Origin of the sequence: Cupriavidus sp. BIS7 (assembly GCF_000292345.1) — a bacterium.
Taxonomy (GTDB): Bacteria; Pseudomonadota; Gammaproteobacteria; order Burkholderiales; family Burkholderiaceae; genus Cupriavidus.
The window spans coordinates 1-57,671 of sequence record NZ_ALOU01000013.1; the positions used below are offsets into that span (position 1 = coordinate 1).

A 57,671-nucleotide genomic window follows, 5' to 3' on the forward strand; every position below is an offset into this window, starting at 1 on the left:
GGGCAGACGCCAACGGCGTTCCGCGACTCGGGCCGCGCCCGCCTGCCGGCGTTTGCCATGAAGGACGTCTGAGGGGCAAGCGGGGCGAGGGTGAGAAACGATAGGCCGAGGCTCAGCCGCGTGCGCGGTCAACGTCCGCGAACACTTCCTCGGCCATATGGAATGCCGAGTTGGCGGCCGGCACGCCGCAGTAGATCGCGGTCTGCAGCAGCACCTCCTTGATCTCGTCGCGCGTGACGCCGTTGTTCGCCGCCGCACGCAGATGCAGCTTCAGCTCTTCCGATCGGTTCAGCGCCACCATCATGGCGATGGTAATCAGGCTGCGCGTGTGGCGCGGCAGGCCCTCGCGCGTCCAGATCTCACCCCATGCATAGCGCGTGATCAGGTTCTGGAACTCCTCGTTCAACGGCGTCAGCCGTTGCAGCGAGCGATCTACGTGCGCGCTGCCGAGCACTTCCCGGCGCACGGAGAGCCCAGCGTCGTAGCGCGCCTGGTCGTCGGTCACCGGCCGGCGGCCATTGATGAAGTCAAGCAGCGCAGCCGTGAAGCGGCCCGGCTGTTCGCGGTTCGAAAGGTGGGCGGCGTGCAGCTCCATATAGATAGCGCCGGGAATGGCGGCGGCCAGCGCCCTGCCCTCATCCGCCGTGGTGGACGGATCGTCGCTGCCTGCGATCACCAGCACCGGAACGGGGATGGTCTTGACCGCGTCGCGCAGGTCCGCATCACGCACGGCTGCGCAACTGGCCGCATATCCGCGCGGATCCAGGCTTGCCATCACATCGCGCAGGTCATCGAGCGCGCGTCCCGCCGTGGCGACGAAGCCCGGCGTGAACCAGCGGCCCAACGATGCTTCGACAAGGTCGCCCATGCCGTCGCGCATCACGGCATCGATGCGGGTGTTCCAGCCATCGGCCGTGCCGATCTTCGGCGCGGTGTTGGACAGTACGATTTTTGAAAAACGTTCCGGCGCATGAATGCCGAGCCACATGCCGGTCAGGCCGCCCATCGAAAGCCCGCAGAACACAGCCTTATCGATCGGCAGCGCATCGAGGATGGCGAGCACGTCGCGGCCCAGCGTTTCCACGGTGAGCGCGGTTTCGGCGGTGGTCGAGCGGCCATGTCCGCGCACGTCGTAGCGCACCACGCGGAAGCGGCCCGCCAATGCGTCGGCCTGCGGCTTCCACATCGTATGGTCCGTGCCGAGCGAGTTGGAGAAAACGATGGCGGGTGCGTCGTCGGGTCCGTCGACGGTGTAGAACAGTCGGGCGCCGGCTTGATCGAGGTAAGGCAAGGTAGTCTCCAGTCAGGCCTTTTTGTGATTCGCGTGATTTGCATGATTCGCGCGTGCAGCGTGCCATGCTGCTGCTGCTGCATCGGCAAAGCGTTCGGATTGTCCTGCGTACTGGGCCGGATCGCTCAGGCGATCAAGCGTCTCGTCGTCGAGCAATCCAGCATGTTTGGGATCTTCGGCAAGCGTGCGCGCCAGCGCAGTGCGCAGCGTGCAGCCATCGGCCACGGCACGGCGCGATGCCTGCTCGACAAGATGATGGGCGGGCAGCCGGCCAATGCGCCGGCCAAGTTCGAGCATGGCGGCCTCGCCCAGGATCAGGCCGTGCGTGATATCGAGGTTCGCGCGCATTCGGGCCGCATCGACCTGAAGGCCGCCAGCAACATCGCTCATCTGGCGCAGCGCGCCCGCGGCCAACGCAGCGATCTGCGGCAGCGTATCCCACTCCGCCTGCCAGCCACCGAGCGCGCGCTCATGCTCCTGCGTCATGCCGGCCAGCATCGTCGCCACCAGCGGCGGCACACGTATGGCAGCGGTCAGCACTGCCGCGCAGCCCACTGGGTTGCGCTTGTGCGGCATCGTGCTGGAGCCGCCGCGCCCCGGGCCCGACGGCTCGGCCACCTCGGCAATCTCGGTCTGCATCATCAGAGAGATATCGCGCGCCATCTTGCCCAGCGTGCCGGTCAGCATGCCAAGCGCGGTGGCCACTTCCACCAGGCGGTCGCGGTGCGCATGCCATGGCAGGTCAGGCAGATCGAGTCCAAGTTCGGCGGCGAAGCGGGCGGCAACGGCGGGGGCTGCATCGCCCAGGCTGGCCAGCGTGCCGGCGGCACCGCCGAACTGTAGCGCACGAGCCTGCTTGCGTACGCGATCGAGCCGTTCCAGGTCGCGACGCAGCGCATCGAGCCATCCGCCGGCCTTGCAGCCGAATGTCGTCGGCAAGGCGTGCTGCAACCACGTGCGCGCGACCATCGGCGTGGCGCGATGCGTGGCAGCCAACACTGCGCAGGCATCGCCGAGGCGCAGCAGGTCGGATTCGATGGCGCCGAGCGCATCGCCCAGTTGCAGCACCAGAGCGGTATCGATGATGTCCTGGCTCGTGGCGCCCCAGTGGACGTAGCGTCCGGCGTCGGCATCGCGCTGCGTCACGGCGGCGGTCAACTGCTTCACAAACGGGATGGCGAGATTGCCGCCGGAAACGGCAGCCTGCGCCAGCGCGTCGAAGTCGATCACATCGGGGCTGGCGCAAGTCTCGGTAATGAAGGCGGCAGCCTCGGTCGGAATCACGCCGCACTGCGCTTCGGCCCACGCAAGGGCGGCTTCGGCAGCAAGCATGCGGCGCACTGTGCCGGCATCGGAAAAGATGTCGAGCACGGCGGGACTACCGAACATCGGATCAGTCAGGCGGGAGAACGTGGGCATCGTCGGTGGGGGCGTACCGGTGGTAATGCGCCGATTGTCATGCAAAGCGCGGCGCGGGTGGAACCCCGCGCCGCGCTTTACGGACATCAGATATCGAAAAAGACGGTCTCGTCCGCCCCCTGCAGCACAACGTCCCAGCGATAGCTGCTCTGGCCGTTCGGTTGGGCGATCAGCGTGGCGCGGCGATCGGCCGGCACCAGCGACAGCACACCATCGGCGGCGTTGGTGGCGGTCTCTTCGGGGAAATACATGCGCGTGGCAACGTGCTTGACCAGGCCGCGCATGAACACCGACACCATGATGTGCGGCGCCTGCGGGCGTCCTTCGCCGTCGGGCACGGCGCCGGGCTTGACGGTGACGAAGCGGAACGAGCCGTCTGCTTCGGTCGGCACGCGGCCGAACCCGGTAAAGCCGGGGACCAGAGCGAGATCGCGCGTGTCTTCCGGGTGGCGATAGCGGCCGGCGGGATTCGCCTGCCAGATCTCGACCATGCCGTCTGGCACAGGCTCGCCTTTGCCATCGAAGACGCGGCCTTCGATCACGATGCGCTGTGGGGCCAGGTCAGGGGCGTCGGCGGTCAGGTCGGCGCAGTTCAGGCCGGTCAGGCCGATATGCAGGTAGGGACCAACGGTCTGGGATGCGGTGGCGTACAGCATGGCCTTTACTCCATCGGCGTGGCGTCGCGGCCGCGCAGCACGATATCGAAACGGTATCCGAGCGCGTACTCGGGGGCGGTGGTTTCCCAGTCCAGGGCGGCGATCAGTCGGTCGCGCGCCTTTTCGTCGGGCACACAGTTGAAGATCGGGTCGAACGGCAGCAGCGGGTCGCCGGGGAAGTACATCTGCGTGACCAACCGCGTGGCATATGCATTGCCGAACAGCGAGAAGTGGATGTGTTGCGGCCGCCAGGCGTTGTGGTGGTTACGCCAGGGATAGGCGCCCGGCTTGATCGTCTTGAACTGGTAGTGGCCATTGGCGTCGGTGATCATGCGGCCTTCGCCCGAGAAATGCGGGTCCAGCGGCGCGTCGTGCTGGTCGCGCTTGTGCACATAGCGGCCGGCGGCATTCGCTTGCCAGACTTCGATCAGCGCATTTGGCACCGGGCGGCCGTTCTCGTCGAGCACGCGGCCGGTGACCAGGATGCGCTCGCCGATCGGTTCTCCGCCATTGCCAACGGTCAGGTCGTTATCGCCCTGCCGGACAAATTCGGGGCCGAACGTCGGGCCCGTCACCTCGGAAAGCGACTGCGGCAGCGCAATCAGCGGCTGGCCCGGCGAGCGAAGCTGCGTCGAGGCATACGGATCGAAGCGGTATTCGGGCTGGGTGTTCCAGTACGGGCGACGGTACTGGTCGGGGCGGGCGGAGCGTGGGGGCATCGCGCTGTCTCCGTGGTTGTAGGAATCGATGGGCTCGACTTTATGCAACGCTGTAAGTCATGTAAATTGAGTTTTTCCGCAATTTGAATGACTTTTTGTTATGGATGCCAATCAGCCGTCACGGGGAGGCCGCACCGACGCATTCCGAAGCCGAATCCGGCTGCGGCACCTGCATTGCTTTGTCGCCGTGGCGCAGACCCAGCATCTGGGCCGGGCCGGCGAGCGGCTTGGCCTGACGCAGCCCGCGGTGTCCAAGACGCTGACCGAGCTCGAGGAACTGGTGGGCACGCGGCTGCTCGTGCGCCAGCGCGCCGGTACGGACCTGACGGCCGCCGGGATGCGCTTCCTGCGCCATGCACTACGCGTGCTCGAGGACGTCGACGCTGCAGCGGACAGCCTGGGCGGCGCGGACGCCCCCCGGCAGGAGCGCATTCGCGTGGGCGCGTTGCCGAGCATCGTCCCGGCGCTGCTGCTTGAGGCGGTGACGCAGTTTCGCGCGAGCCATGCGGAAGTCGGGCTTGCCGTGCAGAGCGGGATGAACCGGACGCTGATCGACCTGCTCAAGGCCGATGTGCTCGACGTGGTGATCGGCCGCATGGACGACCCGGCGGCGATGGAAGGCCTCTGGTTCGAATCGCTGGCGGCCGAGCCGCTGGTGCTGGCGGTGCGCACCGGCCATCCGCTCGCGGACAACGCGCGGCCAACGATGCGCGATGTGGTGGCGTGGCCGATGGTGGTGCCGGCGCTTGGCTCGATTCCGCGCCACAGCACCGAAAGCCTGCTGGCACGGCATGGCTTCGCCTTGCCCGACGGCTGCCTTGAGACGGCGGACGCGTACCTGGGCCGGCTCGTGGCGCAGCAAAGCGACAGCGTCTGGGCCGCACCGCTATCGGCAACGCAACGCGCGGTCGCGGGCGGCGAACTGGTGCTGCTGCCGTTCGACACGCAGGGCACCGAGGAACCGATCGGCCTGCTGCGCAGAAGCGATCGCACGCTGGAGCCAGTGGCCGAGGCGTTCGCCGAAGCGATCCGCCGTATTGCGGCAAGCCGCTAGCGTTTCCGGGGCCACTCGGCGCCTGCCCTCGCAAAATTCTTTGCGCTATCCGCGAACACGCCGCCAGCCCTTTGCCGCCGCGCCTTCGTGACGGAATCGCGGGTCATGATCTGACCTGCCTTGCGGGTTTACGCCGATACTTCGCACGCAAAAACGCTGCGTATGATCCGTTCCTATCGAGAACAGTAGTTCGCCCTTAGAACAATATCGATGCACGGTTGCTCCAATCGCCCACTAAAGAGGTGCAGGATCAGCCACCGACAGATCCGAGAACGGAGACAATCATGTCCCAGACCTTGCGCCCCGCAACTGGCACGCTCGACGTCCAGTCGCTTATCGACAGCCAACGCTTCTCCGCGTATCAGTGGCTTATCTTGATCCTATGTTTCATGATCGTCGCCGTGGATGGCTTTGACACGGCGGCAATGGGATATGTTGCCCCGGCCCTGGTGCAGGACTGGGGGATCGAGAAATCGTCACTTGGTCCGGTGATGAGTGCGGCGCTCTTCGGGCTTGCGTTTGGCGCGATCTTCGCGGGCCCGATGGCCGACCGCGTCGGCCGCAAGAAGGTGCTGGTGCTTTCGGTGTTTTTCTTTGGCGCCTGCAGCCTGGCCACGGCCTTCGCCCCGACCGTCTGGTGGCTGACGGTCATGCGCTTCCTGACCGGCCTGGGACTTGGCGCAGCGATGCCCAACGCGGTCACGCTGATGTCCGAGTACGCGCCGGCTCGCCGTCGCGCTGTGCTCGTCAACACCATGTTCTGCGGCTTCCCGCTCGGATCGGCTGCGGGCGGCTTCTTTGCCGCAGCGATCATTCCTCATTACGGCTGGCATAGCGTGCTGGTCGCCGGAGGCATCGTGCCGCTGGTCCTGGCGGTACTGCTGGTAGCCACGCTGCCCGAATCGATCCGCTACATGGTCGTGCGCCAGTACCCCGCCGACCAGATTCGCAAAGTGCTGGCCCGCGTCACCGGCGCCAACGTGAATGACGCCCGCGCATTCACGATCAGCGAGACCGCGCCGGCAGCGGCATCGGCCATCGGCACGGTGCTGGCACCGCGTTACCGCCTGGGCTCGGCCATGCTGTGGCTCACCTACTTCATGGGCCTGGTGATTTTCTACCTGCTGACGAGCTGGATGCCGACGCTGATGAAGGACGCTGGCTTCACGCTGCAACGCGCTTCGTTCCTGACTGCCCTGTTCCCGCTCGGCGGCGGCATCGGCACCATCGCGGCCGGCTGGTTCATGGACCGATTCAACCCGAACAAGGTCATCGCCATTACCTACGCGCTAACCGGCGTGCTGATCTATGCCGTGGGCCAGGGCGCTGGCGGCGAGCAGTTCGTACTCGGCGCGCTGATTTTCCTGGCAGGCACCGCAATGAACGGCGCCCAATCGTCGATGCCCTCGCTGGCTGCCGGGTTCTACCCGACGCAAGGCCGTGCCACCGGCGTGGCATGGATGCTTGGCATCGGTCGTTTCGGGGGCATCACCGGCGCGCTCCTCGGCGCAGAACTGCTGCGCATGCATCTGGGCTTCGACAGGATCTTCACGCTGCTGGCGGTACCGGCGTTCATCGCCGCCGCCGCACTGATCGTCAAGCAGGTGGGCGCCCGCAATGCGGCGCCGCACGACCCAAAACAGGCAATGGTTTCGGGTCATTGAACCGGCCGCCGGCACCCCGGGGAGATGGATGAAGACGCGCCGCATACGTGCTACCGTTCGGTAGTACCAGCGGGCTGCGGCGCACGAACTTGGACCAGCACACCTCCGGGGACAACATCTTCTTCATCGGTTTCATGGGCGCCGGCAAGACGACTGTCGGGCGCGCCGTCGCGCAGTCGCTCGGCCGCCCGTTCTTCGATACCGACCAGGAAATCGAAGCGCGCTGCGGCGTACGGGTGGCCACGATCTTCGAACTCGAAGGCGAGGAAGGCTTCCGTCAGCGCGAGGCACGCGTACTCGATGAATTGACGCAGCGCAGCGGCATTGTGCTGGCCACCGGCGGAGGTGCCGTGCTGCGGCAGGAAAACCGCGAGATGCTGCGCACGCGCGGCCGCGTGATCTACCTCGACGCAACGTTGCCAGAACTCTGGAAACGCACCCGGCGCAACCGCGCGCGCCCCCTGTTGCAGGCCGAAAACCCGCGCGCCCGGCTCGAGGCGCTCTTTTGCGAGCGCGACCCGATCTATCGGGAAGTCGCCCATATCATCATGCCCGCCCATGGGGGCAGCGTCGCCCAGGCAGCCGCAGGCGTACTGGCGCAACTGGGCTTCATCCTTCCTGATGCGCAATAACTCATGTGAGTTATTGGAGCAAAGGGGCCTCAAACGGCACACTGGCTGCGGGGTCACTCGACACGACCCTGAAACGACTTGGCAACTCTTACTGCCCCGGCGATCCCGCGCGCCGGGGCATTTCTTTTTGGGCCCCGCTTCCGGCCAAACGGGCAAAGTCCATTTCTTTTGCCTTGCATCAACCCACCCGGCACAGACCGACACAACTTTTCGCGTTGCCATGGTGCACGATGACGCCCTGTTCATTCACTCGACAAGGAGCCACATCATGCAGAACACTCCCTCTCGCAAGGCGCGCCACGCCAGTACGAAACCCGAGGCCGACAACGCCGCCAACGCACGGTCCAAGCCAACGGCTTCGGCATCCAGCGCACGTCAGACACGTCGCAAGTCGCTTGCGGCATTCATCATGGCCATACCTCCCGGCGATCCCTGCGATGAGCGGGACTTCGCACGAATCCAATAGCCGGGGCGACCGAACATGTATCTGGTCGATACCAACATCATCAGTGAGCAGCGCAAGCGCTCCCGGGCAGACCCGGGCGTGCTTGCCTTCTTCGAAGACGCCGATACGGAAGAGCATGAGTTGTTCATCTCTGTCGTCACGCTTGGGGAACTGCGTCGCGGCGTGGAACTGAAGCGATATCGCGGAGACCGGCAACAATGCAAGGTGCTCGACGAATGGCTGCTGGGTGTCCAGAGGCGCTATGCACACAGCATCCTTGCCGTCGATGCACGCATCATTGAACTCTGGGGACACTTGCGTGTGCCGTACGCCGAAAACGCGCTCGACAAATTGATAGCCGCCACCGCGCTTGTGCACGGACTGACCGTGGTGACGCGGAACGTTCGCGACTACGCAAACACCGGCGTCCGGATACTCAACCCGTTCAGCGACGACCCGCCCGTTCGCCGGATTCTAGTCTTATGCACATCACGTCATGCACATCAGGTTCACGCAGGGGCGCCCGTAACGCAGCCGCACATGCATGCAAGCAGATGTCGCGGATTCAGGCGGCCATGAGACTACACTTACGATTTCAACGTCCTTGCGCCCTCCCGCTGTGAATACCGCCACAAAGCCCTTACAGGTCACCCTGACAGATTTCCGTACCGAGCCAGCGCCGAGCCACGACAACCCCCGGCCTGACCGGCTCGTCAAGGGCAACCCGGACCGCACCACCTGGACGCACTACAGCGCGAACCAAGGCGATTTCGACTGCGGCATCTGGGCCTGTGAACCCGGTGCGTGGCGCATCGCGTTCCCCGCAGGCAAGGAAGAATTTTTTCACGTCGTCAGCGGGCGTCTGCGCATCACCAGCCACACCGGTGACGCGCGCGAGTTCGGTCCCGGCGATGCTTGCGTGATCCCCGCAGGATTTGAGGGCGTGTTCGAGGTCATCGAACCGGTGCGCAAGTATTTCGTCGTTATCGATCGCGGCCCGAACTGACGTTCCTCACTGGAGCCCCTGCGATGCTCGTCCGCCTTGCCCTGCTGACAGCGTCGCCGGTCATGCTGTGCGTGAGCGGCATCGCCTCTGCCGCCAGCCCGAGCTTCGATTGCAAGGCGGCAGAAGGGCAAACCGAACAACTGATCTGCAAGGACGACACGCTCGCACGGCTAGACCGCGAAACCACCCGGCTCTATGGGCTGGCGCTTGACGCGCACTCATTGCCGACAGCGCAGAAAAAGCGGCTGCTGGCAGAGCAGCGCGGCTGGGTCAAGGGTCGAAACGACTGCTGGAAATCGGATGACGCAAGGGCGTGTGCGACAACCAGCTACCTGCAGCGCATTTACGAACTGCGACACAGCTACGCTGGCGCACGCACGCAGGACGACAAGGGCATCAGCCGCGGGCCGTTCGGAATTCGCTGCCCAGGCATCGAGGCTGTCATCGCCGGGACGTTCGTGCAGACAGCCCCCGGATACGCGTACCTGCGCTGGCTGGACCAGCAACTGGTGCTGAAGCAGACACCGGCCGCCTCGGGCGCACGCTACGCGGCGACCATCGCCGATGGCGAAGCGCTGTTCTGGGACAAGGGGCCCGATGCCCAACTGGTCCTGCCCGGCAAGCCGGGAATGAATTGCCACGTGGAAACCTTCGACTGATTTCGGCGGACTGCCGTGGCGGCGACGCCACGACATCGATTGCACGCCACATGGGCACTCCATATAATAACGATTCTCATTTACAAGTCGTTACTCACCTTCAGCAGGCCCGTCGGGCAACAAGGAATGGACGATGGCAGCCGACGCTGGTCCGCACCACGATATCCACACACTCTACAGCGGCCACCACCGATGGCTGCTTGGCTGGCTGCATCGCAAGGTCGGCTGTTGGCATCGTTCCGCCGACCTTGCGCATGACACGTTCATGCGGCTCCTGGCACGCGAAGAAGCGTTGGCAATTGTCGAACCGCGCGCGTTCCTGACTACCGTCGCGCAGCGTGTGCTGGCCAACCAATGGCGGCGCGAGAAGCTGGAACAGGCCTATATGGAAGCGCTCGCCAGTCAGCCGGCGGCACTGGTACCTTCCGTAGAAGAGCGGGCGATCCTGCTGGAAACCCTTCATGAGATCGCAGAACTACTCGAAGGATTGCCCGTGGCCGTCAAGCGCGCATTCCTGATGGCACAACTCGAAGGACTGAGCCAGGCCGAGATCGCCGCGGCCTTGCGGATCTCGGTGACCACAGTCAAACGGTATCTGGTGCGCGCCTGCACACAGTGCTACTTCGCATTGCCTGCCTCATGAGCGCACCGGGCCATGCCATTCCGCCTCACGTGGCACGTGCCGCCGTGGAATGGCTGCTTGCACTGCAAGGACATGGCGCCGACGATGCCACGCGCGCCGCGTGGCGCAACTGGCTGACCCAACATCCCGATCATGCTCGCGCGTGGTCACACATTGAGGCAGTCAATGCTCGACTACGCAGTGTTGCATCGCCATTGGCCGCCACCGTCGCACGCGCGGCACTGACCCCGCCACGCTCGGCCAGCAGGCGCCAGGCCGTCACGGCGCTGGCAACCGTATTCGCGGGCGGGGCAGCGGTGTGGGCTGCGAAGGGTCACGCTCCGTTGCAGGACTGGCTGGCCGACGCGCACACCGCTGTGGGAGAGCAGCGTCAGCTCACACTCGACGACGGCACACAGGTCAGGCTGAACACGGACACTGCGATCGACGTGGCCTTCACGGCCGACGAAAGGCGCATCAACCTGCTGCGCGGCGAAATCTTCATCGAGACCGGTCAAGATCCCCGGGCTGCACGCAGGCCCTTCGTGGTCGCCACGCGCGATGCCACGCTGCAACCGCTCGGAACACGATTCGCGGTGCGCCAACTGGCCGATGCGGGCTGGATCGGCGTCACCGAGGGTGCCGTCGCGATCCGGCCGCAGGCCAATACCAGCGCCAGTCGCGTGATAGTCGCTGGCTGGCAGGCGCGCTATACGTCGGGCGCCGTCGATGCACACCGGACACTGCCAAATAGCGATATCGCCTGGAAAGACGGCATGCTCGTGGCCACGGACATGCCCTTGGCCGAGTTCCTGAGTGAGATCGACCGTTACCGGCCAGGCCGGCTACGTTGCGACCCCGCCGTCGCCAATCTGCGCGTATCGGGCACGTTCCCGCTGGCGAACACCAATCGCATTCTCGATGCACTTCGAACCGCTCTGCCGATCCGCATCCATTATCTGACGCGTTACTGGACCACCGTACTTCCGGCGTAATTTTCGCGCGGCTCTCAGCTTTTTTGCCGACTGGTGGTCTGTTCCGGATTCTCGCGTGACATAGGAGATGAAACCCTTTACGCATCTTCGTCCGCAGAATCCATGTCGCACCAGATCCTGGCGCTGCCGCGCCGCCGCTCCGCCTATGTCCTGCAATATTCGATCGTGCTCGCCGCCTTGTGCGGCGCCACCTTGCCGTGGTCCAGCTACGCGCTGGCGCAGGGCGCGCCCGCGCAGGCCACATCGTCGCAGCACTCCTACGACATTCCCGCTGGCCCGCTGCAGGCCACGCTGAATCGCTTCGGCCGCGAGGCCGGCATCCTGCTGGCGTTCACGCCCGAGCAAGCTGCCAATCGGCAAAGCCACGGCCTGCGCGGTCAATATGGTGTGCGCGAAGGGCTCGACGCAATCCTGCAAGGCACCGGCTTGGCCGCGTCGGCCAATGCCGACGGCAGCTACGTCCTGGTGCGCAACGTCACGCAGGACGAACCGGCCCGCGACGACCACATTGCCGCGCTCCCCCCGGTCACGGTCAGCGCGGACGCCGAAAGCTATCGCGCGCCACAAACCACCTCGGTACTGCGCTCGGATGCACCGCTGATGGATACCCCGCAGGCCGTGAATATCGTGCCCGCGCAGGTCATGATCGACCAGCGGCCGCGCAACCTTGACGATGCCGTCAACAACATCAGCGGGATCACCCAGGGCAACACGCTGGCCGGAACGATGGATGCCATCATGAAGCGCGGCTTCGGCAACAACCGGGACGGCTCAGTCATGCGCAACGGCATGCCGCTGGTACAGGGCCGCAGTCTGAACGCCAACGCGGACAGCGTCGAAGTACTGAAGGGTCCGGCATCACTGCTCTACGGGATCATGGACCCCGGCGGTGTCATCAACATCGTGAGCAAGCGCCCATCGCTGCAACGGTCCACCTCGCTGTCGCTTCTTGGCACGACATACGGCCATGGCAAGAACGGCGCGGGCGGAACGATCGACACCACCGGCGCGATCGGCACATCGGGCCTGGCCTACCGTCTTGTGGCCGACTACATCGACGAGTCCTACTGGCGCAATTTCGGCGAGAACCGCGAAACGCTGGTCGCGCCGTCGCTGGCCTGGTATGGCCAGGACACCCAGGTGAACCTTTCCTACGAGTACCGCAAGTTCCTCTATCCGTTCGATCGTGGCACGGCGCTCGATCCACGCACGATGGAGCCCCTGCCGATCCCAAGCCGGCGCCGCATCGACGACCCGCTCAACGAGATGCGCGGTGAATCGCACCTCGCACAACTGACCGTCGATCATCATTTCAATGCCGATTGGCGCGCGCACTTCGGCTATAGCTACAACCGTGAAGCCTATGATGCAGGGCAGCTGCGCAACATAGGACTGAATCCCGTTACCGGCGCCATCACCCGCCGCAATGATGCGACCGATGGCGCGTTGAGCACCGACAGCTACGGGGTGGCGTATGTCAGCGGCAACTTCCGCATCGCCGGTATGCGTAACGAACTGCAGGTGGGCGCGGACAGCGAGTACCGCCGCATCTATCGCCAGAACATGCTGCGCCAGCGGGCGACCGCGCCGTTCAACTATCTGGACCCGGTCTATGGCCTGGAGCCTCCGGCGACCAGAATCTCGGCCACCGAAAGCGACCAGACCGATACGCTGCACGCCACGTCACTGTTCTTCCAGGACAGCCTGTACCTGACGGACAAGTGGATTCTGGTAGGCGGCGCGCGATACCTGAGCTACAGCCAGTTGGCCGGACGCGGGCGTCCGTTTTTGGCCAATACCGATATCACGGACCAGAAGTGGCTGCCGCGCGCCGGCATCGTCTACAAATGGACGCCCGCGTTCTCGCTATACGGCAGCTACACGCAATCGCTGAAACCGAACTCGACGATCGCTCCGCTTGGCGGCGGCGCGGTCATCGATGCGTCGATCGCCCCGGAACAGGCCGCGTCGTGGGAACTGGGCGGCAAGGTCGAACTGGCCAGCGGCATCAGCGGCACGCTGGCGCTGTTCAACATCGACAAGCGCAACGTGCTGGTATCGCAGTTCAATCCGGCCACCGGGTTGATCGAATGGCGCACGTCCGGACGCGCGCGGTCAAGCGGCGTGGAACTGGACGTGACCGGCCAGATCGGCCGGCACTGGAACGTCATCGCCAGCTACGCGTACCTTGACGCCAGGATCACCGAAGACCCCAAGTACGACGGCAATCGGCTCTGGAACGTCGCGCAACATACGGCCGCATTGTCCGCCGTCTATGACTTCGGCCAGATCCTCGGCGCCGACCGCTTCCGGCTTGGCGGCGGCATTCACTACGTAGGCAACCGCCCGGGAGATTCGGCCAACAGCTTCTGGCTGCCAGCCTACACGCTGTTCGATGCCTTTGCCACCTACGAGACCCGTGTCGGCGGTCAGAAGGTGCGCTTCCAGCTCAACGTCAAGAACCTGTTCAACCGCGTGTATTACCCATCGGCAGTCCAACCGCTTGCGGTCGCCGTGGGTAATCCCCGGCAGGTCACGCTCCTGACCACCTTCGATTTCTGAGGATTTACGATGCCTGTCTCCCCGCTCCGCCGCACCCTGACTATCGGCGCCTTGCTTGCCACCTGTGGCGTAACTTCTGCCGCGGCGGATACGCCGTCCCGTGGCACGGTCGCGCTCGTCATGCAAGCCGATGGGCCCAACGCGGCCATCGATCAAAAGATCCGCACCCACCTCGAGTCACGCGGGTTCGCGGTCAACCTGCTAAATCAGGATGCCCCGGCATCACGCGCGGCACATGCGCGTCTTGTGATCATGTCGTCGACAATCTCCGCGAAGCTGGTTGGTCCCGGCTGGCGCCAGTTGCCCGTGCCGCTACTGACGTGGGAGGACGACATGCTCGACGATCTGGCCATGACAGGCAAGCTCGATGGCACGGACTACGGTACGGCAAAGCACGAACGCTTTCTGTGGCTCGTCAACGCTCCGCATCCGGTTGCAGCAGGACTCCCCGCGGGTACCACGACCGTCTATCAGAAGGCGGGATACATGAACTGGGGCAAACCGGGGCTCGGCGCAAGCATTATCGCCACGTTGTATGGCCAGCCCGAAAAGGCCGCGATCTTCGTCTATGAAAAAGGAGCGACGATGGACTACGAGTCCCAAGCCCCCGCGCGCCGCGTGATGTTCTTTATCGGCAACGATACGTTCACTAACCTGTCCGGGGCGGGTGTCCAGCTGTTCGACGCCGCGGTGGACTGGGCGGCGGGAGACCTGTAACGCCACCGTGCGCGGCCGGGGCGCCCGTCGACGCCGATGGGCCCTGATGGGGCGCTGATGGGGCGCTGATGGGGCGCTGATGGACCGCTACGGACCGTTATGGACACTGACGCACGCTACAATTCGCGCTTCTCATCGTCCACGGACCCGCCCATCATGCTGCCGGACAGCGATTCCCTGACGTTACTCGTCACACGCGAAATGCCCTTCGGCAAGCACAAGGGCACGCTGATCGCCGACCTGCCGGGCAACTACCTGAACTGGTTCGCGCGGGAGGGCTTTCCTCCCGGCGAAATCGGCCGCCTGCTGGCGCTGATGCACGAACTCGACCACAACGGGCTGTCGCACCTGCTGAAGCCGCTACGCAAACCGCTGCGCTAGGCACCGGCGCCTAGCGCACCGTCTGGCCCGACACGACCTGGTTCACGGTATCGGGCGGAATCTGGTAGCTCCAGGTTTCGCTGAGCAGCTTGCCGTTGGACACCAATGCCTCGCGCATCTCCACCACTTTCTTCGGGTCCTTGACCTTGATGCGCAGCGTCACGCGATACCCCCTGGTCACGGGATTCGGCTGGATCACGTTTTCGATCACCTCGGCGTTGTCGCTGACGCTGAACGTCGGCTGCACCGGCGTATTTGGCGGAAGGTTGGCCAGCACCGGGCCCTCGAAGTCGATCACGAAGCCGAGGCTGCCGTCGAGATGGCGGATCAGGTTGGCCTGCGTAATCTCGCCCGCCGTCCGCATCGTCTGCTTGACCCATGCCAGGTCCTTCGCAAAGATCGCGCGTTCGTCCGTGGTCCAGTGCATTGTGTAGTCGGCACGGATCGGCTGGCCCTTCGGCGGCAACTGCTCAGGCGTCCAGAACGCCACGATGTTGTCGTTGGTCTCGTCGGGCGTCGGGATCTCCACGAGTTCGACCTTGCCACGGCCCCAGTCGCCCTGCGGCTCGATCCATGCGCTCGGGCGCAGGTCATAGCGATCCTTCAGATCCTCGTAGGCCGAGAAATCCCGCCCGCGCTGCAGCAGGCCGAAGCCGCGCGGATTGTTGACGGTGAACGCGCTCAGCGCCACGTGCTTCGGGTTGTTCAGCGGGCGCCACAGCCATTCGCCGTCGCCAGTGTGGATGGCCAGGCCATTCGAGTCGTGCAGGGCCGGCCGGAAGTTGTTGGCGTCGCGCTGCTGGTTCGGCCCGTACAGGAACATGCTGGTCAGCGGTGCGATGCCCAGCCTGGTCACCGGCCCGCGCATGAAGACGCGCGCCTGCACCTTGAGCACCGAGTCCTCGCCCGGGTAGAGATCGAAGCGATAGGCGCCCGTCGCATTCTTCGAATCCAGCAGCGCGTAGAACACCACGTGCTTGTCCTGCGGGTTCGGGCGCTCGATCCAGAATTCGCGGAAGGCCGGGAATTCCTCGGGCTCGGACAGGCCGGTATTGATGGCCAGCCCGCGGCTGGACAGGCCATAGACCTGCCCCTTGCCGATAACGCGGAAGTAGCTCGCACCAAGCACGCTCATCACTTCGTCCAGCTTGTCGGCCCGGTTGATCGGGTACAGCAGCCGGAAGCCAGCGTATCCGAGCTTGTTCGTGGCCGCACGGTCGAGCTTCAGTTCGCCGAAATCGAAGCGGCCGGGATCGTAGCGAATTTCGTCGACCTTGCCGCCAACGATCTCGTGGATGCGAACCGGGGAACTGAACTGCATGCCCTGGTGATAGAAGCCCAGGCGAAACGGCGTGCCCTGGTCGTTCCAGGCAAGATGGTCAAGCTTCGGCTGGATCTTGATGTAGTCCGCAAACTGCATCTGCGCAAACACCGGTGGCAGGTTGCTGACCGGCGCCGTATAGGGCCGCTCCGCGAGCGACTTGGCGCGCGCGGTCACGTCGTCGAGCGAGAAGGCATGACTGGCCGGCGCAACGCCGATCAGGCAGCCGGCAAGCGCGAGCCCCGGCAAGACAAGTTTCATCCTGTTACGCAATGACGCGGCAAAGACGGCAAGAACCACGAATCCCTCCAGGTACAGACATCGACAAAAGGCCACAAACAAGCCATTAGGGCCAGTGTATGGCGTATAAGGCTGTAGACTTGCGGCGCAGTTCAGAAAAATAACCGATTTCGCCGGACGTGCCTGTCAGACATACGGTGACAGCCGCGCAAACCCCGGTGCCGCACCATTGCGGGGCGAGGGTCCGGCAGTCCGTTCATCACCGACAAACCAGAACATGCGAATGCTTTCCATGCTGGCCGTTGCGGCCAGCCTTGCCTGCGCGCCGCTTCTCGCACCGTCGTATGCCGCCGCGGCAGACAATCCCGCCGCCGACAAGCAGGCGTTCATCGCCGACCTGATCGGGAAGATGACGCTCGACGAGAAGATCGGCCAGCTCCGGCTCATCAGTATCGGGCCGGAGATGCCCCAGCCCCAGCTCATCAAGGAAATTGCCGCAGGGCGTGTGGGCGGCACGTTCAACTCCGTCACCCGCGCGGACAACCGGCCGCTGCAGGAAGCCGCGGCGAATCAGAGCCGGCTGAAGATCCCGATCTTCTTCGCCTATGACGTGGTACACGGCCACCGCACGGTGTTCCCGATCAGCCTGGCCCTGGCATCGAGCTGGGACATGGGCGTGGTGGAGAAAGCCGCGAGGATCTCAGCGGTCGAGGCGGCCGCCGACGGGCTGGACGCCACGTTCGCGCCGATGGTCGATATCTCGCGCGATCCGCGCTGGGGCCGTACATCGGAAGGCTTCGGCGAAGACCCGTACCTGGTCTCGCAGTGCGCGCGCGCCAGCGTGAAGGGCTTCCAGGGATCGTCCCCGGCGAATGCAGACAGCGTGATGGCCTTCGTCAAGCATTTCGCACTGTACGGCGCGGTGGAAGGCGGCCGGGACTACAACACCGTGGACATGAGCATGCAGCGCATGTACCAGGACTACCTGCCGCCCTATCGCGCCGCGCTGGACGCAGGTGCCGGCGGCGTGATGATCGCGCTGAACTCGATCAACGGCCAGCCTGCCACGTCGAACAAGTGGCTGCTGCGCGACCTGCTGCGCAAGGAATGGGGCTTCAGGGGCGTCACCGTGAGCGACCACGGCGCGATCGACGAGCTGCTGCGCCACGGCGTGGCCGGCAACGGCCGCGAAGCGGCAAAGCTGGCGATCGAGGCCGGCGTGGACATGAGCATGGCCGATTCGCGCTATCTGGAGCAACTGCCGACGCTGGTCAAGTCGGGCACCGTGCCCGTAAAGCTGATTGATGACGCCGTGCGCGAGGTGCTCGGCGCGAAGTACGACATGGGGCTGTTTGCCGACCCGTTCCGCCGCATCGGCACCAAGGCGGACGATCCGCTTGACGTCGACGCCGAAAGCCGCCTGCACCGTGCCGACGCGCGCGAGGCCGCACGCAAGTCCATGGTGCTGCTGGAGAACCGCAACCAGACGCTGCCATTGGAAAAATCCGGGACGGTTGCCGTGATCGGGCCGCTGGCCGACGCCAAAATTGACATCATGGGAAGCTGGTCCGCCGCCGGCAAGGCGCGCCAGTCTGTCACGCTGCTGCAGGGCATGCGCGACGCGGTGGCCGGCAAGGGCGAGGTGGTCTACGCACGCGGCGCCAACGTGACCGACGATGAGCGCGTGGTTGGCTATCTGAACTTCCTGAACTGGGATAACCCGGAAGTTGTGCAGGACAAGCGATCGCCCGGCGAGATGATCGACGAAGCGGTACGCGTGGCGCGCAAGGCCGACGCGATCGTCGTGGCCGTCGGTGAAACGCGCGGGATGTCGCACGAGGCATCGAGCCGCACGAGCCTGTCGCTGCCGGGCAGCCAGCTGGCGCTGTTGAAAGCGCTGAAGACCACCGGCAAGCCGCTGGTGGTGGTGCTGATGAACGGGCGCCCGCTCACGGTCAACTGGGAGAAGGACAACGCCGACGCGATGCTCGAGACCTGGTACACCGGCACCGAAGGCGGCCATGCCATCGCCGACGTGCTGTTCGGTGACGAAAACCCGTCAGGCAAGCTGCCGCTCTCGTTCCCGCGCTCGATCGGCCAGATTCCCACGTACTACAACCAGCTCCGTATCGGCCGGCCGTTCACGCCGGGCAAGGCGCCGAACTATACCTCGCAGTACTTCGAGGAGGATTCCGGGCCGCTCTACCCGTTCGGCTACGGACTGAGCTACACCACGTTCAGCGTTTCCGACATCCGGCTGTCGGCGCCGAAGCTGGCGCGCAACGGCAAGATCATGGCCAGCGTGACCGTAAAGAACACGGGCGAGCGCAGCGGAGAGACCGTGGTGCAGCTTTATGTGCAGGACGTGACGGCGTCGGTCGTGCGGCCAGTCAAGGAACTCAAGGACTTCCGCAAGGTGATGCTCGCGCCGGGCGAGTCGCGCGTGATCGACTTCCCGGTCAGCGAGGACACGCTCAAGTTCTATAACGCGCGCCTCGAATACGTGGCGGAGCCTGGCGATTTCAATGTGCAGATCGGCCTGGACTCGGCATCCGTGCGCGAGGCGCGCTTTACGCTGGAATAGCGCGTATCAGCGGTTACCGTCGAGCAACTCGTTGAGGATCTCGTCGAAGGCCGCCTGCGCGTCTTCCAGCGACTGCAAAGCGGCGTCGAAGGTCTGCAGCGCGATCTTCGACGGTTTGCCGCTGCCCTGCGGCGGATACTGTGTCAGCAGCGCGGAAAAGGCCACCTGCACCTGGCGTGTGGCATTGACCACCCGCTCCATCGCCTGCGCCTCTTCCGCGCGATTCTGTTCGTCGCTCATGTAACAGCCCCCCGGTGGCCGTGATTCGATATGCGGCATATCGTACAAGAACTCGCGGGTACCCTGCCCGGTCCAATGCCGCGACGCCAAAATTTCGGTTAGGCTGGGCTAGGCTTGCTCATCCGTGACCAATCCTTCGCCCCATGCCTTCGCTTGTGCGCAAGACGCTGACCGCCACCCTGCTGACCGCGGGAGGCTTTGTCTGCTACTGGTCCTACCTGACCCTCAACCAGGAACGGCTGCTGTTCGACGCACGCCGGCGCCCGCCCGCTGATCTGCCGGATGGCATCGTCGGCTACTCGCATGAGGTGCCCGGCGGCCAGTTCCGCGGCTACTGCTACCACGCAGACCATGCGGACGTGAGCGACCTGCTGTTCTATCTGCCGGGAAGGGGCGAGGACGTGCTGGAAACGCTCCGGTACGTGAAATGGCTGCCGCCCGGCATGGGCTTTGCAACGTTCGACTACCGTGGCATCGGCCACTCGGACGGCATGCCATCCGAGGCAGCCGCCGTGGCTGACGCAAGCCAGTTTCTGCTCCATATCCGGCGCGCCTTTCCCGGCGTGCGCGTGCACGTGGTGGGACGCTCTCTGGGCACGGGCGTGGCGATCCAGCTTGCGGACCTGCAGGACTTCGAAAGCCTGCAACTGATCACGCCGTACGACTCGCTTCTGGAGATCGTGCGCAAGCGCTTCCCGCTGGTGCCGCTGCGTCAGTTGATGCGCCATCACTTCGATTCGATCTCGCACTGCAAGAAGGTGGTGCAAAGCACCAAGGTGCTGCTGGCCGAAACTGACGCCGTGGTTCCCCACGAATGTTCGGAGCGGCTGATGGCCGCGTGGCCCGGCCCCGTTGCGCTGCAGACGATTGCCGGTACCGATCACTTTACGATCATCGAACAGCCTGAAACGTGGCTCGCGCTGTGCGAATTCGCGCGACAAGTGCCGCATCAGGCATCCGACCGCGCCAGACAGCCCTCTGACCAACCCGCTCCTGCCGACCATACCGAGTCCGGTGTGCCTTTGCCGCTTTCCGCGGCACGGTAGAATGCGCGCCATGAAAAAGATTGCAGTCAAGGCTGCCGGCGTCTTCACGGCGCTGGCAGCGGCCGGCGTTTTGCTCGCCGGCTTCGCCGCGGTGGTCAGCCTGCGGCAACTCCCTTCCGTCGACGCATTGCGCGACTATCGCCCCCAGGTACCGCTGCGTGTCTACACCAGCGACCACGTGCTCATTGGCGAGTTCGGCGCCGAGCATCGCGAGTTCGTCCCGATCGAGAAGATGCCGAAGCTGATGACCGAGGCGCTGCTCGCGGCCGAGGACGACCAGTTCTACAACCACGCGGGCGTGGACATTCCCGGACTGGTTCGCGCGGCACTGGCCGATATCGGCGAAGGCTACGCACAAGGGGCGTCGACCATCACCATGCAGGTGGCGCGCAACTTCTACCTGTCGCGGGAAAAGACGCTGTCGCGCAAGTGGTACGAAATCCTGCTGGCGTGGCAGATCGACCGCACGCTGCCCAAGGAGCGCGTGCTCGAGCTCTACATGAACCAGGTTTATCTGGGCGAGCACGCCTATGGCTTTGGCAGTGCGGCGCAGACATACTTCGGCAAGCCGCTGGCGTCGCTTTCGCTGGCGGAAACGGCGATGCTCGCGGGCCTGCCCAAGGCGCCTTCGACGATGAACCCGATGGTCAATTTCCCGCGGGCCAAGAAGCGCCAGGAATATGTGCTGGGCCGCATGCTGGCGCTGGGGATGATCACGCAGGATCAGTATCGCGAGGCACGCGGCGTTCAGCTTGTGGTGAGCCATGACGCCAATGGCAGCTTCAATGGCCATGCCGAGTATGTGGCCGAGCTGGCGCGGCAGCTTGCCTTCGACCGTTTTGGCGACGAGGCTTATACGCGTGGCATCAACGTCTACACCACCGTGTCCTCGGTGCGCCAGACGATGGCGTACGACGCGGTACAGGCCGGACTGGCCGGCTACGGCAAACGGCACGGATTGACGGGCGCGCAGGCGAAACTGCCGCAGGCCGCGCTTGTCTCGCTCGATACGAACACCGGCGCAATCGAGGCAATGGTCGGCGGCGCCGATTTCAGCGAGAACCGCTTCAATCACGCCACGCAGGCCCAGCGTCAGCCGGGCTCCACGTTCAAGCCGTTTATCTACTCGGCGGCACTGGAGCGCGGCATCTCGCCCGGTACGCTGATCAACGATGCGCCGCTTGACGACCCGCGCTGGCAGCCATCGAATGACGATGACCGCTTTGTTGGTCCGATCACCGTGCGCCAGGCGCTGGCCGAGTCGCGCAACCTGCCCGCCATCCGTACGCTGCGCGCAATCGGCATTCCGTATGCCATCGACTTCGCCGGCAAGTTCGGCTTCGCCACCAAGCGGCTGCCGCCGTACCTGCCGCTGGCGCTTGGAACCGGCTCCACGTCGCCGCTGCGACTGGCCGCAGCGTACGGCGTGTTTGCCAACCAGGGCCACCGCATCGAGCCTTACGTGATCGACAAAATCACCGACGGTGACGGCAACGTGCTTTTTGCCGCCGAGACACCAGCGGAACTGCCGCGCGTGATTTCCGAGCGCAATGCCTTCGTGATGAACAGCCTGCTGCAGAGCGTGGTGGACGAAGGCACCGGCACCGGCGTGAAACGCTACCTGCGCCGCGACGACGTGGCGGGCAAGACCGGCACGACCAACGACGCGGTCGATGGCTGGTTCGCCGGCTATGCGGGCGACGTGGTAACGGTGACATGGATGGGCTTTGACGACAATCGCAGCCTGGGCCGACACGAGTTCGGCGCCACGACCGCATTGCCGATCTGGGCCGCCTATATGGAAGGCCGGCTTTCCGGCGTGCCGGTGGCCAGTTTCCCGACGCCGCCGCAACTTGCGCGTCTCAACGACGACTGGGCTTACGCCGAGAATGCCGACGGCACGCATGGCATTGCATCGCTCGGCTTCCCGCCGCCGGCTGCCACGCCAGACGCGCCGGCCGACGGCGGCGCACCCGGCACCCCGGTGCCCACGCCGGCCGCCCTCGACGTCCCTGCAACCGCAACACCGCAGCGCCCTGCCAACGGCGCGCTGTAACCGCTACCGACATGCCGGGACATGCCACGCCCCTGATCTGGGCCATCGCTGCACTGGCCACGGCCGGCGTGCTGTTCCGGCCGTTCCGCCTGCCTGAACCGTTCTGGGCCATCACCGGCGCGCTGGCGCTATGCGTGGCGGGCCTGCTGCCGTGGCGCGAAGCGCTCGAAGCGGTGGCGCGTGGCAACGACGTCTATCTGTTCCTGGCCGGGATGATGCTGATCTCGGAACTGGCCCGCAAGACCGGGCTGTTCGATCACGTGGCGGCGCTGGCCGTGCGCGCCGCACGTGGCTCCGGCCGCCGGCTGTTCGTCCTGGTATATGGTTTCGGCATCGCAGTGACCGCGTTCATGTCGAACGATGCCACTGCGGTCGTTCTGACGCCGGCCGTGATCGCAGCGACGCGGGCCGCGCGTGTCAGGCATCCGTTGCCGTACCTTTACGCGTGCGCATTCATCGCCAACGCGGCGAGTTTCGTCCTGCCGATCTCGAATCCGGCCAACCTCGTGCTGTTCGGCGACCGCATGCCGCCGCTGGCGGGCTGGCTGGCGCGCTTCACCGTGCCGTCGCTGGTAGCTATTGTCATGACGTTCATCGTCCTGTACTGGACGCAGCGCCACGCCCTTTCCGAGCGCATCGAAGATGACGTGCCCACGCCACCGTTGACGCTGCAGGCCTGGCTGACCACGGCAGGCATCGTGCTCACCGGCGCGACACTGCTGACGGCATCGTTGCGCGGACAGGATCTGGGCTGGCCAACCTTGATCGGCGGCCTCGCGACACTGGTAGCGGTCTGCGCCACGCAGCCGCGCCTGCTGGCACCGGCGCTGCGGGAGGTCTCCTGGGGCGTTCTGCCGCTGGTGGCCGGCCTGTTCGTGCTCGTCGCCGGCCTGGCGCAGACGGGGTTGGTAGGCCATCTGGCCGAATGGGTACGCATGCTGTCCGCGCAGCAGGGTGCCAATGCGGTTCTTGGTGCTGGCGCGGCGGGCGTGCTGGTGGGCATGACCAGCAACATCGTCAACAATCTGCCCGCCGGACTGTTCGCGGCGTCGGCGCTGGCCGCAGGGCACGCTACCGAAACTGTCACCGCGGCCGTGGTGATCGGCGTGGACCTGGGACCGAATCTGTCGGTTACCGGCTCGCTGGCCACGCTGCTTTGGCTTACCGCCCTGCGTCGTGAAGGCCATATGATCGGCGCGGGGACATTCCTGAAGACAGGTGCGCTGGTAATGCCGCTGGCGCTGCTGCCCGCGCTGGCGGTATTGCGCTAGGGGCCTGCCGCGTTTGTCTGGTTGTGGTGCAATGCCAACTGCCATATAGTGAAGCACCGCGCACCGCGTGCTCCAACGCCCAATCTCCTGCGGCCACTCATGTCACACAAGGATCATTCCGATCACATCCCCGCCACCACGCCCGTTTCAGATCGGATTCGCGCGCGCATCGAGGCGTCCGGCGAACGCTTTCACGCAAACGACAACATCTCGCGCCACATCGAACACGGCGAACTTGAAGCGCTGCAGGCCGAGGTCGAAGCCCGCATGGAGGAGGTGTTGCGCACGCTGGTGATCGACGTCGACCAGGACCACAACACGCGCGAGACCGCGCGCCGCGTGGCCAAGATGTATCTGAAGGAGATCTTCGCGGGCAGGTACGCGAAGGTGCCGGCCGTGACCGAATTCCCGAACGTGGAGCAGCTCAACGAACTGATGATCGTTGGCCCGATTCGCGTGCGCAGCGCCTGCTCGCACCACCTGTGCCCAATCATCGGCAGCCTTTGGGTGGGCGTGATGCCGAATCGCCATTCCAACCTGATTGGCCTTTCCAAGTATGCGCGGCTGGCCGAATGGATCATGTGCCGGCCGCAGATCCAGGAAGAAGCCGTTGCGCAGGTTGCCGACCTGCTGCAGGAAAGGATGAACCCGGACGGTCTGGCGATCGTCATGGAAGCCGAGCACTTCTGCATGCACTGGCGCGGCGTGCGCGATACCGACGCCAAGATGACCAACAGCGTCATGCGCGGCTCGTTCCTCAAGGACGACAAGCTGCGCCGCGAATTCCTCACGCTTTTGAACCTCAACCGTCGATAACCGTCGATCGTCGCCAGGAGGGGGACACTGATGCTAGTTCGCCTGCTCTATGCCAGCCGCGCCAGGCAGCCGCTTGGCGCCGAAGCGCTGGATGCCATCTTCGACACCAGCCTGGAACAGAACCCGCGCCACGGCATCACCGGCGTGCTCTGCCACAGCGACACGACCTTCCTCCAGGCTCTCGAAGGCGATCGGGACGCCGTCTCGCGCCTCTTTCTCAACATTGGCCGCGACCCGCGACATCATGACGTCGTGCTTCTGAACTACGAAGAGATCGCGGAGCGCGCGTTCTCCGACTGGTCGATGGGCCGCGTCAACACGTGCAAGATCAACGCCGCAACCCTGCTCAGATTCTCGGCACAAGGCGAACTCGACCCCTACCGCATGCCAGGTGCGGCATCGTTGGCGCTGCTCAGGGAGTTGATCGCCGGAGCCTCGATCGTCGGCCGCAGTGCCGAACGTGGAAGGCACTGACAGCCCGGTCAGCAGGCCCCGCGCGACGAAGTATGCCGTGGCGCTACCGGGCACTACGCGAGCACTACGCGGGCACTACGCGGACACCTGGCCAAACAGGCCGCATTCGAGATCGCTCTCGAACTCCTCGATCCACGCTGCCCCGGGGCCCGCGTCATAGACGCTTTCCGCCCCGGTACGCTGCCTGCGAACGGTTACCTGGCGGGCAGATGTTCCGTTTACATCGGAAATCTCGAAATCCTGGGCCGCAAAGCCTACCTGCCTGAGCAGGACTTCGATGTCTTGACGTTCGTTGGCGGGAAACTCGGCGAGTTGACGCATTGTCATGGCACACCTCCGTACGGGGGTTGTACAGCGCGACGCAACAGTTCCACGCGTACGCGCTGCTACAGCATGCCATCAAAATCACCGATGCGTGATGCACTGCGAAAGACCACGACATTGGCGAATATATTGTGACGTAGCCGGTGCACACCAGGCCGGTGCACGTACCGAACCGGAACCGGGTCGCCTATCGCCAGATCACCTCGAAAGTGCCATGCGTCTCCAGTGAGGTGCGCGACCGGACGCGCGCGGCGTCCTTGGGCACGGACGGGTCGATTTCCACTGCCGCGGAAAACTGCTTCCCGGAAACCGGCTGCCCGCCCTCGACAGGCACAAGCACCTGCCCCGGCATAAAGCGGGCGCTGCCGGCTGGGGCCGCCGGCACCATGCCGGCCGCGTCAGCCGCGCCAACAAGCACGCGACGGCCATCGAGTTGCGGATCGACGAGTGTCAGCGTCACCTTGCCCTGCTTTCCCCCGGCGGTGCCGAACACGTAATCCGCACCAACCGACGAGCCTCGGAAGCGCACGCCAATCTTCGCCTCCACCTGACATGACACATTGATCGTCATGCGGCGTTTTCCCAATGACAAGTCCTGCGCATTGCCGCCTTCCTCCAGGCGGTAGCGTGTCATGGAACCGTAGTCGAGATCCGGCTCACTGACGGAAATCTGGCAGTTCTCGGCAGGGATCGCCGTCGCGACCGGTGCCCCACCCGAGCGAGGTGCGGGCGTGGGGACCTGCGCCTTGGCGACGCAGAGCCCGCTGCCCAGAACCGCTGCACAAACGACTCGTATCAACGCATTCACTTCTGCCCCCCTTCGGCCGCCCCGGCCGGCTTGCATTCCGCATTCGCCTCATCGAAGTAGGCATTCAGATCCTGCGTGAGCGGCAATGTGAAATCGAGCAGACAGACCTTGCCGTCCCGATCAACGACCTGCATTCCTTTCACCGCATCCGTGTTCGGCAGGAAGATCGTGCCGTCGTTAAGCACCGTCGTCAGGAAGCCACCTTCCGCGTCCATCACGGTCGAGTTCCGTGCGAGCGGCTTGCCATCCGGCCCCACCGCGTGCAACAGCAGACGACGCACCTTGACCACGTCGAAGTTCACGTAGCTAACGGAGCCGCGGCCCGGGCTGATCTGCTGGAAGGCGTTAGAAACGTCGATATTGCGCGGCAATGATCGTGTGGAGATCTCGAGCCGGCTCGACGTGTAGGCAGGAGCGCTGGAGATCACGGCCTGCCCCCAATGGTCTGTCCAGACCGATCCCTGCGGCGTGGAGATCTTGATGCCGGCCACTTCGCCCAGCGACGCGATGCCGAATGTGTCGCCGATGGCGTACGGCGAGAATGTCACGCCATTTCGGTGCGCTACCACGCCGCCGCTGAGCGTGCCGTTATAGGACGTGCTGCTCGTACCGTACTGCGATGCCCCAAGGTTCAGTCGCGTGTAGTAAGGCGTCAGCGAAACGTTGGCGGCCCCCGAGGCGCTTCCCTCTGTAGGACGCCCCTCGGCGTTGAGGCTATAGTTGACGACGTCGTTCACAACCTCGTTGTACGTGACCCCGAGCCGCGTACTGCCGTCCACCCGATTGACGTAGCCGCGCACACTGCGCTTGCCCAACGGCACCGATACGCTGAGGTACACGGAATTGCCGTTGCTCACATTGCCGCCGCCAATGCCCTTTTCCACGCTCAGCGAGACCGTTGCGTGGCGGAATGTCTTGCCCCAGGAGCCTGTGATCCGCTGCGTCGTCTCGCCCACGAACAGGTTCGAGCGGCTGTAGTTCAGCGAAAGTCCGCCAAACGTCGGATGACTCCACGACACCCCGGCCGTGTACTGTCCGCGATAGTGATTGTTGATCCAGTCCGTGGTCGTGTCTTGCGTGGTGTCGGTCAGAGAACGATATCCGGGAGTTTCCTGCGTCGCTGACGCATTGAAGCTGAACCCCTGCCCGAGCGTAGTCGACGCCGACCCAGTCAACTGCGCGCCCCGGTTCCCCTCACGCACGGCATTCGACGCCAGGGCGCGCATGCTGACGTAGGTGGTATTCGCAAACAGCCTGGAGTCAACGCCAACACCCGCACCCTGGTACTGCGTGCCGATCATCAAGCCGCCGGTGATCCCCACGTCGCGCCCGGCGCGCCACGTCCCGGTACCGGTAGCCATCCACGGCTTGACCTGCACGTCGCCACCGAGCTGACGCAGCTTTCCCACTGCAAGCGTGTATCCGGGGGTCACGCCAAGCGTGCCGGCATTGAGTTGGGCCGCAGGCACCACGAACTTCCGCGACGAGCCTGTCGCCTCGATGACGGTCACCTCAACGTCATTGCTGCCGTTGAGCAGCGGCACATTGCTCAGCGTGAACGGCCCCGGCGGCACCATTGTCGTGTAGATCAGCGCGCCCGCCTGCCTTACCTCGATCCGCGCCTGCGTCTGCGCGATGCCCTCGATATTGGTTCCGCCGCCGGTGCTGCGCTTGAGCGCCATCTCCGGCAGCCATTGCACCCCGTAGATGGCCGGCCCCGGAAAAATCGAGTTGCCAACGTTGATCTCGCCGCCCTGGAAGACGGCCTCCTGTGCAACGAAAGTACGTTGCGCATAGGCGTACAGATGCGAGAAGTTCGACGTCGTCCCGTCATTGCTGTACATGTTCCGGTTACGCACGATCCAGTCACCGGCATTGAAACCAAACTCATTCGATGCCGAGTAGTACCGTGTGCTGCTGTCACCGCTCTGGCTTCCGGTTGCCAGCAGATCGTAGTTGAGCAGCGCCGCTACGCCGCCCGTTGTGAAATCGGCACGGACGGGCGCGTCGGGTCGCAGCGCATCGGTTGGAACCAGCAGGTCCACTGCCGTGGCGTTGGGCCTGAGCGTCACGACGGTCTCTGGCCAGGCGCCGCGGAAATCGAGGCATTCGCCACCAACGTCGGTATGAGCGGCGCCCGCTGCGGTCTTCGCATCCGGGGCCCCGGGCTCATTGTCGCCCGGCATGCGCAGGCCGGCGCGCCTCAGGAAGCGCGCGTCGAAACACAGCTTGCCCTTGTCGTCGAAACGGGCCATCGCGGCACCCTTCCGCTGCCCGTTCACGCTCAGCGTGACCAGCGACATGCCCGGCGAAAACCGGGCGCCCTCCATGAAATACTCCGCGATGCGCGGATCGATACCGCGCGACTTCATCATCTCGGTATCAAATCCGGCCAAGGAAGAATCTGATACTTGCGAGGTATCGGTCGCGGAGTCGGATGCCGCACCAGGCTCACCGGCAGCCGCTTCGCCCGCCACGGGCGTACCCGGAGCGGCCGCGCCGTTATCGACTGCGCTGGTTTCTGCGGTTCCTGCTTCCGGCTTGCCCGGCTCCTCCCCTTCGGAGACTTCGCCGCGCGCCGCACCGGAAAGGGCCATCATTGCAGCCAACGCCAGCGGCGCGATACGTGCAGACCCTACTTGTGATGCGCTGCGGGCGCCCGTCTTCTTGTTGTGTCGAGGCATGAACATCCCGATACATCATTTCGCAGCCTGCGCCTGGACCAGCGGAGCATCAAAACTTTCAACGGCAAAGCCGTACAGCGTCGCCGGGAAAAGGCGGAGCGCGGTGGGCGCGCCAGGGTTGCCATTCAGTGGCACCTTCACGGTCGTCTCAGGCAACACATAAGGCCGTGGCAGCTCCACGCCCTCGTTGCCGGGCTGGAACTGCGCGGCTTGCGCAAGCCTGACCACATAAGGACTGGGATTCTCGATGACAAGCTCGCCGCCTACGACTCGGATCTTCAGAAGCTTCCAAGGCTCACGCTCCAGTGGGAGGCCTTTGGGATGAATGACCAGCGGCAGATCCTGCCGCACAGTCATGGTCACTCGCGCTTCACCATCCTTGGCGCCACGCGGCGGAATACCCTCGAAGACGGCGCGCGCCAGGCGTTCTGTCTTCAGCGGCGTCTTGTTGCGCAGGATAAAGCGGACCACCTGCGTGTCGTTACCCTCCACCCGTGCCACTGGTGGCGTGACGACCACCAGATCCTCCTGGTCCTCTTCGATGTGGTTAATCGAGGTATGGAGCAACTGCGGCGTAGATTCGCTGTTCTTCACGTTCATGGTCGCTTCGCCATCGGCCTCGTTGATAAGCACAACGGAGGTTTCCGGAACCATACCAGTAGCCATGGCAATTCGCGTCGCCCCCATCAGGGCAACACCTATCCAGATTGCGCAAAGCGCCCGAGTGGCAGAAGCTTTCATGTTTTTCATCCTCACAAATTGACGAATCAGAATTTACTTACGATGCAGAGAGAAAATGAAACAGAAGTCTGCGGTAAATCCAGCAATTAAAGGAATAGTAATATCTTTGAAAATGCAGAATTCTTAGTATTACTTTTAAAACGTATCAAGGCATCAACAAAACGTAGCGTACACGACATTTAAGGAAAATCCACAAATTTAGGAGAACGGTGATGGACCGCATGTCCGCGTACCCGTAGTGTCATCACTTACCACTTCGTTCTCTACAGATACCAGTATGCGGACCAAATCCACCAACATGCCGGTGACGGAACAACAACGGCAGACCATCCTTAACACCGCTCAGGCCCAGGCCAATGCACTTCACGGAATGTATCGGGACACACTGTCCTCGTTCCTGGCAACGCCGAGCGCCGTGCCGGTACCGCGCGCCGCGCGCGCGATGTTCTGGCTTGGTCGACTCAGGCAATGGCGTTCCATCGACCTGCATGACACAGAGACCTGTTCCACCACCAATTGGCTTTCACTGCAGCTCGGCGTTATCGAATCGATCGCCGGCACGCATGCACTTGCGCTATACAAGGAGCAATGGGGCGGGCCAAGCCGCAAGCAGACCTACGAACGCGACATGTCTCTGCAGATCGCGATGATGCTGGCATTGGAATGGCGGGAGCTGGCGTCATTCGCCTTACAGTCGTGGTTTGGCATCGATGGCGAACTGGCCGCACTGCACCCAGTCAGCGGCATGACTGGCATGATCATTGGCGTCGCTGGTCAGGCACTCAACAAGAGCGTTCCGCAAACGGCGTTTCACAAGAGCGACGCGCTGCTCGCGAAAATCGTCGAACACTGGCAAGACGACGACGACGTGTTTGCACCGCTGGCCCGCGAGTTGGCAGACAGACACCTCAATCAGTGCCGGCTTGATACAGACCAATCCTTGTTTGACTTCGATCATCCTGTGGAACAGGCGATGCCTGTCGAATTACTGATGCTGCTACGCCTGCGCGGTCAGAATCAGATTCCATCCTGGCTGGCAGATCATGGGGCGCTATCACACCCTGCCGCAGGCATGGTTCAAGTGGAAGCCCCCGTCAAATCGCAGCGCTGCATCGGCTTTATCGAACGAGTTACCCGGGTGCTACCCGAGTACCAGGAACTCACCGATGCAATCGCGCGGCAGGCCAAAACAGTAAAACGAGATCACGCCTGATCGAACCCACCGAAATAGCAAACAGGGGCTCGGCGGTATGCCAACCGCCGAGCCCCTGTTTCCGTCCAGAGGAAGGAAAGCGCTACCAGGCGTAGCGCATGCCTCCCGAAATTGCCCACGGCTTCTCGATGTGACGGCCGTTCGCGTAGCTATACTCCGCAAACAGGTGGAACGCATTTCCAACTCTTGCCGTTACGCCCGCACCTACCTCGCCACGCCAGCCGGACATATCCCCGGAGAAGCCAATGTCGTTGACCTTGACGGTTCCGCCATCCATGAACTCATTGACGGCAGCGACCCGGAGATAGGGCTGAACCACCCCGCCATTCGCCAATACAACATCACGCCCTGCAGTCACGCCCACCTGCGCCTGCAGTGAACTTGCGTGCCCCCCGGATACGTTCATCCCGTTGCTGATCGTAAATTGATTCCCGTTGACGACCATGCCTGTCAATTGCGCGTAGGGTTCCACGAAATGCGCCGAACGCAAGGCAATCTGGCGGCCCACCTCGAATGAGCCAATCACGCCATAGACAGAATCGTTGCCGCTTGCGCGTGTTCCATCATTCATCGGCACACCGCCGCGTTTGCCAAAGCGGCTGGCCTGGAGAGCCGCGTCCACGTAGTATCCGTCGTCGCGCAGCCAGGTCATATAGCCGCCCAAGGCCTGACTATCGATCGTACCGTCGGCACCCGATCCAAAATCGAGGCGACTGTTGGAGTATGTGAAACTGGCCCCAGCAAGCAATGAACCCGTAGCCACGTGAAAGCGCTTGTCCACGCCAACCGACACACCGCTTTGATCCTGGACAAATGACACTCCCTGGCCATTGCCAACTCGATACCTCGAGCCGAATACGCGGCCCCACGCACCAATGCTCCCCTCTTGACGCCTGAGTTCACCCATGCGCGTGCGCAGAATGCCAAGCTGCTCATAGCTGATGGTAGCCGGCGCCATGAACATGCCGATCGCGGTCGCCGCGGAAGCCGAAGGGCGGGGCACATCGGCATGCTGCAGGTACCAGTCGTTCTCGTCACGATCGAGGGTATAGGAATAGGCACCGACGTCAACATAACCGCCATCAAGACGAAACGTACCGGCACCACCTCCCGTTGTTGCCACGCGGAGCTTGCCATCGCCAGTCGCTGGCTCGCGGCCGGTGTCGCGGATACGCAGTCGATGATCACCAGAAACGGCTCCGCCGACACTAATCATGTCGCTTTGCAGATCAGCCAGATTCGACCGCATGGAGATCACGCCAGCCCCTGACAGTTCCCCTTCGACCCTCAGTACCGTATTTCCCTCGCCACCGAGGTTCACCGTCCCATCATTCAGGACAAGATCGCCGATGGTATTGCTGCCTGGTAGATTCCACTGGGAGTTTGCGCCGATCTGAACCTGACCTACGTTCACCAGATTGCCGCTGAGACTTGCGCCGTCGCTCAGGGCGACGCTGACAGAGCCAGGCATCGCAGCAACTACGTCACCACGCAGTTGCGACTGCTCTACGCTAAATTCCGCACTCGCATTCTGGACGTCCAGCAGCCTTCCGTTCGCAGCGGACAACTCCGAGTTTCCACTGACGCGGATCGCGGCATGCGCGTCACCGCCTGCGATGATTGCGGCCCCCTGCTGGCTCGTCACTCGCGTGTCATGCAAATGGATATCGGAGCGGTCAGTTGCGGCACCACTGCTCGGGGAGTATCTGCCCACGAGGATGCCGCCCAATGCGCCGGAGATCTGACTGTCGCGAAGCGAAACGGTGGCACCTTCAACCGCGACCAACCCAACGTTCCTGGTACCGGTAGCGGTGACACCCTGGCCCGAGAACGTTGACCCGGCGCCAACTTCAACTCCCCGCGGCCCGGTGAAGGAACTGTCGACCGCGCTGACCGCCGCTCCGCCCCCCAACAACACCGCTACCTGGCCGTCTGCAGAGACCGTTGTACGCGTCATATCCAGCGTGGTGCCTGCGTCATAGACAACGAAGCCCCAGCCGGCGCTGCTCGCATTAACATCGGTCAGAGTCACCCGTGAGCCTCGGTCCATGTCCAAAGACGCGTAGCTCGCCCCTGAATGGCTGACCAATTCGGCGTTTGACAGCACACCGCTTGTGTTGCGCAATTGGAGCGCATGCCCGTACGCGCGGTTCTCGATGACGATCGGAGTGTCACCGGCCGCGCCACGCGCTTCTAGCGTGCCGTTATAGACGGTGATGCCGTTTCGCGAAACATATGCGCCGGAATCCAGCTCCACGCGAGTACCCGGCGCATTCTCGCCGGCATAGACACCTCGGGCTCCAGCACCGCGCTCGATCCGCAAGGTTGCGTCGCCGTCCACTTCGTACAGGCAGCCGGACGCGTCTGGCGTAACGCTGTACAAACCTTGATTGATCCTGACTGTCTGGTTGCAGGTTGCTTGCGCGTGGCTGACTTTTCCCGCCAAAAGCAGGGACGCTGCGAGCGCCATCGGCAACGGTCGAAAATGAAATTGGAACACTGACACTGGTCTGCACCTCTCTCGGAATGATGAATGGCGCCACCCACATCTTGTGGCGCGAAATGCGCAGCCAGTGTGTCGGAGATTGATCGCGTGCTGAATCGCAGAAATCCGAAATTTCCTGCATCAATGCGATTTCAAAGGGATATTTCGCACGTCTTGGCGATTTCGTTACGGCGTTCCGCGGGGCACTTCGTAACGAATAGGAAGCACCTTAGGACAGGGAAATTTAGTCGAAATGCGATTTTCATATCGCGTTCGGATCGGCAGAATGCATCGCGTGCGACCCAACTTCGGCCGCGTCATTGGATGAAAACAACGGGGGGTAAGTCCCCAAAGGAATCGCACGATGAGATCCACATACTGCGGCCTCCTGCTCGCTTCGATACTCTGCAGCGCGCCCGCCTCTGCATCTGCGCAAAGCGAGAATCTTCGTGTGGCAGGATCATTCACGCCAAATTCGCGCTGCGCGGCGCAGATATCCGACGGCGGCGTGATCCGCTTCCCGCGCATCAGCAGCAAGAATCTCACCGCCGGAGGAACTCATTCACTCGGCGAGCGACGCGCGAACCTGACAGTGCGATGCACTGGCCCCATGCGCTTCAGCCTGAGAGTCACGGACGAACAGCACGGCACTGCCGCCGCTGGCATCGTGGCGATGGGGGACGACTACGCATATGGCGCTGGAGTGGCACGTGGACGGCGGCTCGGCGCCTACGAAATCCTGGTCGAGACAAGTGAAACAAACGCCGACGGCGTGACGGCTCTCCCACTGATATCCGAAGACGATGGCGTTCACTGGACCGCCCCCGGTGCCGCACCTGAATTGGCTCTCAAGGCATCGTCGCAAGGCCGCATCGCATGGCGTACGACCAGCAACACACTTGCGCCGGAACCCATGCAAACGTTGTCAATCGGGCTTCTGATACGTCCGACACTCAACATGCGAGACGAATCCCCAATCAGCGATTCCATTGAATTGAGAGGTGGAGCAACATTCACCCTGTTCTATCTTTAACACCATGGAGCCTTTTGATTGACGATCAAATTCATCGTCAAAGTCTGATGTTTAAAAATTCTCTACAACATAGGATCAGCCTCGTATCGGCCTGAATATAGTATTTTTCCTATGTTTCGATGAAAGCTCTACTCTCTCATTCATCGCATTCCTCGGAATGCTCTGATTGTCTGCGAAAGGACTTTGAGGCATGGCTGCGAAAACCATTCGGGTTGCCCTGGCTGACGATCACCCGCTCGTCGTCTCGGCGCTGCGGGAATGTCTGCAACGAACACCGGGGTTCCAGGTGACATGCGAATGTACCAATGGTAGTGAGTTGATCAGCGCGTTGGCACAAAATCCGGTCGATGTTGCTGTCACCGATTTCAGCATGGGTCATGGCGATACATCACTCGACGGATTCAATCTGCTTAGAAGATTGAGCCGCCGATACCCTGAAACCCGCATCGTGATTGTCAGCGCACAAAACAATCCTGGCGTGGTCAGCCGTGCGATGAAGCTCGGTGCGCGAGCATTCGTAAGCAAGGAAGACGAGCTCGACGAGATCGTGCGCGCCTGTGTTCACGTCACCGTCAGCAACGGCCACTTCTACTCGCCTTCTATCCGGGCGGTGCTGGATAGCGCCACTTCAACGGCCGTTCCTGCCACCGATCTGACCCTGCGCGAACTCGAGGTTGTCCGGCTTTACGCCCAGGGCTTCCAACTGAACGAGATCGCGAACAAGCTCGGCCGATCTGTCAGCACGATCTCCAGCCAGAAAACTGTTGCCATGCGCAAACTGAATGTACAGACCAACACGGATCTGATTCGGTACGCGTATGAAAACGGGCTCATCTGATTCGCATGCAACAGATTCTCGATCGGACGCAGGACTCGCTTGCCCAGGCATTTGCGTCACTTGCGCGCAACGCACGGCGGCAACAGCATCTCTATTACGCCACCGTCGGCCTGCTGATCGCCATCGTCATAGTCTCGGCCATACTATTGGGCGGACTGGCCGCGGCCAGGCATCTCGACAATCGGCGCAGCCACGTTGCCCAGTACGTGGGCGCCATTTCCCTGAGACTCCAGAGCGAGGCGTCGTTCCTGCGCCGCACCGCGCTCACCGTAAGTCACTATCTCCGTACCAGCAGTGACACCCCACCCGACGCAAATCTCCTGGATCAGGTACGTCGTACCGGCGTGGCCGCTTCGCCAGATGGGCGCTACACACTGCTGGTTCCGGCTGCAACGCGCGCCGCCTGGGGCGCAGCATTGCCCGAGCGCGTCTGGCAATTGCAGCAAATTGCAACGGCATCGCTAACCACACAGCTTGCATTTGAACTCGACCATCTCGCCTATGTGGTCGATGCCAATGCCGAGTTCGCAGTGCTGCTGGCACCGTCAAAGTTTGCAGATGGGGCAGCAGCGTCGCTACAGGACGATCTCGTTACAACATTGCGAGACAGGCTCGTTCGCGGCCTCCAGACACGTACCGATCGGGCAATTCCGAACAAGAATGAGCAGGTCTGGTTCGGACCGATCGATGATCCGGTAACGCATTCGCGAGTGATGACGTCGGTGACGGCCATTGCAGCGAGCGATGAGCACCCCACTGTGCTCGTAGCTTCCAGCATCCCGGCCGACGCCTTCCTGGCGCAGCTGAAGCGCCCGAGCGAGCCCGCCACCCTGTTGCTGGTCAACGATGCAGACGACCGCATTGACGTGTCGCCGGGTGGTACCGCGGCGGATACCGCCCGCATCCTGTCACGCGCGCGACACGTTCCACCCGATACCCTCCGCATGACCGGATCCGGACTGTTGCTGGTGCAACCGCTTCGTCCGGAGTTTGGCTCGCTCGTCTACTTCCTGCCATATGGGACGCTGCTGGTCTCAATTTCGAATGAGCTGGTCGTGATCGGTGTCATCGGCTTGCTGCTGATTGCCGCGATAGTGCTGACAGCGCGATATTGGGATATCCATCTGCTGCAGCGCAGCCACGCAGAGGCTGCCCGGGCGCTGGAGAACGAGACGATCAATCATGTTCTGGTCAGTGCCACGCCAATCGGGCTCTGCATCGTTCGCCAGCAGGACCATGTCATCCTGACCTCGAATCAGGTTGCCGACGCGTTGCTAGGCCGCAGCCAGATGTCGCCATTGCCAGCGCACATCGTTGACGCGCTGCGCCAACGCAGTCAGGGCACGTCTACACACCAGGTCGGATCGATCGCACAGATCATCGTTCCGTCCCACGCCGGTGCCACGAGCGAACGTCGACCCGCTTCCGCAACCGATGCAAGTGCCAGCCCAGAACCCCAGTTCCTGCAGGTCACCTTCGCACCCGCTCGCTATCTTGCCGAAGACGTGTTGTTCTGTGCGATCCAGGACGTCACAGCCCAGCAGCAACTTGAGCAGCAACTCCGCTCGGCGCAGCAGGCGTCCGAAGCAATGATGCGTGCACGCTCGAACTTCTTCGCTTCGATGAGCCATGAAATCCGCACGCCGCTCAATGCACTGCTCGGCAACCTTGAGCTGCTAGGGCGCACTGAAGGTTTGGAGGCCCATGCTCCCAGGCTGCGCGCGCTTCAGGTGGCATCCGAAGGACTGCGGCGGATCGTGAACGACATCCTCGATTTCTCGAAGATCGATGCGGGAGAAATGAAGCTCGTCAGCGAGCCGTTCAGTCCGATCAGCGATTTCGAGAGCCTGTCGCTTTCCTACGCGCCCATGGTTGCCGACCGGCCGATCCGGTTCTACGTGCACCTCTCGCCAACCCTGGATACGGTTGTGACTGGCGATCGCACACGCCTGGCACAGATCGTCAACAATTTGCTCAGTAACGCATTCAAGTTCACGTCGTGCGGAAAGATCATGCTGAGTGCGGAACTCACACGTGACACTCAGGAGCGATTGATCCTTCTCTGCCGCGTCATGGACTCCGGTATTGGCATGCCGCCCGCGCTGGTCGCGCGCATTTTTCATCCGTTCGTACAGGGTGAAGCCAGCACGTCGGCACGATATGGCGGAACAGGTCTTGGGCTTTCCATCTGCGCGCGCCTCAGCGAACTGATGGGTGGCCATATCACCGTCGAGAGTGTGGAAGGCGTGGGCACTGCATTTACCGTCGCGATTCCACTGGGCGAACCAGACGCGCGGCCTCCGGCCCCCAAGCCGATGGCGTATGGCAGCACGGCTTTGGTGCTCTGCCAGGAAGCGGAGTCCGGCGCCACGCTGGAAGCGTGGCTGGAAAGCGCCGGCTGGCGCGCTCATGCGTTGCACGCCGTTGGCGCGGCGCACGTGTGGCTACGTAGCAATCGGCCACACATCCTTGTGGTGACGGGAGACTATGGACTGGACACAATCGCCCAACTGCGCGACATCCGTCCAGTCAACGTGCTATGGATTACGCGGGATGGGCCGGACCATCCAGTCCGGCGCGCTCCGGGCGTGCTCGAGGTATCCGCCTACAGCCACGCGGCGATCCTGGCCGGGGCTACGGCTGCGCTCAATGAGGACGCGGATTCACCACAACTGGCCAACGAAGCAGCGGCTGCCGAATCGCTGCAACAGCCGCGCGCTGACTCCAGGCCATCACGTCGGCAAGGAACGATCCTGGTTGCCGAGGACAACGCGCTTAACCAGACGTTGATTGCCGAACAGCTCGAAACCCTGGGCTGGGAGTCCATCGTCGTCGGCGACGGGCGCCAGGCGCTCGCTGTGCTTGAGAACAGCGATATCGATATTGTTCTGACGGACGTTCACATGCCGGTGATGGACGGATACGAACTGCTTTCGGCTATCAAGGCCATGAGGCGCTCGCTGCCGGTTCTCGCGTTCAGCGCCGTCACACAGACCGGGCAGACCGACGACTGGCAGGCACGGGGCTTTGCCGGACACGTGGCAAAGCCTGCTTCGCTGAGCGAACTCGAACATGCGCTGCGAACCGTACCGTCGGCGCCCGCCAATTCCGACTCGGCATCGGACCATGCCGACAACGACCGCGACAAGGTCATGCCGACAGCCGAGCGCGAGCGCTACCGGGCCTTGCTCCGCAAACACCTGCTTACCGATGAGCCCGAGCTCGCCGGCATTCTGCTCCGGCGCGACCCGGCGGCATTGCAGCACTGGGCCCATCGCTCAGCGGGGGCGTTCCTGATAGTTGGCGAAAGCAACGTCGTTGCACTTTGTCGCACCATCGAGCGCCTTTGCGAGGAAAGCAGCGAGTGGTCGTCCAGTTTGAATGCCGAAGCCGTTGCGCTGCTGGCCGCAGTAAGAGAATTCAGCGCCGCTGGCTCAGAAAAATCCGATAAATAAGAATTCGGCGATTTTCTTGGATGCAGTGCATCCGTATATTCGTTCCCGATGCGCCTCGGCAGCCAACACTCACGGAAGTCCAAGCCATCGATACTTGCACTCATCCAGAAAGGAAATTTATGAAGCACTCGATTCGCGTTGCAGCCATCGCCGCTGCGATCATCGCCACTCCCGCATTCGCCAACGAATCCACTGATCTGAGCGTCACGGGCTCCTTTGTCCCGTCGGCATGCCAGGTTTCCTTGTCCGATGGCGGCCGCATGAACTTTGGCAATGTCAGCATGGAGACTTTCAACGCAACCGGCTACACGGCCGTCGGTACCCGTCAGGTCACGCTGAACCTCACCTGCACCAGCGCTGCCCCGGTCGCCGTAGCCATCGCCGACAACCGCGCCAGCAGCGTCATCCCTGGCCTGGTTGCTGACCGTGTGGCGGGCCGCACCGACGCCGACGCATTCGGCCTGGGCACCGACGGTACCGTGAACGTAGGCACCTATACGCTGACCATGGGCGCGCTTTCGGCCAACGGTGAGACTGCGGGCGCAATCAGCTCGACCGATAACGGCGCATCGTGGGTCGCTTCGGCCGGTACCACGCACTACATGGGTCCGACCCGGATCTACACCGCAGCCACGGCCGAAACCACCACGCCGCTGCCTGTGACCTCGCTGACGTCGCAGATCGAAGCCACGGTCTATGCCAACACGCTTGAGGCATTGCCCACCAATCGCCGTGTAGACATGGATGGTTCGGCCACGCTGTCGATCGTCTATCTGTAAGCCGTTGCAAACCCGGCCGGGCTTCAGCGCCCGGCCAACAGCGCAGTGCAAGCAATTGCACTGCCTGGTCTGGAAGGACGATAATGGCGGGCCAAGACCCGTCCACACGTCCTGGCCCAGACGCCAGGACGAACCATGGCAAGCCCATAGCAGCCGTCGTCCGCCCCATGCAGCCCCATCAAGGCCTTCCCCATCCCCAGCGTGCCTGGGCCATCCTGACCGTCTTCTGCGGCCTGATCATGGCCGTCCTGGATGGATCGATCGCCAATATCGCGCTGCCGTCGATCTCGCGTGAACTGAATGCCGACGCCGCCAGCACGATCTGGGTCGTCAACGCCTACCAACTCACGGTCACGGTCTTCCTGCTGCCACTGTCGTCGCTCGGCGACATTCTTGGGTACAAGCGCGTTTACCGGGTGGGCCTGGCAACGTTTCTGGCCGGTTCGCTGCTCTGTGCCGTGTCAGTCAACCTGCCAATGCTGGTCGCCGCGCGCGTTGTGCAAGGCGTTGGCGGCGCGGGCATCATGAGCGTCAATACCGCGCTGGTCCGTTATATCTATCCGCCTACCAAGCTTGGCCGTGGTGTCGGCCTCAATGCGCTCGTCGTTGGAGTGACTATCGCGGTCGGACCATCGCTGGGCGCGCTGATCCTTGGGATTGGCAGTTGGCCGTGGCTCTTCGCCGTCAATGTTCCCGTTGCCATCTTTGCGCTTGCCATCTCTCGCCGCGCCTTGCCCGAGACACCACCACAGCCGCATGCCTTCGACATTGCCAGCGCGTTGCTGTCTGCGGTAGTCATCGGCCTGTTCATTCTTGGCGTCGACGGACTGGGGCACGAAAGCCTGCGTACCGCTGGCGCCAGCGGCCTGGTGGTGTCACTGGTGCTTGGGTGGTTGCTCGTTCGCCGGCAGCAGGGTCAATCTGCGCCACTGGTGCCGGTGGACCTGTTTGGAAGCCGGGCATTCACGCTCGCGGTCGCCACGTCATTCTGCTCGTTCATGACGCAGATGCTGGCCTTCGTGTCGCTCCCCTTCTATCTCGAATACCAGCTCGGTCGAAGTTTGCAGGAAACGGGTTTATTGATCACACCTTGGCCGCTGATGGTGGCCGTCATGGCCGCCTTGTCGGGCAGGTTGTCGGATCGATATCCGGCCGGCATCCTGGCCGGTACGGGTCTGATAATGCTCGGCAGCGGGCTGATCAGCCTGGCGGTGCTGGGGCCGGACGCGGGCAGCCTTGATATCGCTTGGCGCACGGCGCTGTGCGGCATCGGATTCGGCTTTTTCCAGTCCCCCAATAACCGGGCCATGATCAGCGCCACGCCGCATGAACGAAGCGGTGGGGCCAGCGGGGCGCAAGCCACTACACGCCTGCTTGGGCAGACCACCGGCACTGCGATCGTTGCACTGCTGTTCAGCCTCGATCGCGGCGATGCGGCCCGTACCGCGCTGTATGTGGCGGCGGCGGTTGCCACGGTCGGTGCCGTCGTCAGCCTGAGCCGATTGCGAGACCGCTAGGCGGAACACTGCCCTGGCATCACTGCTGGCCACCCTTGTGCGCAATGCCAAGGGCTTTCTCGATCCGTTCAACGCGCTCGACCCATGTGGGAGCGTCGCCAGTTTCTTCCTGCAGCGCGACGCCACCATGGCCGCCTGCATCCCGAATGCGGTTTTGGTCGCCTTCCACTGTGATCACGGTGCAGCCGGTCAGCAATGCAGCAAGCACGGCCATGCCGCGCGCTCCTCGGTTTTTCATGACGGTAAAACCTTTGCAACGGACATCGACCAGGAAAAGACCGGGCAACGCGCGTCGTCCTGCCTGACGGCGCATTGCCCGGAACCACTACCGGTTCAGCCCCCGGCCGGGCGTTTCGCGGTCAGGTTCAGGCCGGGCCAAGGTCAAGCCACGGCTTCGAGTCGCCCGCGTCCACCGACGTCGTGCAGTTCGGATCTCCCGGCTGCTCGTTCGGACCAACCCACCACTTGGCGCGGTACTTGTGCAGCCCCTTGCCCTGGTAGTTGTTGGTCACCTCGGCACCACCTGCGTACGACTCGGGACGCCACGTGCCGCCAGTGTCCGTGCTGCCGCCAGCCAGGATGCGCAACTGGACAGTAGTGGTGTCGCTGTCCGTCTGGCCAGCAAAGCCCATGGCCGTGAGACTGACCTCGATAATCGTGTCGCGATCGACAAGCGGCGCGTTGGCGGACACCGACATCGTATCGGCACCATCGAAGGAAAGACCCGGCGCTGACCATTTGAACAGCAGCGGCGGCTGGCCCACGGACTCGACGCCGGACAACTGGATCGGCGCACCGCTTTCGATCTGGGTCCTGCCGGTGATCTTCGCCACGGTACTGCTCGACGGCGGCGTCTTGGTGGGCACCACGGTCAGGAAGATGGCGCTCTGGTCCGTCTCGGTTCCGTCGTCGACGGTCAGCTTGACCCAATAGTCGGTCACTGTCGTCACCGTCGGCGCCTTGCCTTCCACCTGCTCGGCGGTGCTGCCGTCAAACGACAGGTCGGGTGCGGCCCATGCATACGTCAGCGGGTTGTCGTCGGGATCGAACGACGCCTCGGCCGACAGCGCGAACTGCGTGCCGGATTCCAGCATGACGGTGATACGCGATGTCGGCGGTTCCTGGGTACGCTTCTTGATCTTGAGCGTCTGGCTGACGGTTGCGGTCTCGTTGTTGGCATCGCACACGGTCAACGTGATCGTATGCGTTCCCACGACCAGCGGCAGCACCCCTTCCAGCACGGCGTCATGTTTTCCATCCAGGAACGGCAGGCCCGAGGCACTCCACGTATAGGTGAGCGGGTTGATGCCGCTCGATCGCAGTGCGGAGAACTTGACGGCAGACCCTTCGAACGCCTCTGTGGGTCCTTCGATGACCGCCGCGAGGGATTCCCAGCCCGTATCGACGTTGATGCCCGAGAAGTAGAACTGGCTCATGTCCACGACCTTGTTGGTCGCCTCTGCGCCAAGCCCTTCGCGTGCCGCGTTCGCGAGTACGCCGTTGTCCATATCGATGGTCCAGGTGAACAGCCCCCCGAGGTTGTTCTCCAGGACGTACTTGCCCTTTTCGCGAACCGAGCGCGGCGTATCGATCGACAGGAACAGGCCGGTTTCCGGGTTGTACAGGTAGTCGGCGTTGGCCACCTGGTCGGTATAGAGATTGAAGCCGTTGATGCCGCCTCGGATGTTCTCCATATCCAGGTAGTTGTACATCACGTCGTAGAACTCGGATGCACCGGATTCGTACGTCCCCGTGGTGGTGGTGGTGCCGGGGTTGTAGGTACCAACCAGCGGCGACCAGCTGTTGATGACGGCATTCCGGGCGCTGCGGCTGTAGGCGGCGTAGCCCACGAAGATGTTCTTCGACGGCACACCCACGCTCAGCAGGTACTTGACCGACTTGTCGATGCTGAAGTCGCTGTCCTGGTAGTCGAGCAGGTTTGTATGGTGGCCCAGTCTCGGCGCCCACGGCGTGCCGAAGAAATCGTAGGTCATCAGGTTGATGCCCTCGACACCGGCCGCGATCATGCCCGGGATATCGGCAGCAAGCATCGTATCCATCGACGCACCCGCCGCAATGCTGACTCGCACCTTCGGCAGGCGCTGCTTGATGCCGCGCACCAGTGCCTGGAAATTCTTGGCATCGTCAGGCCCGTGCGGGTTGCCGGCGCCGGGCATGCCCGGATACTCCCAGTCCAGGTCGATCTCGGTAAACATCGGGAATCGGTCGAACACGTACGCGATGCTTTCGATCAGCGTCTGACGCTTGGTGGCGTCGGCAGTCACAGCATGGAACGCGCTGCTCATGGTCCAGCCGCCCAGGCTGAACGACAGCTTCAGGTTCGGGTTCTTTGCCTTGAGCTTGGCCAGTCCACCAAGCACACCCTGGGCCTTGCTTTGATCGAACAACTCGCGATAGTCGTTGCTGACCCAGCCTGAGAAGCCGACGTTGCGATACGACGCCACATCGCCCCACGGGTCGACGAACGTCATCTCGTTCATCTTCTTGCCGAAATCGACAGCGGCCTGGTCGATCGTGTACTGCTTCTCGCCCGTGTCGCCCACAATGCCGGCAAAGCCGATGATCAGTCGGTCATAGGCCGATGCACTCAGCAGCATCAGGTCCGTGCCACGCCCTGCTGCGCTATTGGCGTAGTTGCCGTCAAGCCGGCCGTCGTACTGCGACCAGTCGGTGTAGTAACCGAACACTTGCGTGCCCTTCTGCGTCGCGCCATAGGTGTTGTAGACACGCTTGGCAACACGCGTGGACGTGTACGAATACTTCTCGACCTCCGTCGCGGGGTTGTAGTTGTTCTGCTTGTAGGTACGCTCCGAAGCGCCCTTCGATGCGGGAATGCCGGGATCGCCCGGATCCTCGGAATAGACCAGCTTGCTGTTGGCGCGCCCTCCGCCCAGTTGGGTGCGCACGCTATCGAAGCGGCGCTGCGGGGTACGCGTCGGCTCCTGGTCCGAGGGATCCCCGTTGCGATACGTGCGCGAGTTCATCCCTGCGCGGCCTTGCGCGGCTTGGCCGGCGGGCTGGTCGTTGCTGTCACATGCTTTCTTTGTCATGACATCTGTCCTTGCAGAATGGTTCGGATGTCGCCGGCGCAGCAGTCGCTTCGAACGTGACCTGCGATGCCGGCAACGGAACGCATCTTTCTCTCTCCGCTGCTGCAATGACATGGATTCAGAGTGGAATATCAGCGGAGACACTTGTTCCACGGGGACGGCTTTTTGAAAATGCCATCAAATAAGGCCGGATTTGATGTGAGCGCGAAATTCGGAAATATCGGGATGTTGCGGAATCCTGATCCACTGGCGCGAATGGATAACGTGGATTCACGAAAATCCATCGGCCTTCCATCGCCGTGATCGGTCAGTCAGAAAATACCCAAATGGGTTAAGATGCTGCCGCTTCGTGCCGGCTGCCGCTCTCAAATCTGTCAACTCTTGATGTGCTGACAATCGACCAGCGCGCAGGGAAATCTTTGCTCCGGACGAGCTCACGAGCCACTCCGCGTGGCCATTTTTCCCGAAATTCGCAAGATTCCCTTGTGGACAACGTCGATTCATCACCCGTGCGGGTCAGATGCCGAAAGAAATATTTTCCATGGGAGCTATTTCTGCGGGTCTATACGCTTGGCGTCCATTGGAGACGACGTGGGGTAATTGGAAATGATCCGGAATGGTGATTCGGTATTTTTTGATTGGGACACGGACCGCGTAATGCGTGGCGGCGTGGTGGCAAAGATAACCGGCCAGCAAAAGAAACTGCTGCGCCTGCTGGTGGAAGGCAAGACACCAGTCAAATCTCGCGATTCTCTGCTGAAGGGTGTTTGGGGAAGGCGTTCGGAATTCGTGGACGAGTTATACCTGGTACAACTGGTCTATCGGCTGCGCAAGGCACTGAGCCCCGTGGGGCTGGACGGCCATATCGTGACCGTGCCGCGCCAGGGGTACCGCTTCATTCCTGTGCCGTACACCACTGTCGTGCCGCCCGCGGCGGAACCCGTGGCGCCGCGCGAGTCGGCGCTCGAACAGGCCCGGGGGCTGGCACACGTACTGGCGCGGCTTGGCATGCCCATCTCCACGTCGTCGAACCTGTCTGCACTTGCAGATACTGGCGACGCGCTGCATATCGATGAATCGCAGGGACTCGTGTCCTGCAACGGCATCATTGCCAAGCTCACGCGCTTCGAGTTGCGACTGCTGATCGTGCTGAAGGACCACGGCGAAGCGGTCATGTCACGCCAGCAGATCATCGCATCGGTATGGGGGCGCGACGCGATGGTCGACGAGAACTGCCTGACGCAGCTGGTATCGCGCTTGCGCCGCGCACTTCACCCACTCGGGCTGGACACTTGCGTGTCGGCAGTACCCAAGGTTGGGTACCGCTTTCGTCCGCAGACTGGAACGGCGGCGCGCGCATACTGAGCGCTAGCGCGGCCATTCCACCTTAAGCGCCGGACCACCATGTCCGGCGCTGGTCCTTCCAGGGTTAGACGACGGTATTGCCGAACTCCTTCGTCACCTGGTCTTGCAGACGGCGCATGCCGCGCAGCCATCGATCGTAGTCCTGTCCCTTGCGCTGGTAGTACTCCAGCACCTCGGGGTGCGGCAGAATCAGGAAACTTTCCTTGGCCAGGCCTTCGAGCGTCTTTTCGGCAACGTGCTCGGCCGTGACCGAGCCGGCCTGCAGGAAGCCCTTGCGGTCGCCGCCCTCGCCGAACAACATCTTCGTCTGCACGCCCTGCGGGCAGATGCAGCTCACCTTGATTCCGCGGTCACCATAGGTAATCGACAACCACTCGGCAAACCCGATCGCCGCATGCTTGGTCACCGCGTAGGGCGCCGAGCCGATCTGCGACAGCAGCCCTGCCGCGGAGACCGTATTGACGAAGTAACCGTCGCCGCGTTCCAGCATCTGTGGCAGCACGGCCTTGGCTGCATGGATATGCGCCATGACGTTGATTTCCCAGATGCGTTGCCATTCGTCGGCCGTGGCATCCAGCCCCCTGCGCAGGATGATGCCGGCGTTCGAGCAGAACACGTCCACCTGGCCGAACCGCTGCGTTGCCGCGTTCACCAGACCTTGCACCGCATCGGCATCCGCCACGTCCACACGCTGCGAAAATACCTGGCAATCGGGCGCCGCAGCCGCCGCTTCGGCGGCAACCTGCGCGGCGCCAGCCTCGTCGATATCGGCAACCGCCACACCACGCGCGCCTGCGCGGGCAAAGGCCAATACCAGTGCGCGCCCGATGCCGGTGCCGCCACCTGTCACGATCACAGTCTTATTGCGAATTTCCATGCTTATCTCCTGATTTCAATGCCGTATTCAGTGCCGATTTCGATTCGATGCCATAGGGTCAGGCCATCCGCCACAGCCTTGCCGCGAGCGTTTCCGCCAACTCGCGAACGCGTGGCCCAAGGTTGCCTTCAAGAATCTCCGGCGAAAGCCGCGTGGACGCACCGCCGATATTGAGCGACAGCACTTCGGAACCCTCCGCCAGCCGGACCGGAGCCGCCGCGCCGCTGACCGAACGCTCCCATTCGGCATGGGCCACGCAGAAGCCGCGCCGCGCATGCTCGCGCAATGCGCGGTCCAGCTTGTTGCGCAGGCCCGGCCATCGCGTGCCATGGTGGCGTTCAAGCTCGACGAAAACCGCAGCCCGGCGCTCGGACGCAAGGCCTGCCAGCCACGCCTTGCCGATTGCGGAAGTCGCCATCGGCAGACGCGATCCCGGCGTGAGCCGCATCACCAGTGCGCCGCGCGGCTGGCAAACCTCCAGGTAGACCATGTCGTGGCGATCGGGCGCGGCCAGCGCCACGGTGCAACCCGTGGCAAACGCCAGTGACTGCATCAGCGGCTGCGCAACATCGCGGATGCCCGCGCCGGACAGGTAGCGCTGTCCCGGCAGCATCGCCGCCTGACCGATGCGGTACTTCTCCTGCGCTTCGACGTAGACGAGGTAGCCGAGGCTGGCCAGCGTGTAAGTCAGGCGCGACACCGTGGGCCGCGGAATGCCCGTGCGGCGCGACAGTTCCGCGTTGCCTAGGAAATCGTCATCGGGTCCGAATGCGCGCAGCAGTTCCACGCCGCGTGCCAGGGCCGTCACGAAGTTCCTGTCCCCATCGTCGGCAACGGGATATGCGGCATCGATCGAAACCAGGGCGGTATCGGCGGGCTGCGGAATCGAGGTCGTGCGCTTCATGTTCGTTTCATATCAGTTTCCGGGCCGGATCGGCTGCGCTATGTAGGGAAAACATAGGGGTCATAGGCGCGATACATATGAACGGGGCGCCCCAGAAAGCCGCCACTTGCACGCTGAAATCAGGGATTCCACGGACACTTTCGCCGTCGCGCGAGGGCTGGTATTTCGCACAACGGAATACTACGTCCGATTGCTTGACGCTGGTTCAAACGCTATGCACAGTCGTTGAAAACGAACGACCGTGCGAGAACGACACGGCGTCACCAGACAGCGCGGGTGCCGTCACGGTACACCGGCGCAAGGAGACAGCTCATGGCATTGTTTTTCCAGCAGTTCCTCAATGGTCTGACACTGGGCGGCGTCTATAGCCTGGTCGCACTCGGGCTGACCCTGGTCTACGGCATCCTGCACGTACCGAACTTTGCGCATGGCGCGTTCTACATGGCCGGCGCGTATGTGTCGTACTACGCCATGACCACGCTGGGCATGAATTACTGGCTGGCGATGCTTGGCGCGGCCGTCGTGGTGGCCGGGCTCTCGATGCTGGCCGACCGGCTGGTCTTTCATCCGCTGCGCAATGCCCCCGAGATTCACGACATGATCGCCGCCATCGGCATCATGCTGTTTCTCGAAGCGGGGGCCCAGGCGCTGTGGGGTGCCGACTTTCATCGCATGCCCACGCCATATGGCCAGATGGTTGATCTGTTCGGCCTGACCGCGCCAATGCAGCGGCTGCTGATCATCGGTGCCGCGTTCGGCCTGATGGTGCTGCTGCATCTGTTCCTGACTCGCACGGTGACCGGCTCCACGATCGTTGCCATGGCGCAGAACCGCGAAGGCGCAGCGCTGGTCGGCATCGACGCCACGCGCGTTACGCTGCTCGTGTTCGCGATCTCCGGCGCGCTGGCCGCGATTGCCGCCACGCTGTACGCGCCGATCAATCTCGTCTATCCGAGCATGGGCAACCTGGTCATCACCAAGGCGTTCGTGATCATCATCCTGGGCGGCATGGGCAGCATCCCCGGTGCCATCGCCGGCGGGCTGATCATCGGCATGGCCGAGAGCTTCGGCGGCTTCTACATCTCCACCGACTACAAGGACATCATCGCCTTCCTGCTGCTCGTGATCATCCTGTCGGTTCGCCCGCAGGGCCTGTTCGCTGCCAGGGCTGCCTAACCGGAACCAGGAATCCATCATGCAAGCATTGCAAGGAAAAATCGGCTGGACACTGCTGCTCGCCGCCGCGATCGCGTTCCCGCTGGCCGTACCCAACAGCTACTTCCTGACCGTGATGACGCTCGCGTTCATCACTGCCATCGCTACGCTCGGGCTGAACCTGCTGACCGGCTACACGGGCCAGCTCAACCTCGCGCACGGCGGCTTCATGGCCATCGGCGCCTATACGCTGGGCATCCTGACCGTCGACCATCAGATGCCCTTCTGGATCGCCTTCGTGCTATCCGGCGTGATCTGCATGGTGATCGGCTATGTGGTCGGTGCAGTGTCGCTGCGCCTGAAGGGCCATTACTTCTCGATCTTCACGATGTGCGTGGGCTACATCATTTACCTGGTGATTGATAAATGGGAAGACCTGACGCACGGCGCGGTCGGCCTGATCGGCATTCCGGTGCCGGCCCCGATCGGCCCGCTCGCGTTCGACAGCGTGCAGGCGCAGTACTACCTGGTCCTGTTTTTCCTGGCACTGGGCACGTTCGTCATGCATCGCATCGTGAGCTCGCTGCTGGGCCGCAGCTTCATGGCGGTACGCAACAGCGATGCGCTGGCCGAAGCGCTCGGCATCAACCTGATGCGCACCAAGGTGCTGTCGTTCGTGCTTTCGGTCGGTTACGCAGGATTCGCCGGCGCGCTCTATGCGGGCCAGGTGCGTTTCCTGGGCCCGGACATCGCACGCACCGACGTCACCTTCGACATGGTGATGTCGATGCTGGTGGGCGGCACGGGAACGCTGCTCGGGCCGCTGCTTGGCGCGGTGCTGGTGCCATGGGTCACGCAGACGCTGCAGTTCCTGCAGGACTACCGCATGCTGGTGTTCGGCCCGGTGCTGATCCTGCTGATCATCTTCGTGCCGGATGGCATCGTCGGTTCGTACCTGAAGCGGCAGGCCCGCCGCGCCGCCGCCGCACGCCGCGGCCAGCTTGCCGCGCGCCCGGTGCAGGCACCGCCGGTCCCCACCACCCGCCCCGGAGCCGAGAATGCTTGAGATCCGCAACCTGACCAAGAAGTTTGGCGGCCTGACCGCGGTGCACGACGTATCCGTGAAGTTCGAGACCGGCCATATCAACGCGATCATCGGCCCCAACGGCGCCGGCAAGACCACGTTCTTCAATCTGATCGCCGGTACACACGCGCCTAGCTCGGGCCAGATCCTGCTGAAGGGGCACGACGTCGCCGGCCTGCGCGCGGACCAGATCGCGCGGCTCGGCGTGGCGCGCACATTCCAGGCCACCGCGCTGTTTGACCGCGCAACGGTGCTCGACAACCTGATCGTCGGTCACCGCCTGCGCACGAAATCGGGCCTTGCGGACGTGCTGTTCAACACGCGCCGCCTGCGCGAGGAAGAAAAGCTGTGCCGCGAGAAGGCGGAGGCCGCGCTTGATTTCGTGGGCCTGTCGCACCTGGCGCACGAGGTAGCCGCCGATATCACGCAGGAAGCGCGCAAGCGCGTGGCCTTTGCGCTGGCGCTGGCCACCGATCCCGAACTGCTGTTGCTCGACGAACCCGCCGGCGGCGTAAACCCCGAGGAAACCGTGGGCCTGGCCGAGCTGATCCGCAAGATGGTGCGCCATGGCAAGACCGTCTGCCTGATCGAACACAAGATGGACATGATCATGCGGCTGGCCGACAAGATCATGGTGCTCAACTACGGCGAGAAGATCGCCGAAGGCACGCCCGCGCAGATCCAGCAGGATCCGCACGTCATCGAAGCCTACCTGGGAGCCGACCATGTTGCAGCTTGATCGTGTCTCGCTGTCGTACGGCAGCTTCCGTGCGCTGGACAACGTCTCACTGCACGCAGGCGCCGGAGAACTCGTGGTGCTGCTTGGCGCCAATGGCGCGGGCAAGAGCTCGATCTTCCTTGCGATGAGCGGCATCCACCGCATCAACGGCGGCACCATGCGCTTCGAAGGCCGCGAGCTGAGCGGCATGAAGCCGTCGCAGATCGTGCAGGCCGGCCTCGTGCATTGCCCCGAGGGCCGCAAGCTGTTCCCGGCGATGAGCGTCGAGAAGAACCTGACGCTCGGCGCCTACGTCCATCGGCGAGACCGGGCCGGCATACGCGGCACGCTGGAAGAGGTCTACGAGATGTTCCCGATCCTGCGTCAGAAGAAGAACGATCCCGCGGGGTCGCTTTCGGGCGGGCAGCAGCAGATGGTGGCGCTGGGCCGCGCACTGATGAGCCGTCCGCGCGCGTTGCTGCTCGACGAACCGTCGCTGGGCCTGGCACCGCTGGTCGTCAAGCAGATGTTCGAAATCATCCAGCGCATCAACCGCGCCGGCACCACGGTGCTGCTTGCCGAGCAGAACGCCTACGCGGCGCTGGGCATCGCGCACCGCGCCTACGTGATCGAAAGCGGCCGCATCGTCATGGAGGGCGATCGCGATACGTTGCTGAAGGACGAGGGAATCAGGAAGGCATATATCGGCGGGTAGTTCGGCTACCGGCCAATGGTGTTCTCCCCTCTCCCGCCCTGCGGGAGAGGGGCGGGGGAGAGGGCAAGCGCATCACAACAAGAAGCGCCGTCACCTTGGACAGGCCCGCCCTCTCCCCCAACCCCTCTCCCGCACGCGGGAGAGGGGAGCAAAAACAAGAGCAGTACATACCAAAGGAGACAGCAATGCAGCACAAGACGTTGAATCGTTTCTTCCCGCTGGCCGCATGTGCCGTGGCGGCACTGGTGGCATCGGCGCCTGCCCTGGCTCAGGAAGTTGTCAAGATCGGCTACACCGGCCCGCTGTCGGGCGGCGCGGCGCTCTATGGCAAGAACGTGCTGTCGGGCATCCAGATGGCCGTCGACGAGATCAACGCAAGCGGTCTTGAGGTACAGGGCAAGAAGGTCAAGCTGGAGGTCGTGGCGCTCGACGACAAGTACGCGCCGGCCGAGGCCGCGATCAATGCGCGCCGTCTGGTGCAGCAGTACAAGACCCCGGCCGTGTTCGTGCCGCACTCGGGCGGCATCTACGCGCTGCAGGCCTTCAATGAGCAGGAGAAATTCCTGGTGATGGCCTATTCGAGCGTGCCGCGCATCACCGATGCCGGCAACAAGCTGACGATCCGTATCCCGCCCGCGTACACAGGCTATATCGAGCCGTTCGTGAAGGCGCAGATGAAGCGCTATGGCAAGAACGTGGCACTGGTGCCGGCCGATCACGACTACGCGAAGGCCTGGGTGCAGGCGTTCGTGCCCGCGTGGGAAGGCGCGGGCGGCAAGGTCGTGGGCAACAACCCGATGTCATACACCAAGGCCACCGACTTCTATACCGGCGTGTCGCGCGCCCTTGCCGACAAGCCCGACGTGATGTTCGTCGGCGGCCCGTCGGAGCCGACCGCGCTGGTGGTCAAGCAGGCACGCGAGCTTGGTTTCAAGGGCGGCTTCATCATCATGGACCAGGCCAAGATGGATGAAATGGCCAAGGTCACCAACGGTCTCGGCATGCTCGAAGGTTCGATCGGCGTGCTGCCGCTAGTGGACGATGCGCGCCCCGCGGCGCAAGCCTACAACACCCGCTACAAGAAGCTGAATGGCCGCGATGCCACCACGGAGATGTCGCTGAACTACACGATGACCTGGGCACTGGCCAACGCGATGAAGATGGCCGGCACCACCAGCGACGCCGCCGCCATCCGCGCGAAGATGCCTGATGCAGTCAAGACGCTGCCCAAGAACGTGAACCCGAACGAAGTGGAAGGCATCGACGCCAAGGGCGGCTCGGTGGCGGACACCGTGGTCGGCTGGGTGCAGAACGGCAAGATGGCGCCGGTACGCCTGTCAGAGTTGGGCAAGTAATCAGGACGCCGGGGAGAGACGGCGGGAGGCGCGGTACCCTGCTGGCGGGCTGCCCAGCACGATAATAAAAATCGTAAGTGGAGAGAAAAAAGAGGGCGTCCGATGTTCGGGACGCCCTTTGTCTTTGTGATTTGCCGGGGAGGCCGCTCGCTCTCGATTGCCACCACCGTGCTCCCCTCTCCCACTTGTGGGAGAGGGGTTGGGGGAGAGGGCCGGTAGATCAAACGAAGTGATATCGCTGTTTGAACCGCAATGCCCTCTCCCCCGCCCCTCTCCCGCTCGCGGGAGAGGGGAGAACACCACGGACATCTCAAATGCCTGAGGGCCGGTCAGCGGTGCTCGTCGTTACGCGCCTGCTGCTCCTGGCTCTTGCGCGCGCGTTCCTGCTGGACCCGCTGTTGCTGCTGTTGTTGTTGCTGCTGCTGTTGCTGTTGTTGCTGGATTTGGCGCTGATGTTCCTGCTGCTGGCGCTGTTGCTCCTGCACCTGCCGCTGCTGTTCCTGCACCTGCCGCTGTTGCACCTGCCGCTGTTGCTCCTGCGCCTGCCGCTGCTGCTCCATCTGCTGCCGCTGCACGGCCTGCTGCCGTTGCTGCTCCATTTGCTGGCGCTGCTGCTCCTGGACCTGGCGTGCCTGTTCCTGCTGCTGTTGCTGGTGCTGTTGCGCCTGCCGTTGCTGGTCCATCTGCTGGCGTTCCTGCGCCTGACGCTGCTGGTCCATCTGCTGCTGCCGCTGTTGCGCCTGCCGTTGCTGGTCCATCTGCTGGCGCTCCTGCGCCTGACGCTGCTGGTCCATCTGCTGCTGGTGCTGCTGGGCCTGCCGCTGCTGGTCCATCTGCTGGCGTTCCTGCGCCTGACGCTGCTGGTCCAATTGCTGCTGGTGCTGCTGCCCCTGACGCTGCTGATCCATCTGCTGGCGTTCCTGCGCCTGGCGCTGCTGGTCGGACTGTTGCTGGTGCTGTTGAGCCTGACGTTGCTGATCCATCTGCTGCCGTTGCAGCGCCTGCTGCTGGCGTTGCTGGAAGTCCGCCGACTGCCGCTGGCGCTCTTCCATCTGGCGTTGCTGGTCGAACTGCTGACGCTGGATCGCCTGCTCCTGACGCTGCGCTTCCTGCGGCAGGCCTCGCATCTGGTCCGGGCGTTGCGCAAAGCCGCGGCCGCTCTGGGCTGCCTGGCTGACACGCACGTCGGGTTGTGATGGCATGGCCTGCCCCGGTTGTGGCCCCCGGCGCGAGCCGGCCTGGGGCCGCACGTCCTGCACCGCGCCGCGCCAGGCCGGACCCGCACCGGCCGTGCCGCCCTCACGCGCAAACCGGCGGGCCAGGTCGTCGGGGCCCACGCGTGCCGGTGGGCGTGCCGCAATGGCCTGGCGTTCAAACCCCGCACGCGCCATCGGTGGCAGCCCGCGCGGTTGGGCGGCGCCGATCAGGCTGGTCTTGACGGGCGCCATCGGCGGCGCGCCAAAGTTGCCCTCGCCCGCCGGCAGATGACGCCACTCGTCACGAGAACGCGCGCGCGGCACCGGCCGGCCCTCCACAAAGCTGCGCGACGGCATGCCGGAAATCGCACCCGGCACCTCGCGGTTGTTCCAGCGATCCCGGTCGCGATCGCCTCGCACGATGAAATTGTTGTTGATCGTGACGTTGTTGATCCGCGTGATATAGGTCGGGCTGGCGTGGTAGATCGGGCGGTACGTATCGCGCGGTCCCAGCGGATACCAGGCCACGCCCGGGCCGCCGCCGATACTGATCGTCGCGCTCACGCCGCCGATGAATCCAACCACCGCAGGCGCATAGCACGGCCGCACCGCGATCGGCCCCGGCACCCATCCCCACCGGTTGCCGAAATACGCCCAGCGCCCGTAGTGCGAAGGGGCGAAGCCCCACGGCGCGTCGTCGACCCAGGTCCAGCCCCACGGCGCCACCCAGGCCCAGTAGCCCGTGCTGTACGGCGCCCAGCCCGCCGGTTCGGCACGCGGGAACCACACGGCGCCGTAGCCGGGGTCCTGCTGCCAGTCGCCGTAGTCGTCCAGCGCGGTGTATCCCGTCATGTCGCGCGGCACGTAGCGCGCCGAGACCGATTCGTCCTCGCGGGCATCACGCGCGGCCGCCCATTGGTCAAAGCTGTCGGGGCCCGGAACGTTGCCAGGGCCTGCATCGGCCAGGTCAGGGCCGGCGAAGCGCATGCGCTGTCCACGGCTCATTTCGATCGAGCGCGTGTCGCCATAAAGCACGGCGGTGCCATGCCGTACCGAAACGAGCGTTGTCGTGCCGTCCGGGGAAACGTCGAGCCGGTAGTCGCCCGGTTCACGCGGCACAAAGGCCAGGTTGGGTGTATCTACCTCCACTTGCTGGTCTGGCGGCAGCGCGCGCACGCGCAGTTGCAGCGTGCCCTGCGTCAGCTTTACCTGCGTGGTGTGATCGTCGAGGTTAAGTACGGAAGCGGCGGTTGCGCCACCCATGCGGATTGCGGTAGCCCCGGCATGAAGCTCGGTACGGCCGCCCGGGTCCACCCAGAGCCGGTCGCCCGTGGTCACCGGGCGGTTCAGGCCAATTGCCGCCCATTCGTCCGAGCCCGCCGGCGCAAAGCTGAGGCCACCTGCCGTGTCCGTGACGGTGGCGATTCGGGACGATGGGTCCGCCGTCTGTGGCGCGTCCGGGCTGCCAGGCTGTCCGGGAGCGGCCTGTCCCTGTTCTATATAGCCGGGGGGCGCGTTCGGGCCATAGCCCTGTGCGCCCGCCGGAGCCTGCGCCAGCAGCCCAGCCAAGCCAAGCGCAACTGGCGCCAGCAGGAATCGTGTATGGGAATGCATGTTGAATTACCTGAGTCCGGTGGGCCGCTGCGCCAATGCGCCGCAGCCATCGCGCCGCTTGTTAGCCGCCCATTTGCGGCCTATTGCCACCCTATATCGGATAACGATGCAGCGTCCCACATGTGTACCAGACTTTGTAAGTACATATTTCCCGGCAACCCGGCCCGGGCTTGCGGGACAAAGGCGGAAACATGTCTTTCGACTGGATGGGCGGCGGGGCGGGTCAGCGCGGCTGGTTGCGCAGGTAGTCGGTCAGCCGGTTGGCCGGCATCGGGCGGCCATAGAAATAGCCCTGCGCCTCGATGCAGCCATTGGCCAGCAGGAAGTCGCGCTGGGCGGCGGTCTCCACGCCTTCGGCCACCACGCCGATGCGCAGGCTCTGGCCGACGCTGATGACCGAGCGCACGATCGCCGCATCCACGTTGTCCTGGGTGACATTGCGGATAAACGACTGGTCGATCTTGAGCCGGTCCACCGGGAAGGACTTCAGGAAGCTCAGCGAGGCATAGCCGGTGCCGAAGTCGTCGCAGGTCAGCGTCACGCCATCGCGGCGCAACGCCTGGAGCTGGTCCGACACCTCGTCGCCCTGCTGCAAGGCGATGGTCTCGGTAATCTCTATCTCGAGCCGGTCCGGCGGCAACTCCAGCGCGCGCAGCACATGGCGCACCTCGGTCAGCAGCCGGCTTTCGGAAAGCTGGGCGGCAAACAGGTTGATGGCCACGCGCGGCGCGTCCGGAAACATCAGCGACCACGCACGCGCCTGCGCGCAGGCCGTGTGCAGCAGCCACATGCCGACATCGGCGGCCACGCTGCTGGCTGCCAGCGCGTCGATGAACGCGGCCGGGGTCAACAGGCCCAGGGTCGGGTGGCGCCAGCGCATCAGCGCCTCGGCGCCCAGCACGCGGCCGTCGCGCAGGTCCACCTGCGGCTGGTACAGCAATTCAAACTGCCGTTGGGCATAGGCCTCGCGCAGCGCCTGGACCAGTGACAGGCGCGTTGTCACGTCGGTGCGCATCTGCGGCTTGAAGAAGCGGATCGTGCGCCCGCCGTCGTGCTTGGCCCGGGCCAGCGCCAGGCTGGAGGCGGCCAGCACGTCCGACGTGGTGTCGCCACCGGCCGGCATCACGCAGGCGCCCAGGCTGGCCAGTACATGGTGGCGGCGGCCGTTGAGTTCATGCGGGGCGGACAGCATCGACAGGATGGCGGCGCTCACGTGCCGCACCAGCGTCGGGTCCGAGATGGAGGTCAGCAGCACGCCGAATTCGTCGCCGCCCACGCGGCCGACGATGGCGTCGCGCGGCGCGGCATCGCGCAGGCGGCGGGCCACCTGCTGAAGGATGGCATCGCCCTCGGCATGGCCATGCATGTCATTGAACGCGCGGAAATCGTCGACACCCACCAGCAACAGGGCGAAGCGGGGCGTCGCCTCGCTTTGCAGGCGCGTCTCCAGCCGCTTCAAGAATGCCTGGCGAGCAACCACGCCGGTCAGCGGATCGACGTCCGCCGGCGGCAAGGCGCCTGTCGCCTGTGCCTCCGACCTGGCCACCATCCCTGCCCTATCTGTAGTGATGAACATGTTTCCCGCTCAAGCTATTTGGCAAGTGTGACGAAAACCTTGGAAAATGCAAGCGCCATCAGATTGGCGGCGCAACCGCGCAACGGACCGGGGCGCGTGTCCGCCGGTCCGCCGTTGAAATGGCTCGGGCGTTACAGTACCCTACGCCGCAAACGGCAACCACCCAAACGAGGGATAACCCCTGCCCGGGTGATGGCGCTCCGCCGCCAGGCATGCCCCAATGAACCCAATGACCCCTTCCCGCCCGAGCCGGCGGCTTCATCGGAGACGCCCCCGATCGTGACCCACTGGACCATCCGCACGCGCATCCTGGCCAGCTTTACCATCATCCTGCTGCTCATGGCCCTGATGGGCGGGGTTGCCTACCGCAGGCTGTCCACCATCGAGCACGAGACCACGGTCATGCGCACCGATGCGCTGCCGGGCCTGAACTTCAGCGCCGGCCTGCGCGGGGTCTGGGGTGAAATCTACGTGCTGGCCTGGCAGACCGTGACCGCGACCGAACCGGCACAGCGCGCGCGCCTGCTGGCCCAGACACATGACGCCACCCAACGGCTGGACCGTCTGGAGCAGCAGTACGAATCCACGATCGTGCGTGACGACGACCGGGCCCGCTTCCGCAACTACCAGGCCATCCGTGCCCGCTACCAGCAGGCCGCCCAGCCGTACCTCGACCCATCCCAGTGGAAGGACGGCGTCACGGCCCAGGCCGCGCTGCGCGGCAACGCGCACGAACTCTGGTCCGATGGCCGCAAGGTGCTGCAGGACATCGTCGACGACAACGGCGCCATCAACGACCGCGCGGCCAACGGAATCGTCAATTCGGTAAGCGCCGCCAAGGTCAGCATCGAGGTGGCCCTGGCCATCGCCGTGCTGGTGGCCCTGGTCTGCGGCTACCTGCTGCTGCGCGCCATTACGGTGCCAATGGGCCGGATCGTCTCGCTGCTGAAAACCATGCGCGGCGGCGACCTGCGCCAGCGCATGGCGCTGCAGCGCCGCGACGAGTTCCGCGCCGTGGAGGAAGGCTTCAACCAGATGGGCGACGAACTGACCTCGCTGGTCGGCCAGGCCCAGCGCTCGGCGATCCAGGTGACCACGTCGGTCAATGAAATCGCCGCCACGGCACGCCAGCAGCAGGCCACCGCGACCGAGACCGCCGCCACCACCACGCAGATCGGCGCCACCTCGCGCGAAATCTCCGCCACCGCGCGGGATCTGGTCCGCACCATGAGCGAGGTGTCCAACGCCGCCGACCAGACCGCTGGCCTGGCTGGCACCGGGCAGGTGGGGCTCT

47 protein-coding genes (1 of these 47 running past the window's edge) are annotated in these 57,671 nt (G+C 63.7%); 30 read left to right on the plus strand and 17 right to left on the minus strand.

Annotated elements, in window-relative coordinates; genetic code table 11:
• Nucleotides 1–112: 112 nt before the first annotated feature.
• The 4 genes from pcaD to pcaH all read right to left on the minus strand — a co-directional run bounded on the left by pcaD (nt 113) and on the right by pcaH (nt 4,085).
• Nucleotides 113–1,291 carry a 3-oxoadipate enol-lactonase gene (gene pcaD / locus B552_RS0105020; RefSeq protein WP_019447919.1) on the minus strand — a complete coding sequence of 393 codons (1,179 nt, stop codon included), beginning with the start codon at nt 1,289–1,291 and terminating at the stop codon, nt 113–115.
• Between the two features lie 12 nt (nt 1,292–1,303).
• On the minus strand, nt 1,304–2,710 hold the full coding sequence (locus B552_RS0105025) for a 3-carboxy-cis,cis-muconate cycloisomerase (protein WP_193352172.1): 1,407 nt from the start codon (nt 2,708–2,710) through the stop codon (nt 1,304–1,306).
• An 86-nt stretch (nt 2,711–2,796) separates the two neighbouring features.
• Nucleotides 2,797–3,366: a protocatechuate 3,4-dioxygenase subunit alpha gene (pcaG, locus tag B552_RS0105030; RefSeq protein WP_019447921.1), complete on the minus strand. Its 570-nt coding sequence runs from the start codon at nt 3,364–3,366 to the stop codon at nt 2,797–2,799.
• 5 nt (nt 3,367–3,371) lie between these two features.
• Nucleotides 3,372–4,085 (minus strand): protocatechuate 3,4-dioxygenase subunit beta, encoded by a 714-nt coding sequence (pcaH, locus tag B552_RS0105035; protein ID WP_019447922.1) that lies wholly within the window; start codon nt 4,083–4,085, stop codon nt 3,372–3,374.
• A gap of 100 nt (nt 4,086–4,185) precedes the next feature.
• Here pcaH and B552_RS0105040 point away from each other — a divergent pair, with 100 nt between their 5' ends.
• The 11 genes from B552_RS0105040 (at nt 4,186) to B552_RS0105090 (ending at nt 14,822) form a co-directional block, all read left to right on the plus strand.
• Nucleotides 4,186–5,139, plus strand: a complete 954-nt coding sequence (locus B552_RS0105040) for a LysR substrate-binding domain-containing protein (protein WP_019447923.1) — start codon at nt 4,186–4,188, stop codon at nt 5,137–5,139.
• Between the two features lie 284 nt (nt 5,140–5,423).
• Nucleotides 5,424–6,803: an aromatic acid/H+ symport family MFS transporter gene (locus B552_RS0105045; RefSeq protein WP_019447924.1), complete on the plus strand. Its 1,380-nt coding sequence runs from the start codon at nt 5,424–5,426 to the stop codon at nt 6,801–6,803.
• Nucleotides 6,804–6,892: 89 nt separating this feature from the next.
• A complete protein-coding gene (locus B552_RS0105050) occupies nt 6,893–7,435 on the plus strand; it encodes a shikimate kinase (protein ID WP_019447925.1) in 543 nt (180 codons plus the stop codon).
• A 481-nt stretch (nt 7,436–7,916) separates the two neighbouring features.
• Complete coding sequence (locus B552_RS27175) at nt 7,917–8,459, plus strand: type II toxin-antitoxin system VapC family toxin (RefSeq protein WP_019447926.1); 543 nt, start codon at nt 7,917–7,919, stop codon at nt 8,457–8,459.
• A gap of 40 nt (nt 8,460–8,499) precedes the next feature.
• A complete protein-coding gene (locus tag B552_RS0105060; RefSeq protein ID WP_019447927.1) occupies nt 8,500–8,886 on the plus strand; it encodes a cupin domain-containing protein in 387 nt (128 codons plus the stop codon).
• Nucleotides 8,887–8,909: 23 nt separating this feature from the next.
• Entirely contained in the window at nt 8,910–9,545 is a 636-nt protein-coding gene (locus tag B552_RS0105065) for an MliC family protein (RefSeq protein WP_019447928.1), read from the plus strand.
• Between the two features lie 133 nt (nt 9,546–9,678).
• Nucleotides 9,679–10,188 carry a sigma-70 family RNA polymerase sigma factor gene (locus B552_RS0105070; RefSeq protein WP_019447929.1) on the plus strand — a complete coding sequence of 170 codons (510 nt, stop codon included), beginning with the start codon at nt 9,679–9,681 and terminating at the stop codon, nt 10,186–10,188.
• Nucleotides 10,185–11,162 (plus strand): FecR domain-containing protein, encoded by a 978-nt coding sequence (locus tag B552_RS0105075; RefSeq protein ID WP_019447930.1) that lies wholly within the window; start codon nt 10,185–10,187, stop codon nt 11,160–11,162. The genes B552_RS0105070 and B552_RS0105075 overlap by 4 nt, the downstream gene beginning before the upstream one ends.
• Nucleotides 11,163–11,264: 102 nt before the next feature.
• Nucleotides 11,265–13,724, plus strand: a complete 2,460-nt coding sequence (locus B552_RS0105080) for a TonB-dependent receptor (protein WP_019447931.1) — start codon at nt 11,265–11,267, stop codon at nt 13,722–13,724.
• A gap of 9 nt (nt 13,725–13,733) precedes the next feature.
• Nucleotides 13,734–14,441 (plus strand): hypothetical protein, encoded by a 708-nt coding sequence (locus B552_RS0105085; protein ID WP_026035351.1) that lies wholly within the window; start codon nt 13,734–13,736, stop codon nt 14,439–14,441.
• A gap of 156 nt (nt 14,442–14,597) precedes the next feature.
• Nucleotides 14,598–14,822: a DUF3820 family protein gene (locus B552_RS0105090; RefSeq protein ID WP_026035352.1), complete on the plus strand. Its 225-nt coding sequence runs from the start codon at nt 14,598–14,600 to the stop codon at nt 14,820–14,822.
• A 10-nt stretch (nt 14,823–14,832) separates the two neighbouring features.
• Here B552_RS0105090 and B552_RS0105095 read toward each other — a convergent pair whose 3' ends face one another.
• Nucleotides 14,833–16,404 (minus strand): glucan biosynthesis protein, encoded by a 1,572-nt coding sequence (locus tag B552_RS0105095; protein WP_193352171.1) that lies wholly within the window; start codon nt 16,402–16,404, stop codon nt 14,833–14,835.
• Between the two features lie 262 nt (nt 16,405–16,666).
• Between B552_RS0105095 and bglX the strand changes: the two genes are divergently transcribed.
• The gene (gene bglX, locus B552_RS0105100; protein ID WP_019447935.1) at nt 16,667–18,967 is read left to right on the plus strand and encodes a beta-glucosidase BglX; all 2,301 of its coding nucleotides are present in this window, start codon (nt 16,667–16,669) and stop codon (nt 18,965–18,967) included.
• 6 nt (nt 18,968–18,973) lie between these two features.
• Here the strand turns inward: bglX and B552_RS0105105 are convergent, their stop codons facing one another.
• Nucleotides 18,974–19,207 (minus strand): hypothetical protein, encoded by a 234-nt coding sequence (locus tag B552_RS0105105; protein WP_019447936.1) that lies wholly within the window; start codon nt 19,205–19,207, stop codon nt 18,974–18,976.
• Nucleotides 19,208–19,350: 143 nt separating this feature from the next.
• Here B552_RS0105105 and B552_RS0105110 point away from each other — a divergent pair, with 143 nt between their 5' ends.
• The 5 genes from B552_RS0105110 to B552_RS0105130 all read left to right on the plus strand — a co-directional run bounded on the left by B552_RS0105110 (nt 19,351) and on the right by B552_RS0105130 (nt 24,870).
• Nucleotides 19,351–20,253 carry an alpha/beta hydrolase gene (locus tag B552_RS0105110; protein ID WP_019447937.1) on the plus strand — a complete coding sequence of 301 codons (903 nt, stop codon included), beginning with the start codon at nt 19,351–19,353 and terminating at the stop codon, nt 20,251–20,253.
• A gap of 10 nt (nt 20,254–20,263) precedes the next feature.
• Entirely contained in the window at nt 20,264–22,309 is a 2,046-nt protein-coding gene (locus B552_RS27180) for a PBP1A family penicillin-binding protein (RefSeq protein WP_035879459.1), read from the plus strand.
• Nucleotides 22,310–22,320: 11 nt separating this feature from the next.
• Complete coding sequence (locus tag B552_RS0105120; protein WP_019447939.1) at nt 22,321–23,580, plus strand: arsenic transporter; 1,260 nt, start codon at nt 22,321–22,323, stop codon at nt 23,578–23,580.
• 99 nt (nt 23,581–23,679) lie between these two features.
• Nucleotides 23,680–24,396 (plus strand): GTP cyclohydrolase I, encoded by a 717-nt coding sequence (gene folE / locus B552_RS0105125; protein WP_019447940.1) that lies wholly within the window; start codon nt 23,680–23,682, stop codon nt 24,394–24,396.
• Nucleotides 24,397–24,426: 30 nt separating this feature from the next.
• On the plus strand, nt 24,427–24,870 hold the full coding sequence (locus B552_RS0105130) for a BLUF domain-containing protein (protein WP_019447941.1): 444 nt from the start codon (nt 24,427–24,429) through the stop codon (nt 24,868–24,870).
• Nucleotides 24,871–24,945: 75 nt separating this feature from the next.
• Here B552_RS0105130 and B552_RS0105135 read toward each other — a convergent pair whose 3' ends face one another.
• The 4 genes from B552_RS0105135 to B552_RS0105150 all read right to left on the minus strand — a co-directional run bounded on the left by B552_RS0105135 (nt 24,946) and on the right by B552_RS0105150 (nt 29,427).
• Entirely contained in the window at nt 24,946–25,197 is a 252-nt protein-coding gene (locus tag B552_RS0105135) for a hypothetical protein (RefSeq protein ID WP_019447942.1), read from the minus strand.
• Between the two features lie 184 nt (nt 25,198–25,381).
• On the minus strand, nt 25,382–25,828 hold the full coding sequence (locus tag B552_RS0105140; RefSeq protein ID WP_019447943.1) for a hypothetical protein: 447 nt from the start codon (nt 25,826–25,828) through the stop codon (nt 25,382–25,384).
• Between the two features lie 170 nt (nt 25,829–25,998).
• Nucleotides 25,999–28,602, minus strand: coding sequence for a fimbria/pilus outer membrane usher protein (locus B552_RS27185; RefSeq protein WP_019447944.1), 2,604 nt, complete (start codon nt 28,600–28,602; stop codon nt 25,999–26,001).
• 99 nt (nt 28,603–28,701) lie between these two features.
• Nucleotides 28,702–29,427 (minus strand): fimbria/pilus chaperone family protein, encoded by a 726-nt coding sequence (locus tag B552_RS0105150; RefSeq protein ID WP_083860233.1) that lies wholly within the window; start codon nt 29,425–29,427, stop codon nt 28,702–28,704.
• A 277-nt stretch (nt 29,428–29,704) separates the two neighbouring features.
• Between B552_RS0105150 and B552_RS0105155 the strand changes: the two genes are divergently transcribed.
• A complete protein-coding gene (locus B552_RS0105155; RefSeq protein ID WP_026035354.1) occupies nt 29,705–30,640 on the plus strand; it encodes a hypothetical protein in 936 nt (311 codons plus the stop codon).
• Nucleotides 30,641–30,722: 82 nt separating this feature from the next.
• Here B552_RS0105155 and B552_RS0105160 read toward each other — a convergent pair whose 3' ends face one another.
• A complete protein-coding gene (locus B552_RS0105160) occupies nt 30,723–33,146 on the minus strand; it encodes an autotransporter outer membrane beta-barrel domain-containing protein (protein ID WP_157160188.1) in 2,424 nt (807 codons plus the stop codon).
• A 430-nt stretch (nt 33,147–33,576) separates the two neighbouring features.
• Here B552_RS0105160 and B552_RS28265 point away from each other — a divergent pair, with 430 nt between their 5' ends.
• The 5 genes from B552_RS28265 (at nt 33,577) to B552_RS0105185 (ending at nt 40,747) form a co-directional block, all read left to right on the plus strand.
• A complete protein-coding gene (locus B552_RS28265) occupies nt 33,577–34,158 on the plus strand; it encodes a DUF1120 domain-containing protein (RefSeq protein WP_019447948.1) in 582 nt (193 codons plus the stop codon).
• Between the two features lie 190 nt (nt 34,159–34,348).
• Nucleotides 34,349–34,996 carry a response regulator transcription factor gene (locus tag B552_RS0105170; RefSeq protein ID WP_026035356.1) on the plus strand — a complete coding sequence of 216 codons (648 nt, stop codon included), beginning with the start codon at nt 34,349–34,351 and terminating at the stop codon, nt 34,994–34,996.
• 5 nt (nt 34,997–35,001) lie between these two features.
• Nucleotides 35,002–38,451: an ATP-binding protein gene (locus B552_RS0105175; RefSeq protein WP_019447950.1), complete on the plus strand. Its 3,450-nt coding sequence runs from the start codon at nt 35,002–35,004 to the stop codon at nt 38,449–38,451.
• 119 nt (nt 38,452–38,570) lie between these two features.
• Nucleotides 38,571–39,230: a DUF1120 domain-containing protein gene (locus B552_RS0105180; protein ID WP_019447951.1), complete on the plus strand. Its 660-nt coding sequence runs from the start codon at nt 38,571–38,573 to the stop codon at nt 39,228–39,230.
• Between the two features lie 167 nt (nt 39,231–39,397).
• Complete coding sequence (locus B552_RS0105185; protein ID WP_019447952.1) at nt 39,398–40,747, plus strand: MFS transporter; 1,350 nt, start codon at nt 39,398–39,400, stop codon at nt 40,745–40,747.
• Nucleotides 40,748–40,766: 19 nt separating this feature from the next.
• Here B552_RS0105185 and B552_RS0105190 read toward each other — a convergent pair whose 3' ends face one another.
• Nucleotides 40,767–40,985 carry a hypothetical protein gene (locus tag B552_RS0105190; protein WP_157160189.1) on the minus strand — a complete coding sequence of 73 codons (219 nt, stop codon included), beginning with the start codon at nt 40,983–40,985 and terminating at the stop codon, nt 40,767–40,769.
• Nucleotides 40,986–41,112: 127 nt separating this feature from the next.
• A complete protein-coding gene (locus B552_RS28075) occupies nt 41,113–43,818 on the minus strand; it encodes a glycosyl hydrolase family 18 protein (RefSeq protein WP_019447954.1) in 2,706 nt (901 codons plus the stop codon).
• A gap of 657 nt (nt 43,819–44,475) precedes the next feature.
• Between B552_RS28075 and B552_RS27195 the strand changes: the two genes are divergently transcribed.
• The gene (locus B552_RS27195) at nt 44,476–45,183 is read left to right on the plus strand and encodes a winged helix-turn-helix domain-containing protein (RefSeq protein ID WP_237718169.1); all 708 of its coding nucleotides are present in this window, start codon (nt 44,476–44,478) and stop codon (nt 45,181–45,183) included.
• A gap of 64 nt (nt 45,184–45,247) precedes the next feature.
• Here B552_RS27195 and B552_RS0105205 read toward each other — a convergent pair whose 3' ends face one another.
• Together B552_RS0105205 and B552_RS0105210 are read right to left on the minus strand one after the other, a co-directional pair.
• Entirely contained in the window at nt 45,248–46,060 is an 813-nt protein-coding gene (locus tag B552_RS0105205) for an SDR family oxidoreductase (protein ID WP_019447956.1), read from the minus strand.
• A gap of 58 nt (nt 46,061–46,118) precedes the next feature.
• On the minus strand, nt 46,119–46,964 hold the full coding sequence (locus tag B552_RS0105210) for an IclR family transcriptional regulator (RefSeq protein WP_019447957.1): 846 nt from the start codon (nt 46,962–46,964) through the stop codon (nt 46,119–46,121).
• 312 nt (nt 46,965–47,276) lie between these two features.
• Between B552_RS0105210 and B552_RS0105215 the strand changes: the two genes are divergently transcribed.
• From B552_RS0105215 to B552_RS0105235, 5 genes are all read left to right on the plus strand, one after another.
• Complete coding sequence (locus B552_RS0105215) at nt 47,277–48,140, plus strand: branched-chain amino acid ABC transporter permease (protein WP_019447958.1); 864 nt, start codon at nt 47,277–47,279, stop codon at nt 48,138–48,140.
• 19 nt (nt 48,141–48,159) lie between these two features.
• Nucleotides 48,160–49,185, plus strand: coding sequence for a branched-chain amino acid ABC transporter permease (locus B552_RS0105220; protein WP_019447959.1), 1,026 nt, complete (start codon nt 48,160–48,162; stop codon nt 49,183–49,185).
• Nucleotides 49,178–49,942 (plus strand): ABC transporter ATP-binding protein, encoded by a 765-nt coding sequence (locus tag B552_RS0105225; protein WP_019447960.1) that lies wholly within the window; start codon nt 49,178–49,180, stop codon nt 49,940–49,942. The genes B552_RS0105220 and B552_RS0105225 overlap by 8 nt, the downstream gene beginning before the upstream one ends.
• Entirely contained in the window at nt 49,929–50,636 is a 708-nt protein-coding gene (locus tag B552_RS0105230; protein WP_019447961.1) for an ABC transporter ATP-binding protein, read from the plus strand. Before B552_RS0105225 ends, B552_RS0105230 begins: the two co-directional genes overlap by 14 nt.
• 185 nt (nt 50,637–50,821) lie before the next feature.
• Nucleotides 50,822–51,991, plus strand: a complete 1,170-nt coding sequence (locus B552_RS0105235) for an ABC transporter substrate-binding protein (protein ID WP_019447962.1) — start codon at nt 50,822–50,824, stop codon at nt 51,989–51,991.
• A 329-nt stretch (nt 51,992–52,320) separates the two neighbouring features.
• Here the strand turns inward: B552_RS0105235 and B552_RS0105240 are convergent, their stop codons facing one another.
• Together B552_RS0105240 and B552_RS0105245 are read right to left on the minus strand one after the other, a co-directional pair.
• Nucleotides 52,321–54,801 carry a DUF6600 domain-containing protein gene (locus tag B552_RS0105240; protein ID WP_026035357.1) on the minus strand — a complete coding sequence of 827 codons (2,481 nt, stop codon included), beginning with the start codon at nt 54,799–54,801 and terminating at the stop codon, nt 52,321–52,323.
• A gap of 223 nt (nt 54,802–55,024) precedes the next feature.
• Nucleotides 55,025–56,350 carry a GGDEF domain-containing phosphodiesterase gene (locus B552_RS0105245; RefSeq protein WP_019447963.1) on the minus strand — a complete coding sequence of 442 codons (1,326 nt, stop codon included), beginning with the start codon at nt 56,348–56,350 and terminating at the stop codon, nt 55,025–55,027.
• A gap of 366 nt (nt 56,351–56,716) precedes the next feature.
• Here B552_RS0105245 and B552_RS0105250 point away from each other — a divergent pair, with 366 nt between their 5' ends.
• Nucleotides 56,717–57,671: the 5' portion of a methyl-accepting chemotaxis protein gene (locus B552_RS0105250; protein ID WP_280949270.1), read on the plus strand. 605 nt of this gene lie beyond the right edge of the window; 955 of the gene's 1,560 nt are visible here — the first part of the coding sequence; it begins with the start codon at nt 56,717–56,719; its stop codon lies off the right edge, out of view.

Coding starts and splice junctions, on each gene's coding strand:
- B552_RS0105135 (WP_019447942.1), bottom strand. CDS start 25,197: ATGACAATGCGTCAACTCGCCGAGTTTCCCGCCAACGAACGTCAAGAC.
- B552_RS0105110 (WP_019447937.1), top strand. CDS start 19,351: ATGCCTTCGCTTGTGCGCAAGACGCTGACCGCCACCCTGCTGACCGCG.
- B552_RS0105150 (WP_083860233.1), bottom strand. CDS start 29,427: ATGAAAGCTTCTGCCACTCGGGCGCTTTGCGCAATCTGGATAGGTGTT.
- B552_RS0105180 (WP_019447951.1), top strand. CDS start 38,571: ATGAAGCACTCGATTCGCGTTGCAGCCATCGCCGCTGCGATCATCGCC.
- pcaG (WP_019447921.1), bottom strand. CDS start 3,366: ATGCTGTACGCCACCGCATCCCAGACCGTTGGTCCCTACCTGCATATC.
- B552_RS0105075 (WP_019447930.1), top strand. CDS start 10,185: ATGAGCGCACCGGGCCATGCCATTCCGCCTCACGTGGCACGTGCCGCC.
- B552_RS0105215 (WP_019447958.1), top strand. CDS start 47,277: ATGGCATTGTTTTTCCAGCAGTTCCTCAATGGTCTGACACTGGGCGGC.
- B552_RS0105175 (WP_019447950.1), top strand. CDS start 35,002: ATGCAACAGATTCTCGATCGGACGCAGGACTCGCTTGCCCAGGCATTT.
- B552_RS0105040 (WP_019447923.1), top strand. CDS start 4,186: ATGGATGCCAATCAGCCGTCACGGGGAGGCCGCACCGACGCATTCCGA.
- bglX (WP_019447935.1), top strand. CDS start 16,667: ATGCTTTCCATGCTGGCCGTTGCGGCCAGCCTTGCCTGCGCGCCGCTT.
- B552_RS0105170 (WP_026035356.1), top strand. CDS start 34,349: ATGGCTGCGAAAACCATTCGGGTTGCCCTGGCTGACGATCACCCGCTC.
- B552_RS0105220 (WP_019447959.1), top strand. CDS start 48,160: ATGCAAGCATTGCAAGGAAAAATCGGCTGGACACTGCTGCTCGCCGCC.
- B552_RS0105045 (WP_019447924.1), top strand. CDS start 5,424: ATGTCCCAGACCTTGCGCCCCGCAACTGGCACGCTCGACGTCCAGTCG.
- B552_RS0105080 (WP_019447931.1), top strand. CDS start 11,265: ATGTCGCACCAGATCCTGGCGCTGCCGCGCCGCCGCTCCGCCTATGTC.
- B552_RS0105155 (WP_026035354.1), top strand. CDS start 29,705: ATGCGGACCAAATCCACCAACATGCCGGTGACGGAACAACAACGGCAG.
- B552_RS0105225 (WP_019447960.1), top strand. CDS start 49,178: ATGCTTGAGATCCGCAACCTGACCAAGAAGTTTGGCGGCCTGACCGCG.
- B552_RS0105235 (WP_019447962.1), top strand. CDS start 50,822: ATGCAGCACAAGACGTTGAATCGTTTCTTCCCGCTGGCCGCATGTGCC.
- B552_RS0105190 (WP_157160189.1), bottom strand. CDS start 40,985: ATGAAAAACCGAGGAGCGCGCGGCATGGCCGTGCTTGCTGCATTGCTG.
- B552_RS0105065 (WP_019447928.1), top strand. CDS start 8,910: ATGCTCGTCCGCCTTGCCCTGCTGACAGCGTCGCCGGTCATGCTGTGC.
- B552_RS0105230 (WP_019447961.1), top strand. CDS start 49,929: ATGTTGCAGCTTGATCGTGTCTCGCTGTCGTACGGCAGCTTCCGTGCG.
- B552_RS0105245 (WP_019447963.1), bottom strand. CDS start 56,350: ATGGTGGCCAGGTCGGAGGCACAGGCGACAGGCGCCTTGCCGCCGGCG.
- B552_RS0105240 (WP_026035357.1), bottom strand. CDS start 54,801: ATGCATTCCCATACACGATTCCTGCTGGCGCCAGTTGCGCTTGGCTTG.
- B552_RS0105095 (WP_193352171.1), bottom strand. CDS start 16,404: ATGAAACTTGTCTTGCCGGGGCTCGCGCTTGCCGGCTGCCTGATCGGC.
- B552_RS27175 (WP_019447926.1), top strand. CDS start 7,917: ATGTATCTGGTCGATACCAACATCATCAGTGAGCAGCGCAAGCGCTCC.
- B552_RS27195 (WP_237718169.1), top strand. CDS start 44,476: ATGCGTGGCGGCGTGGTGGCAAAGATAACCGGCCAGCAAAAGAAACTG.
- B552_RS27180 (WP_035879459.1), top strand. CDS start 20,264: ATGAAAAAGATTGCAGTCAAGGCTGCCGGCGTCTTCACGGCGCTGGCA.
- B552_RS0105025 (WP_193352172.1), bottom strand. CDS start 2,710: ATGCCCACGTTCTCCCGCCTGACTGATCCGATGTTCGGTAGTCCCGCC.
- folE (WP_019447940.1), top strand. CDS start 23,680: ATGTCACACAAGGATCATTCCGATCACATCCCCGCCACCACGCCCGTT.
- B552_RS0105185 (WP_019447952.1), top strand. CDS start 39,398: ATGCAGCCCCATCAAGGCCTTCCCCATCCCCAGCGTGCCTGGGCCATC.
- B552_RS28075 (WP_019447954.1), bottom strand. CDS start 43,818: ATGACAAAGAAAGCATGTGACAGCAACGACCAGCCCGCCGGCCAAGCC.
- B552_RS0105085 (WP_026035351.1), top strand. CDS start 13,734: ATGCCTGTCTCCCCGCTCCGCCGCACCCTGACTATCGGCGCCTTGCTT.
- B552_RS27185 (WP_019447944.1), bottom strand. CDS start 28,602: ATGATGGCCCTTTCCGGTGCGGCGCGCGGCGAAGTCTCCGAAGGGGAG.
- B552_RS0105205 (WP_019447956.1), bottom strand. CDS start 46,060: ATGGAAATTCGCAATAAGACTGTGATCGTGACAGGTGGCGGCACCGGC.
- B552_RS0105105 (WP_019447936.1), bottom strand. CDS start 19,207: ATGAGCGACGAACAGAATCGCGCGGAAGAGGCGCAGGCGATGGAGCGG.
- B552_RS0105210 (WP_019447957.1), bottom strand. CDS start 46,964: ATGAAGCGCACGACCTCGATTCCGCAGCCCGCCGATACCGCCCTGGTT.
- B552_RS0105090 (WP_026035352.1), top strand. CDS start 14,598: ATGCTGCCGGACAGCGATTCCCTGACGTTACTCGTCACACGCGAAATG.
- B552_RS0105130 (WP_019447941.1), top strand. CDS start 24,427: ATGCTAGTTCGCCTGCTCTATGCCAGCCGCGCCAGGCAGCCGCTTGGC.
- pcaH (WP_019447922.1), bottom strand. CDS start 4,085: ATGCCCCCACGCTCCGCCCGCCCCGACCAGTACCGTCGCCCGTACTGG.
- B552_RS0105070 (WP_019447929.1), top strand. CDS start 9,679: ATGGCAGCCGACGCTGGTCCGCACCACGATATCCACACACTCTACAGC.
- B552_RS0105140 (WP_019447943.1), bottom strand. CDS start 25,828: ATGACACGCTACCGCCTGGAGGAAGGCGGCAATGCGCAGGACTTGTCA.
- B552_RS0105120 (WP_019447939.1), top strand. CDS start 22,321: ATGCCGGGACATGCCACGCCCCTGATCTGGGCCATCGCTGCACTGGCC.